53 protein-coding genes (1 of these 53 running past the window's edge) are annotated in these 56,459 nt (G+C 64.9%); 25 read left to right on the top strand and 28 right to left on the bottom strand.

The features are described 5' to 3' along the window. The first annotated feature begins 181 nt into the window (after nt 1-181). The 7 genes from purD to rng all read left to right on the top strand — a co-directional run bounded on the left by purD (nt 182) and on the right by rng (nt 6,429). A complete protein-coding gene (gene purD, locus QCE69_RS04270; RefSeq protein ID WP_309929580.1) occupies nt 182-1,477 on the top strand; it encodes a phosphoribosylamine--glycine ligase in 1,296 nt (431 codons plus the stop codon). 138 nt (nt 1,478-1,615) lie between these two features. Then, entirely contained in the window at nt 1,616-2,575 is a 960-nt protein-coding gene (gene hemF, locus QCE69_RS04265; RefSeq protein WP_309929579.1) for an oxygen-dependent coproporphyrinogen oxidase, read from the top strand. Beyond that, on the top strand, nt 2,566-3,294 hold the full coding sequence (locus tag QCE69_RS04260; RefSeq protein WP_309929578.1) for a nicotinate-nucleotide adenylyltransferase: 729 nt from the start codon (nt 2,566-2,568) through the stop codon (nt 3,292-3,294). The genes hemF and QCE69_RS04260 overlap by 10 nt, the downstream gene beginning before the upstream one ends. A 13-nt stretch (nt 3,295-3,307) precedes the next feature. Then, on the top strand, nt 3,308-3,757 hold the full coding sequence (gene rsfS / locus QCE69_RS04255) for a ribosome silencing factor (RefSeq protein WP_309807839.1): 450 nt from the start codon (nt 3,308-3,310) through the stop codon (nt 3,755-3,757). Nucleotides 3,758-3,797: 40 nt separating this feature from the next. Further along, entirely contained in the window at nt 3,798-4,268 is a 471-nt protein-coding gene (gene rlmH, locus QCE69_RS04250; protein WP_309914864.1) for a 23S rRNA (pseudouridine(1915)-N(3))-methyltransferase RlmH, read from the top strand. 66 nt (nt 4,269-4,334) lie between these two features. Beyond that, nucleotides 4,335-4,952, top strand: coding sequence for a Maf family protein (locus QCE69_RS04245; protein ID WP_409017786.1), 618 nt, complete (start codon nt 4,335-4,337; stop codon nt 4,950-4,952). 7 nt (nt 4,953-4,959) lie between these two features. Next, nucleotides 4,960-6,429, top strand: a complete 1,470-nt coding sequence (gene rng, locus QCE69_RS04240) for a ribonuclease G (RefSeq protein ID WP_309807836.1) — start codon at nt 4,960-4,962, stop codon at nt 6,427-6,429. 397 nt (nt 6,430-6,826) lie between these two features. On the opposite strand, the gene QCE69_RS04235 is transcribed toward rng, so the two are convergent. From QCE69_RS04235 to QCE69_RS04205, 7 genes are all read right to left on the bottom strand, one after another. Further along, entirely contained in the window at nt 6,827-7,162 is a 336-nt protein-coding gene (locus QCE69_RS04235) for a hypothetical protein (RefSeq protein WP_409021195.1), read from the bottom strand. 200 nt (nt 7,163-7,362) lie between these two features. Next, nucleotides 7,363-7,743 carry a hypothetical protein gene (locus QCE69_RS04230; RefSeq protein ID WP_309929577.1) on the bottom strand — a complete coding sequence of 127 codons (381 nt, stop codon included), beginning with the start codon at nt 7,741-7,743 and terminating at the stop codon, nt 7,363-7,365. Nucleotides 7,744-8,135: 392 nt separating this feature from the next. Continuing rightward, nucleotides 8,136-8,615: an Imm50 family immunity protein gene (locus QCE69_RS04225; RefSeq protein ID WP_309914855.1), complete on the bottom strand. Its 480-nt coding sequence runs from the start codon at nt 8,613-8,615 to the stop codon at nt 8,136-8,138. A 9-nt stretch (nt 8,616-8,624) separates the two neighbouring features. After that, entirely contained in the window at nt 8,625-9,359 is a 735-nt protein-coding gene (locus tag QCE69_RS04220; protein ID WP_309929576.1) for a hypothetical protein, read from the bottom strand. Nucleotides 9,360-9,386: 27 nt separating this feature from the next. Further along, a complete protein-coding gene (locus tag QCE69_RS04215; protein WP_309929574.1) occupies nt 9,387-9,611 on the bottom strand; it encodes a hypothetical protein in 225 nt (74 codons plus the stop codon). 112 nt (nt 9,612-9,723) lie between these two features. Then, a complete protein-coding gene (msbA, locus tag QCE69_RS04210) occupies nt 9,724-11,442 on the bottom strand; it encodes a lipid A export permease/ATP-binding protein MsbA (RefSeq protein ID WP_409021194.1) in 1,719 nt (572 codons plus the stop codon). A gap of 180 nt (nt 11,443-11,622) precedes the next feature. After that, a complete protein-coding gene (locus QCE69_RS04205; protein ID WP_309914844.1) occupies nt 11,623-12,900 on the bottom strand; it encodes an O-antigen ligase family protein in 1,278 nt (425 codons plus the stop codon). 168 nt (nt 12,901-13,068) lie between these two features. Between QCE69_RS04205 and QCE69_RS04200 the strand changes: the two genes are divergently transcribed. Continuing rightward, a complete protein-coding gene (locus tag QCE69_RS04200) occupies nt 13,069-14,064 on the top strand; it encodes a glycosyltransferase (protein WP_309914842.1) in 996 nt (331 codons plus the stop codon). Nucleotides 14,065-14,119: 55 nt separating this feature from the next. Further along, nucleotides 14,120-14,881, top strand: coding sequence for a glycosyltransferase family 2 protein (locus QCE69_RS04195; RefSeq protein WP_309914839.1), 762 nt, complete (start codon nt 14,120-14,122; stop codon nt 14,879-14,881). Nucleotides 14,882-14,896: 15 nt separating this feature from the next. Here QCE69_RS04195 and QCE69_RS04190 read toward each other — a convergent pair whose 3' ends face one another. After that, entirely contained in the window at nt 14,897-15,964 is a 1,068-nt protein-coding gene (locus tag QCE69_RS04190; protein ID WP_309929570.1) for a glycosyltransferase family 4 protein, read from the bottom strand. Beyond that, nucleotides 15,964-19,494 (bottom strand): DNA polymerase III subunit alpha, encoded by a 3,531-nt coding sequence (dnaE, locus tag QCE69_RS04185; protein ID WP_309929568.1) that lies wholly within the window; start codon nt 19,492-19,494, stop codon nt 15,964-15,966. The genes QCE69_RS04190 and dnaE overlap by 1 nt, the downstream gene beginning before the upstream one ends. A gap of 236 nt (nt 19,495-19,730) precedes the next feature. Here dnaE and QCE69_RS04180 point away from each other — a divergent pair, with 236 nt between their 5' ends. Both QCE69_RS04180 and gluQRS read left to right on the top strand, forming a co-directional pair. Continuing rightward, complete coding sequence (locus QCE69_RS04180) at nt 19,731-20,600, top strand: sulfurtransferase (protein ID WP_309929567.1); 870 nt, start codon at nt 19,731-19,733, stop codon at nt 20,598-20,600. An 8-nt stretch (nt 20,601-20,608) separates the two neighbouring features. Further along, nucleotides 20,609-21,487, top strand: a complete 879-nt coding sequence (gene gluQRS / locus QCE69_RS04175; protein WP_309929565.1) for a tRNA glutamyl-Q(34) synthetase GluQRS — start codon at nt 20,609-20,611, stop codon at nt 21,485-21,487. A 56-nt stretch (nt 21,488-21,543) separates the two neighbouring features. Here gluQRS and QCE69_RS04170 read toward each other — a convergent pair whose 3' ends face one another. The 4 genes from QCE69_RS04170 to purT form a co-directional block, all read right to left on the bottom strand. Further along, a complete protein-coding gene (locus QCE69_RS04170) occupies nt 21,544-23,043 on the bottom strand; it encodes a DEAD/DEAH box helicase (RefSeq protein WP_309929562.1) in 1,500 nt (499 codons plus the stop codon). Between the two features lie 603 nt (nt 23,044-23,646). Next, on the bottom strand, nt 23,647-24,012 hold the full coding sequence (locus QCE69_RS04165; RefSeq protein ID WP_309914822.1) for an MliC family protein: 366 nt from the start codon (nt 24,010-24,012) through the stop codon (nt 23,647-23,649). A gap of 67 nt (nt 24,013-24,079) precedes the next feature. Beyond that, nucleotides 24,080-24,238, bottom strand: a complete 159-nt coding sequence (locus QCE69_RS04160; protein WP_309919615.1) for a DUF6726 family protein — start codon at nt 24,236-24,238, stop codon at nt 24,080-24,082. Between the two features lie 46 nt (nt 24,239-24,284). Further along, nucleotides 24,285-25,547, bottom strand: coding sequence for a formate-dependent phosphoribosylglycinamide formyltransferase (gene purT, locus QCE69_RS04155; RefSeq protein WP_309914820.1), 1,263 nt, complete (start codon nt 25,545-25,547; stop codon nt 24,285-24,287). A 334-nt stretch (nt 25,548-25,881) separates the two neighbouring features. Between purT and QCE69_RS04150 the strand changes: the two genes are divergently transcribed. Together QCE69_RS04150 and QCE69_RS04145 are read left to right on the top strand one after the other, a co-directional pair. Continuing rightward, a complete protein-coding gene (locus QCE69_RS04150; RefSeq protein WP_309914817.1) occupies nt 25,882-26,484 on the top strand; it encodes an META domain-containing protein in 603 nt (200 codons plus the stop codon). A gap of 199 nt (nt 26,485-26,683) precedes the next feature. Beyond that, complete coding sequence (locus QCE69_RS04145) at nt 26,684-30,208, top strand: DNA translocase FtsK (RefSeq protein WP_409021163.1); 3,525 nt, start codon at nt 26,684-26,686, stop codon at nt 30,206-30,208. 28 nt (nt 30,209-30,236) lie between these two features. Here the strand turns inward: QCE69_RS04145 and QCE69_RS04140 are convergent, their stop codons facing one another. The 3 genes from QCE69_RS04140 to QCE69_RS04130 form a co-directional block, all read right to left on the bottom strand. Next, nucleotides 30,237-31,310 (bottom strand): transporter, encoded by a 1,074-nt coding sequence (locus tag QCE69_RS04140; protein ID WP_309929558.1) that lies wholly within the window; start codon nt 31,308-31,310, stop codon nt 30,237-30,239. 87 nt (nt 31,311-31,397) lie between these two features. After that, entirely contained in the window at nt 31,398-31,961 is a 564-nt protein-coding gene (locus tag QCE69_RS04135; protein ID WP_309929556.1) for an antimicrobial peptide resistance and lipid A acylation PagP, read from the bottom strand. Between the two features lie 35 nt (nt 31,962-31,996). Next, nucleotides 31,997-33,313 carry a lactonase family protein gene (locus QCE69_RS04130; RefSeq protein ID WP_309929555.1) on the bottom strand — a complete coding sequence of 439 codons (1,317 nt, stop codon included), beginning with the start codon at nt 33,311-33,313 and terminating at the stop codon, nt 31,997-31,999. A 239-nt stretch (nt 33,314-33,552) separates the two neighbouring features. Here QCE69_RS04130 and QCE69_RS04125 point away from each other — a divergent pair, with 239 nt between their 5' ends. After that, entirely contained in the window at nt 33,553-33,705 is a 153-nt protein-coding gene (locus tag QCE69_RS04125; protein WP_309914805.1) for a DUF3096 domain-containing protein, read from the top strand. Between the two features lie 130 nt (nt 33,706-33,835). Here QCE69_RS04125 and QCE69_RS04120 read toward each other — a convergent pair whose 3' ends face one another. Then, nucleotides 33,836-34,084 carry a hypothetical protein gene (locus QCE69_RS04120; protein ID WP_309929554.1) on the bottom strand — a complete coding sequence of 83 codons (249 nt, stop codon included), beginning with the start codon at nt 34,082-34,084 and terminating at the stop codon, nt 33,836-33,838. A gap of 481 nt (nt 34,085-34,565) precedes the next feature. Between QCE69_RS04120 and QCE69_RS04115 the strand changes: the two genes are divergently transcribed. Further along, nucleotides 34,566-36,440 (top strand): glycoside hydrolase family 15 protein, encoded by a 1,875-nt coding sequence (locus QCE69_RS04115; protein ID WP_309929551.1) that lies wholly within the window; start codon nt 34,566-34,568, stop codon nt 36,438-36,440. A gap of 384 nt (nt 36,441-36,824) precedes the next feature. Then, on the top strand, nt 36,825-38,096 hold the full coding sequence (locus QCE69_RS04110; protein WP_309807809.1) for a polyhydroxyalkanoate depolymerase: 1,272 nt from the start codon (nt 36,825-36,827) through the stop codon (nt 38,094-38,096). A gap of 83 nt (nt 38,097-38,179) precedes the next feature. On the opposite strand, the gene QCE69_RS04105 is transcribed toward QCE69_RS04110, so the two are convergent. After that, nucleotides 38,180-38,812 (bottom strand): TetR family transcriptional regulator, encoded by a 633-nt coding sequence (locus QCE69_RS04105; protein ID WP_309914797.1) that lies wholly within the window; start codon nt 38,810-38,812, stop codon nt 38,180-38,182. A 391-nt stretch (nt 38,813-39,203) separates the two neighbouring features. Between QCE69_RS04105 and rsxB the strand changes: the two genes are divergently transcribed. From rsxB to QCE69_RS04090, 3 genes are all read left to right on the top strand, one after another. Further along, nucleotides 39,204-40,055, top strand: a complete 852-nt coding sequence (gene rsxB / locus QCE69_RS04100; RefSeq protein ID WP_309929549.1) for an electron transport complex subunit RsxB — start codon at nt 39,204-39,206, stop codon at nt 40,053-40,055. Nucleotides 40,056-40,071: 16 nt separating this feature from the next. Further along, nucleotides 40,072-40,716 (top strand): endonuclease III, encoded by a 645-nt coding sequence (gene nth / locus QCE69_RS04095; protein WP_309807804.1) that lies wholly within the window; start codon nt 40,072-40,074, stop codon nt 40,714-40,716. A gap of 84 nt (nt 40,717-40,800) precedes the next feature. Then, a complete protein-coding gene (locus QCE69_RS04090; protein WP_309914792.1) occupies nt 40,801-41,232 on the top strand; it encodes a DUF1841 family protein in 432 nt (143 codons plus the stop codon). Between the two features lie 82 nt (nt 41,233-41,314). Here QCE69_RS04090 and QCE69_RS04085 read toward each other — a convergent pair whose 3' ends face one another. After that, complete coding sequence (locus QCE69_RS04085; RefSeq protein WP_404984119.1) at nt 41,315-41,689, bottom strand: c-type cytochrome; 375 nt, start codon at nt 41,687-41,689, stop codon at nt 41,315-41,317. Between the two features lie 42 nt (nt 41,690-41,731). Then, a complete protein-coding gene (locus QCE69_RS04080; RefSeq protein WP_061121774.1) occupies nt 41,732-42,097 on the bottom strand; it encodes a c-type cytochrome in 366 nt (121 codons plus the stop codon). Between the two features lie 397 nt (nt 42,098-42,494). On the opposite strand from QCE69_RS04080, the gene QCE69_RS04075 reads away from it, so the two are divergent. From QCE69_RS04075 to tal, 4 genes are all read left to right on the top strand, one after another. After that, nucleotides 42,495-43,337 (top strand): MoxR family ATPase, encoded by an 843-nt coding sequence (locus QCE69_RS04075; protein WP_309807801.1) that lies wholly within the window; start codon nt 42,495-42,497, stop codon nt 43,335-43,337. Nucleotides 43,338-43,355: 18 nt separating this feature from the next. Then, nucleotides 43,356-44,531: a VWA domain-containing protein gene (locus QCE69_RS04070; RefSeq protein WP_309914789.1), complete on the top strand. Its 1,176-nt coding sequence runs from the start codon at nt 43,356-43,358 to the stop codon at nt 44,529-44,531. A 29-nt stretch (nt 44,532-44,560) separates the two neighbouring features. Further along, nucleotides 44,561-45,757 (top strand): benzoate/H(+) symporter BenE family transporter, encoded by a 1,197-nt coding sequence (locus QCE69_RS04065; protein ID WP_309929546.1) that lies wholly within the window; start codon nt 44,561-44,563, stop codon nt 45,755-45,757. A 304-nt stretch (nt 45,758-46,061) separates the two neighbouring features. Then, entirely contained in the window at nt 46,062-47,015 is a 954-nt protein-coding gene (tal, locus tag QCE69_RS04060; protein WP_309914782.1) for a transaldolase, read from the top strand. A gap of 83 nt (nt 47,016-47,098) precedes the next feature. Here the strand turns inward: tal and QCE69_RS04055 are convergent, their stop codons facing one another. The 6 genes from QCE69_RS04055 to QCE69_RS04030 form a co-directional block, all read right to left on the bottom strand. Beyond that, nucleotides 47,099-48,208, bottom strand: coding sequence for an FUSC family protein (locus tag QCE69_RS04055; protein ID WP_309914779.1), 1,110 nt, complete (start codon nt 48,206-48,208; stop codon nt 47,099-47,101). A 154-nt stretch (nt 48,209-48,362) separates the two neighbouring features. Continuing rightward, on the bottom strand, nt 48,363-49,913 hold the full coding sequence (gene mctP, locus QCE69_RS04050) for a monocarboxylate uptake permease MctP (RefSeq protein ID WP_309919607.1): 1,551 nt from the start codon (nt 49,911-49,913) through the stop codon (nt 48,363-48,365). Then, complete coding sequence (locus QCE69_RS04045) at nt 49,913-50,161, bottom strand: DUF3311 domain-containing protein (protein ID WP_309807794.1); 249 nt, start codon at nt 50,159-50,161, stop codon at nt 49,913-49,915. The genes mctP and QCE69_RS04045 overlap by 1 nt, the downstream gene beginning before the upstream one ends. Nucleotides 50,162-50,407: 246 nt before the next feature. Beyond that, nucleotides 50,408-51,331 carry a spermidine synthase gene (locus tag QCE69_RS04040; RefSeq protein WP_309929545.1) on the bottom strand — a complete coding sequence of 308 codons (924 nt, stop codon included), beginning with the start codon at nt 51,329-51,331 and terminating at the stop codon, nt 50,408-50,410. Continuing rightward, nucleotides 51,300-51,806, bottom strand: a complete 507-nt coding sequence (locus QCE69_RS04035) for a DNA-deoxyinosine glycosylase (RefSeq protein WP_309929542.1) — start codon at nt 51,804-51,806, stop codon at nt 51,300-51,302. Before QCE69_RS04035 ends, QCE69_RS04040 begins: the two co-directional genes overlap by 32 nt. Then, nucleotides 51,803-52,444 (bottom strand): chorismate lyase, encoded by a 642-nt coding sequence (locus QCE69_RS04030; RefSeq protein ID WP_309914769.1) that lies wholly within the window; start codon nt 52,442-52,444, stop codon nt 51,803-51,805. The genes QCE69_RS04035 and QCE69_RS04030 overlap by 4 nt, the downstream gene beginning before the upstream one ends. Nucleotides 52,445-52,601: 157 nt before the next feature. On the opposite strand from QCE69_RS04030, the gene QCE69_RS04025 reads away from it, so the two are divergent. Then, nucleotides 52,602-52,859 carry a hypothetical protein gene (locus QCE69_RS04025; RefSeq protein WP_309914767.1) on the top strand — a complete coding sequence of 86 codons (258 nt, stop codon included), beginning with the start codon at nt 52,602-52,604 and terminating at the stop codon, nt 52,857-52,859. Between the two features lie 56 nt (nt 52,860-52,915). On the opposite strand, the gene htpG is transcribed toward QCE69_RS04025, so the two are convergent. Beyond that, nucleotides 52,916-54,820 (bottom strand): molecular chaperone HtpG, encoded by a 1,905-nt coding sequence (htpG, locus tag QCE69_RS04020; RefSeq protein WP_309914764.1) that lies wholly within the window; start codon nt 54,818-54,820, stop codon nt 52,916-52,918. A 180-nt stretch (nt 54,821-55,000) separates the two neighbouring features. Between htpG and QCE69_RS04015 the strand changes: the two genes are divergently transcribed. Further along, nucleotides 55,001-55,555 (top strand): Rhs element Vgr protein, encoded by a 555-nt coding sequence (locus tag QCE69_RS04015; protein WP_309914761.1) that lies wholly within the window; start codon nt 55,001-55,003, stop codon nt 55,553-55,555. A gap of 15 nt (nt 55,556-55,570) precedes the next feature. Here QCE69_RS04015 and QCE69_RS04010 read toward each other — a convergent pair whose 3' ends face one another. Further along, nucleotides 55,571-56,459 carry the 3' portion of a PLP-dependent aminotransferase family protein gene (locus QCE69_RS04010; RefSeq protein ID WP_309929540.1) on the bottom strand. It continues 575 nt past the right edge of the window, so only the last 889 of its 1,464 coding nucleotides appear in the window; its start codon lies off the right edge, out of view — the gene reads right to left on this strand; it ends in the stop codon at nt 55,571-55,573.

The following is a 56,459-nucleotide window of genomic DNA, read 5'->3' as shown; positions in this document are numbered from 1 at the left end:
GCGGCCTCGCCCCGAGAAAGGCGCGTGACGCTGCCGTGGTCCGCGCGAACCGCCTTCTGCACGGGATGAACACCCCGCGCGCGACCCTCCGTGCAGTCCGGGACCGATGCGCCCGCCGCCTTGTTCTCAAGCTGCTTCACCGCTCGTTTTTACGCTTTTAGTCAGGATTTCGGGGATTCACATGAAGTTACTCGTCGTCGGTTCCGGCGGTCGCGAACATGCACTCGCTTGGAAGCTTGCGCAATCGCCGCGCGTGCAGATCGTCTATGTGGCGCCGGGCAACGGCGGCACCGCGCAGGACGAGCGTCTGCGCAACATCGACATCACGGACCCGGCGGAACTCGCCGATTTCGTCGAGCGCGAACATGTCGCGTTCACGCTCGTCGGCCCGGAGCAGCCGCTGGCCGCGGGCATCGTCAACCTGTTCCGCTCGCGCGGGCTGAAGATCTTCGGGCCGAGCAAGGAAGCGGCGCAGCTCGAAAGCTCGAAGGATTTCGCCAAGGCGTTCATGAAGCGCCACAGCATCCCCACCGCCGAGTACGAAACCTTCTCCGACGCCGCCGCGGCCCACGCCTACATTGATACGAAAGGCGCGCCGATCGTCATCAAGGCCGACGGCCTCGCCGCCGGCAAGGGCGTCGTGGTGGCGATGACGCTGGAAGAAGCGCACGGCGCCGTCGATTCCATGCTCGCCGACAACAAGCTGGGCGATGCCGGCGCGCGCGTCGTGATCGAGGAATTCCTGGCGGGCGAGGAAGCCAGCTTCATCGTGATGGTGGACGGCAAGCACGTGCTGCCGCTCGCCTCCAGCCAGGACCACAAGCGCCTGCTCGACGACGACCGCGGCCCCAACACGGGCGGCATGGGCGCCTATTCGCCCGCGCCGATCGTCACGCCGCAGCTGCATGCGCGCGTGATGCGCGAGATCATCCAGCCGACGGTGCGCGGCATGGAAAGCGAAGGCATCCGCTTCACGGGCTTCCTGTACGCGGGCCTGATGATCGACGCCAACGGCAACCCGAAGACGCTCGAATTCAACTGCCGCATGGGCGACCCCGAGACCCAGCCGATCATGGCGCGCCTCAAGGGCGACTTCTCGAAGGTCGTGGAAATGGCGATCGACGGCAAGCTCGACGCCGTGGAACTCGACTGGGACCGGCGCACGGCGCTGGGCGTGGTGCTGGCGGCGCACAACTATCCGGAGACGCCGCGCAAGGGCGATCGGATCAACGGCATTCCGGCGGAAAGCGAGCAATCCGTGACTTTCCATGCGGGCACGACGCTCGCCGACGGCAAGCTGACCACCTCCGGCGGACGCGTGCTGTGCGTGGTCGGACTGGCGGATTCCGTGCGCGGCGCGCAATCCGTGGTCTACGATACAGTCAACCAGATCTCCTTCGACGGCATGCAGTACCGTCGGGACATCGGCTATCGCGCGCTGAACCGCAAGCACGACAAGCCGGAAAAGCACGGCTGATACGGGCCTGCGCGGCCTGTGCCGCACGAGTACGCACGCTGCCGGACCTCGCGTCCGGCAGCGTGCTTTTGAGAGTTGCGCGACGGAGGCTGAGCCCCGTCCTTTCATGGCCGCCGAAGCGGCGTAGTCCAGCAATCGATGAGTGAAACGAACCGCACCGCACAGACCCACGGCGAATCCGGCACAGCCTGCGACATCGCGGCCGTGCGCGCCTACCTGACGGGCTTGCAGACGCGCATCGCCGACGCGCTCGGCGCGTTCGACGGCACGCCCTTCGGCACCGATGCCTGGACCCGCGAACCCGGCGCGCATCTGCGCGGCGGCGGCGTGACCCGCATCCTGGAAGGCGGCGGATTCTTCGAGCGCGGCGGCATCGGTTTCTCGGACGTGCAAGGCGACGCGCTGCCGCCCTCCGCGAGCGCCGCGCGCCCGCAACTGGCCGGCCGCGGTTTCGAGGCACTGGGCGTCTCGCTGGTCATGCATCCGCGCAATCCGCACTGCCCGACCGTGCACATGAACGTGCGCATACTGACGGCGCTGAAGGCGGGCGTTGCGCCCATCTTCTGGTTCGGCGGCGGCATGGATCTGACGCCCGTGTACGGCTATGAGGACGACGCGCGGCATTTTCACCAGACCTGTCGCAACGCGCTCGATCCGTTCGGCACGCAGTTGTATCCGCGCTTCAAGACCTGGTGCGACGAGTACTTTTACCTGAAGCATCGCAACGAACAGCGCGGCATCGGCGGGATATTCTTCGACGACTTCTCCGAGCCCGGTTTCGACGCGTCCTTCGCGATGATGCGCAGCGTCGGCGACGCGTTCCTGAACGCCTACCTGCCGATCATCGAGCGCCGCCGCGACACGCCCTACAGCGACCGCGAGCGCGAGTTCCAGGCGTACCGGCGCGGCCGCTATGTCGAATTCAATCTCGTGTTCGATCGCGGCACGCACTTCGGTCTGCAGAGCGGCGGCCGCACCGAGTCGATCCTGCTGTCGATGCCGCCTGCCGCGCACTGGCGTTACGACTGGAACGCGGAACCGGGCACGCCGGAGGCCAAGCTAGTGGAAGACTTCCTGGTGCGGCGAGAATGGCTGTAACCCCGGCCATGAACCATGGCACGCCGTGCGCGAAGCGTATCGGACTGCTCGGCGGCACCTTCGATCCCATCCACAACGGGCATCTGGCGCTGGCACGGCGCTTCGCCGAGGTGCTGCGGCTGACCGAACTTGTGCTGTTGCCGGCGGGTCAGCCGTGGCAGAAGGAAGGCGTGTCGGCGCCTGAGCACAGACTCGCCATGACGCGCGCGGCGGCCCGTTCGCTTTCGATACCCGGCGCGACCGTGACCGTCGCGACCGACGAGATCGATCGCCAAGGCGACACCTATACCGTCGATACCCTGGCGCGCTGGCGCGAACGCGAAGGTCCCGATGCGTCGATCTCGCTGCTGATGGGCGCGGATCAGCTGGTCAAGCTGAACTCATGGCATCGGTGGCGCGAGCTGTTCGAGCATGCGCACGTGTGCGTGGAAACGCGCGCCGGCTTCGACGTGGCCACCCTGCCCGCCGAAGTCGCCGCGGAGCTCGAACTGCGCCGTGCCTCGCCCGAGACATTGCAGGCGAGCACGCACGGTCACATGCTCATCGACGAAAGTCTGCTGCTCGACGTGTCCGCCACGGCCATCCGCGAAGCAGCCCGCACGATGCGCGACACACAGGCGCCGGACCCGTCAGCGGAACAGCATGACCGCGCCCGCGCCGAAGTCCCTGAGTCAGTATGGGACTATATTGTTCAACATCACCTGTACCGGACACGGTAAAGACACCCCAATCATGGAAATTCAGAAGCTGCAACGCGCGATCATCGACGGTCTGGAAGACGTCAAGGCGCAGGACATCAAGGTCTTCAACACCACCCACCTGACTTCGCTGTTCGACCGCGTGGTCGTGGCAAGCGGCACGTCGAACCGGCAGACCAAGGCGCTTGCCAACAGCGTGCGCGAGAAGGTCAAGGAAGCGGGCGGCGACATCGTCAGCACGGAAGGCGAAGAGGTCGGCGAATGGGTGCTGGTGGACTGCGGCGACGCGGTCGTGCACATCCTGCAACCGGCGCTGCGCCAGTACTACAACCTCGAGGAAGTCTGGGGCGACAAGCCGGTGCGCGTGAAGCTCCAGAAACCGAACATGTTCGGCGGCGCGAACGTCACGGCCGACGACGAAGACGAGGACGAAGAAGACGCGAAGCCGGCCGTCAAGCGCGTCGCCCGCAAGCGCGCTTCCTGAGCCGCGTGAGTCACGTGAGTCACGTGAGCGGCGCGGTTTCATGAAGCTCGTCATCCTGGCCGTCGGACACAAGATGCCCGACTGGATCACGAAGGGCTTCGACGAGTATGCGAAGCGCATGCCGCCCGAATTGCGCATCGAGCTGAAGGAAATCAAGCCGGAGCAGCGCTCGTCGGGACGCAACGCCGAGAGCGTGATGGCGGCGGAGAAGCAGCGAATCGAAGCTGCGTTGCCGAAGAATGCGCGGATCGTCGCGCTGGACGAACGCGGCCGCGACTGGACCACGATGCAACTGGCGAACGCCCTGCCCGGCTGGCAGCAGGAAGGCCGCGATGTCGCATTCGTGATCGGCGGCGCGGACGGGCTCGATCCCGCCGTGAAGTCGCGCGCCGAACTGCTGCTGCGCGTGTCGAGTCTGACCCTGCCACACGGCATGGTGCGCGTGCTGCTCGCCGAACAGCTTTACCGCGCGTGGAGCATCACACAGAATCATCCTTATCATCGCGCGTGAGGCGGACCGGCGGTTGAATCTCGAAGGCCGCGCAAGCTCGCGTGCGCTTTCCTGATCCCATCGACGATGCCCACCACTTATCCCTTCCTGTATCTCGCCTCCCAAAGCCCGCGCCGCAAGGAGCTGCTCGCACAGCTCGGCGTGCGCTGCGAATTGCTGATGCCCCGCCCCGATGAAGACGCCGAAGCGCTCGAAGCCGAGCTGCCCGGCGAAGACGCCGCCGCCTATGTCGTGCGCGTGTGTACGCTGAAGGCGCAGGCGGCCCGTGCACGCCTGCTCGCGGGCGGTCATCATGAAGCGCCGATCCTGGTCGCCGATACGACGGTGACCATCGACGGTCTGATTCTCGGCAAGCCGCTGCACGAGGAAGACGCCGTGGCGATGCTCGAACGGCTTGCCGGCCGCGAGCATGAAGTGCTGACGGCGCTTGCGGTCGTCGATGCGCACGGCACGCTGCTCCCGCCTGCGCTGTCGCGCTCGACGGTGCGGTTCGCCGCCGCCGACCGTGCTGCGCTGCAGCGCTACGCCGCCACCGGCGAGCCGCTCGGCAAGGCCGGCGCCTACGGCATCCAGGGCCGCGCGGCGGAGTTCATCGAGCGAATCGACGGGTCCTATTCGGGTATCATGGGTCTGCCCCTTTTCGAAACCGCAGCACTCTTGCGCGTGGCGCGCGTCGAATTCTAAACAGGCCATGAACGAAGAAATCCTGATCAACGTCACACCGCAGGAATGCCGCGTCGCACTGGTTCAGCAAGGTGCGGTTCAGGAACTTCACGTCGAGCGCACGCTGTCGCGCGGGCGCGTCGGCAACGTCTATCTGGGACGCGTCGTGCGCGTGCTGCCGGGCATGCAGTCGGCGTTCATCGACATCGGTCTCGAACGCGCCGCGTTTCTTCATGTCGCCGATATCTGGCATCCGCGCATCGCGGGCGAATCGCATGCGTCCACGCCGCATGTACCGATCGAGAAGATCGTCTTCGAAGGCCAGTCGCTGATGGTGCAGGTCGTGAAGGACCCGATCGGCACCAAGGGCGCGCGACTCTCCACGCAGGTGAGCATCGCGGGGCGCACGCTGGTTTATCTGCCGCAGGAACCGCATATCGGCATCTCGCAGAAAATCGAGAGCGAAGCGGAACGCGAAGCCGTGCGCGCGCGCCTCACGGCCGTGTTGCCCGCAGACGAGAAAGGCGGCTATATCGTGCGCACCATCGCCGAAGATGCGACGAGCGAGGAACTGGCCGCCGACGTTGCCTATCTGCGCAAGACCTGGGCGACCATCGTCGCGCAGGCGCAGCGCGTGCCGCCGACCACGCTGTTGTATCAGGATCTGAACCTGTCCCAGCGCGTGCTGCGCGATTTCGTCAACGACGAAACCACGCGCATCCAGGTCGATTCACGCGAAACCTATCAGATGCTCGCGGACTTCGCGGCCGAGTTCACGCCGGCGGTGGCGTCGCGTCTGCATCACTACACCGGCGAGCGGCCGCTCTTCGATCTGTACAACATCGAGGCGGAGATCCAGCGCGCGTTGTCGCGGCGCGTGGACCTGAAGTCGGGCGGCTATCTGATGATCGACCAGACCGAGGCGATGACGACCATCGACGTCAACACGGGCGGTTATGTCGGCGCGCGCAATTTCGACGACACCATTTTCAAGACCAATCTCGAAGCCGCGCATACGATCGCGCGGCAGCTGCGGTTGAGAAATCTCGGCGGGATCATCATCATCGACTTCATCGACATGGAGAATGTCGAGCATCGGGATCAGGTGCTGGGCGAGCTGAAGAAGGCGTTGTCGCGCGATCGCACGCGGGTGACGGTCAATGGGTTCTCGCAGCTCGGGCTGGTGGAGATGACGCGCAAGCGTACGCGCGAATCGCTTGCGCACGTTCTGTGCGAGCCGTGTCCGGTGTGTCAGGGCAAGGGACAGGTCAAGACGCCGCGCACGGTGTGTTACGACGTGCTGCGCGAGATCATGCGCGAGTCGCGGCAGTTCAATCCGCGTGAGTTTCGGGTGGTTGCGTCGCAGCAGGTCATCGACCTGTTTCTCGAGGAAGAATCGCAGCATCTGGCGATGCTGATGGATTTTATTGGCAAGCCGGTGTCGTTGCAGGTGGAGAGTAATTTGTCGCAGGAACAGTATGACATTGTGTTGATGTAGGACTCTGCAATCTTGTCCCGCCGTAAGGGCTCGCAAACTCGTTATCAGGGTTGACAAATTACCTAGGAGCGTGCCGATATCAGGAGCGATCGAACAAGTCACTCCCACGATAACTTAACTGCATCAGAGGGTTAAAAAAAATGAACTCTGATGGGGCCTATTCCGAAGGCGCCCAGCTTGCTAACAAAAGCATTCGGTTCCGATTGCACAACGGCTAAGCCAAGCGCGGTGCATGACTAGTAGACCACTGGTCCGAAGAGCCCTTGATAACCGATATGCGTCAAGAAAAAGCGATTGAAGCATTTTAGAGCGATCGTACCCTGTTCGATTTGTCGACCAAAAAGGGCAAAATTGGGTATGGTATAGGACTCTACGTATGCATCTGCCTGAGGGCGAATCAGGCGACGCGACATGCCATATACAGTTTCAAAGGGAAGACCGCCAGTACGCAGCAGGCTGTAATAGGAAGGATAGATAACGCCGTCGAAGCTGAATCTCCAGCAGCTATGGCAATTTTTCGGGTAATTTCACAAGCATGTGAACTCGCAAGAAAAAGCATATGAACTGCGATGTCGAGACTTTCATACTCAGTTACCTCATCCTCATCGAGGAGAGCGGTAAGATCCAAGAGTCGCAGATCTTTAGTTGGCTGCAACGTAGCAACATAAATGTCATCCTCCGCAGTGACGCGACATTCATGAATGCAGATATCCAAGTCCTGTGAACCATACATAACACCGAACCCAGTCGAATCGAGCCGCCCTCTCCCCACGAATCGCAAAGGAGGGCAGTCGTACTCGTCCGGCTCAGCCGGACGCTGAGGATTCACTCGCACACGATAGAACAATGAACCCTTAGCTAACATTCGCACGGGATATTCGCTCACTATTCGCTTTATGACCTCGCAACGGCTCGACGGATCTTGCAAGGCCTTCAGAGGCTCAACCTCTCCAAGCATCCAGTAACGAGGCCCATAGTGAAAGAATCCAATCTTCCCGCCTCTTCAATGATTTTTACATCGTTGTCAAGCCATGGCGATGGCGCAATGCTACTGTTGCCGTAGTGGTGCTCATTGAACTGCACACAAGGAGCCCCTCCATAGTCGAACCGGATCGTCGTACCACTAACGAAGAAGCTGTGCGCGATCGCCAAGACCTGCTCTTTTCTCAGTTTTCTTCCGCCAGAGCTTTTGCAATTTGGGCACACGCCCTCTTGTTCAACCCCGATTTTCCAAGAGTCGATCCGCAGCCCTTCGTCGACGAAGCATTTTGAGCAAAGAAGAAAGCTCGTGGTGGCATCGGTTTCACCCATCATCTCGTCCCCATTAGATTTTCTAAGCTGAAATCGACAATTAGCGCAACTCGATTCCATGGATAAAAGCATTCGTCAAGTTTGTAGTTTTTCAAAATTCTCTTGACTCAACAGCGCACGAATAAGATCGATCTTTAAGACGAAGCTATGCAAACTCCATGAGATTCCACCGCGCGCGTCCCACCCTCATTACGCGATCCGACGGTTCTTCGCTGGGCGAAAAACCCCCCTTTCCGTGGACTTGTCCGCGCTCCATTCTTTCTCGCCGCTTCGAGATGCATACCGAAGTATCTCATTCAGCGTGCGAAATCTACCCCTCCGCTGATGATGGTGGGCCTGGATTATGCGAGTCGCGACTCTTCAATACGTCCGGCCCTTGTCGACACGAAGCAACATCATTCAGCCTTCCCCGCAGACGAGCGGACATAAGGCAGCATGTCGATAATGGAGACCTGCACGCATGTCAATCTCACATCAAGGCCGACGTTCGGCAGCAGATCGAGCTTGATCAATCCGTCCACGCGCGACAACGTCATCTCCATGATCGTCGCTTCTTCGAGCATGGCGTCGACATCAATCTCCGATTGCCGCACATCGAGACAATCGATCACAACCATTCGATCCACGCGCCCGGTGGTAGGCGGCGGCCCATAGCAGTTGTGAAGCACTTCGAGCCGCACGTCCACCATGGTCCGCATGATCCCGTCAGGAAGGTCTCGACCATCGAGCCCCTTGCGCGTCTTGCGCCACCTTCTCATACATAAAGAACGTACTGCTGCGTCATGGAAAGACGGATACCCTCCCAGATGCGTCACCAACGCGTCCGCATTCGTTGCCAGTTCCCAACCCCAAGTCTTGTTTCCTGATTGACTCATCGGCGTACCTCACTCGCATTTGATCGATGACATCGGAAGATGTGCGTCGTCTCGAACCCCGCCGGAGAAATTATGGCCATGCGGTCCGCCATGGCTACCATGATATTGCGCGCACAGATTGCCATTGGAATCGAAATAGTCCACGTCGAGACCATTCAGATTCACGCGGAATCCGCCCGGCTCATTCCCCGTGATTCGCATTCCGCGTGCGGTCACCTCAAATACATCATCGCTCGGAGCTCTTGGCACAAAGCCGAATGGCTCCGCCTCGCTGAACGCCGTTGCGATCGTCCCATCAGGAAGTACATCACCCGGATTCGCCGCCATAATCGCGAAGAGATCATTCCTTGAATATCGGCGCGGTGGAGGCGGCTCATACGCTGCAACTTTCACGGGCACGCTTTGCCGCTTCGGAAACAACTGGGAAGGCGTGAATGTGACGGAGCGCGGACGAGGCTCGTTGGCTGAGTCGCGGTGCGCACTCAGCGCACTGCTGGGCGCATCGGGAATTGTCACAAGCTCACCCGACTCGACTGCCAACTCTATCTCAAGCACGGCACGAAACTGATCCTGTTTGCGCAAGTCAAGCAACTCACACAGTTGGGCAACAACCTCTGGATCGCTCGACCATCTGAATTTGTCGGCAAGAAACAATCGCGCGCTGACGCTGGCGAGTTCCTCATCGCTACGAGTGATCAAGCGCGCATCGCGACGACGACACACGGTCAAGGCCAGATCCCACAATCTGACTTCAGTCCTCACCGCTACCCCTCAATGCGCCGCCACGATCAACCGCCAGCGAATCGCCTCCCAGCTCGGATGCTGATGATGATTCTGCGGCGGCAGCGGATGCCCTTCGGTGGACACGGCATTGTGACCGCACGTTTCACATCGGTAGATGCCGGAAAACGGCGTCGCGTGTCCGGGTTCGTAGAGCGCGCCGAATGCCGCGTGGTCGCTCTGATCCAGATACTGAGGGAACCGGTAATAAGCCATAGGATTGATCCGACCCGTGTAAAAGCCGTCATCATCCCGTTTGCCGCGTCGCGTGTGAACGCGATATTTCTTATGTTTCTACGCAGCAAATTTCCACGCTCATCCCACCCGATCAAGCCGCCTGCTGCTGATACTGGATCCGGTGCAGATGTGCATACAAGCCATCCTTGCGCAGCAATTCGGCATGACTGCCCTGCTCGGCAATGCGCCCCGCCTCCATCACCAGAATGCGGTCCGCGCGCTCGATGGTCGACAGCCGATGCGCGATCACCAGCGTCGTGCGCCCCTTCATCAGCGTCTCGAGCGCCGACTGCACATGTCGCTCCGATTCCGAGTCCAGCGCCGACGTCGCCTCGTCGAGAATCAGGATCGGCGCGTCCTTGTAGATGGCGCGCGCAATCGCCAGACGCTGACGCTGCCCACCCGACAAGCGCATGCCATTGCCGCCGATCAAGGTATCGATCCCCTCCGGCAACGCATTCACCACATCCGCAAGATTGGCCGCCGTCAGCGCCGACATCACCCGGTCGCGATCCGGCGTCTGCCCGTACGCGACGTTCGCCGCAATCGTGTCGTTGAACAGCACGACATCCTGGCTGACCATCGCAAGCTGGCCGCGCAGGTCGTGCAGCTTGTAATCGGAGAGCGGCACGCCGTCGACGAGCACCTGTCCGCCGCGCGGATCGAAGAAGCGCGGCAACAGGTTCACGAGCGTCGTCTTGCCGCTGCCCGACGGACCCGCCAGCGCCACCATCTCGCCCGGCGCGACCTTGAACGACACGCGGTCGAGCGTCGGCCGGTCGGACGAGCCATACGCGAAGGTCACGTCGCGAAACTCCACTTCGCCGCGCGCGCGCTCGAGCGGCTTGCCGCCGCCCGCAGGTTCGGCCGGCTCGTCGATCAGCCCGAAAATCAGCTCCGCCGCGGTCATGCCGCGCTGCAACGGCTGATTGATGTCGATCAGATGCTTGAGCGGCGAGATCACGAGCAGCATCGACGTGACGAAGGCCACGAAACCGCCCACCGTCGTCTGGTCGCTCGCTGACTGCACCACTGCAATGGTGATGACGATGGCGAGCGCGATCGACGCGAGAAACTGCGTCAGCGGCTGCGCGAGTCCGCCGGAGACCTGCATGCGCATCGCATAGCCGCGCAGACGGTGGCTCATCTCGGTGAAGCGGCCGATCTCATACGGCTCGCCGTTATGCACCTTCACGACCTTGTAGCCGCCGACCGTCTCCTCGACGATATACGAGAGCTCGTTGGTGAGCGTCTGATGCTCGCGATTCAGGCGGCGCAGACGCCGGTTGATCTTGCTGACGAGCCAGCCGATGGCCGGCAGGATCACCGAGACGATCAGTGTCAGGCGCCAGTTCAGGATGAACAGATAGCCGAGCAGAAACACGACCGTCAGCGAGTCGCGCACCAGCGTCACGACGACGCTCGACAGCACGCTCAGGATCTGGTTCACCTCGAAGACGACGGCGTTGATGATCGTGCTCGCCGTTTCGCGCTGAAAGAAGCCCGCGCTGGTGTGGATCATGCGGTTGAACATTTCGAGCCGCAGCTGCAGCAGGATCTTGTTCGTCACATAGGAGAGGAAGTAGCCCGACGCATATTGCGCCGAGCCGCGCACGAGCGCGAGGCCGATCACGGCCGCCGGCACGAGCCATTTCGCGTGGTCGCTGCCCTTCGAACCGAAGCCGTGATCGAGCAGCGGCTTGAGCAGCATCGGAATGCCGGCCTCACTCGCCGCGACGATGCCCATCGTGAGCAGGCCCAGCAGCACCATGCCCATCAGCGGGCGGATATACGGCCATAGCCGTTTCATGACTGCCGTCGGCGACGAACTTTCCGTGCCGCCGATCGGCTTGCGCAAACTTGCTTGCTTGTTCAAGAGCGTATCTCCACTTCGCCCGGCGGCTGACTCGTCCTGCCGCGCGGCGCGTGTTGGTGTGTGGTGTAGGTGTCTGTGAGCGAAGGCCGCCGGGCCCGATGCCGCTCAACCCGCTCAACCGATCGGACCGCGTCCCGGTTTCCCGCGCGGCTCGCGCGTATCGTGCGTGATGACCGCGAGCAGCACGGCCCAGATGAGCGCGATGAGTGCGGTGCTCATCACCACCGTGAACACGTCGATGCTCAAACCGAAGATGATAACCGACCCGGACACGGCCATTCCGCAGTAAGCGGCCGTCGATACATCGCGGTGCGGCGATCTCCGGTAGCGCACGAAGTACAGCAGCGGCCCGGCATACAGCAAACCCAGGCATACGACGCCCAGCGCGCCCAGTTCCGCGATGGTCGAGAAGAACTCGCTGTGGGCCCGCTGGTTGACGATATAGGCCGGCACTTCGCCCTGCTTCGCCAGATCGCGCAAGGACGACTCCAGATGCCCCTTGCCGACGCCCGTCAGCGGATGCGCTTCGAACAGGTGAATCGACGCGCGCCACAGCAACAGACGCGCCCCGATCGAGCTGTAGGCGGTCGAGCCTTCCGCCAGTTGCGTGACATCCGACTGCGTGGCCAGGACGCGCTCGCGACCCAGCGGCGACGCGAAGAGCGCGGCCATCGCCAGCGCCACGACCAGCAGCGCAACGAGCCAGTGCTTCGCGTGCTTCACCCAGCCGAAATTCAGCGAGCACAGCGCGAGAAACAGCGGAATCGCCAGCCAGCCGCCGCGCGTGCCCGACAGATAGGATGCGTAGACGCCGCCCGCCAGCCCCAGCAGCTTCACCGCGATACCCAGACGCCGGACGAGCGCATTCGGATAGTCGTCCCAGCGGATCGTCATCGCCGAAAGGAAGCCGAGCAGCAGCGCGGTGTTGCCGTAGGGAATCGGATTGGTGAAGGTGTTGCCGAGCCGGTTGATGTCGTTGACCGTCATGTGGATGCTGCTGTCCACGGCCCACGCGCCCGCGCCGATCGCACCGAGCGCGCAGCCCCAGCCGAACGCCTTCAGATGCCGGATGGGCAGGTTCACGAGCAGGAGAAAGATGGGCAGGCTCAGCGTGAAGCGCGACATGCCGTCGAATTCGCGCGGCAGGAAGTAGCCGTCTGTCGCCTGTTGCAGCGGCAGGTAGACCATGAAGCCCAGCATGGCCACGGTGTACCAGGGATAGGCCCTGACGAGCAGGCTGCCCTTGAGCCGGAAGGCGCGGCTGAAGCCCGCGAAGAGCGCGATGGCAAGCAGCACGAAAAAGCAATAACCGGTTCCACCCCGTACGACGAGCGTGCTCGCGGGCGCCAGCAATACCATGCTGGCAATGACGTAACGAAGATTTTTTTCCAAATCGTGAACCTGACAGGGGTGGACCGGCCGGCGGCGGTCGCGCATCCCAAAAACCCGCGTTATTATAGCCGCTGGCGCCTGGCACGCTCTTCGCTCAGAAGCTGCTCGAGGAACTTTGAAGCCATAGCCGGCAAGGCGCTCCAGCCATCCACGCGTTGTGAAACTGAAATGCCAGCGACACCTCAAGACACTCCGGGCGCGCCGCTCGCAAGTTTCCTGCTCATCACCTTCAATCAGCAAAATACCGTCGCCGATGCGATCCGCGGCGCCCTCGCGCAGACCTGGTCGCCGCTCGAAATCCTCATCTCCGACGACGCCTCCAGCGACGCCACCTTCGCTGCCGCCGAGCAATGCGTGCGCGATTATCGCGGCCCGCACGTCGTGCGGCTGTATCGCAACGAGAAAAATCTCGGCATCAGCGCGCATCTGAGCGCACTGGCCGCGCGCGCCTCGGGCGAGATGCTGTTCATCGCGGCCGGCGACGACATCTCGCGGCCCGAACGGGTCGAACGCGTGATGCGCGTATGGCTCGACAGCGGCCGGCGCTACGACCTGATCGCCACCGACCTGCAGGACCTCGACGCCGCAGGCCAGACCCACGACGTGCTGCGCGTCACCGACCTCGACGGCTATCGCAGCTTCGAGGCGTGGTCGGGCAAGCGGCCGCATCTGGTCGGCGCGGCGCACGCCTGGGCGCGGCGGCTGTTCGACGCGTTCGGTCCGATCGCGCCCGGCATCTACGGCGAGGATCAGATCATGGCGTTCCGCGCCATCATGAGCCAGGGCGCGCACACGCTGCACGAGCCGCTCGTGCTGTACCGGCGCGGCGGGCTCTCCAGCAAGCGGCGCTTCCGGACGCCGGCGGATTTCGTCGCGCGCATCCGGCTGGCAAACCTGAACGGCTCGGGCGAGACCCGCCAGCTGCTGAGTGACGCCGACAAGGTGGGCGTCGGCGCCCAGATGCGCGCGTTGCTCGCGACCAAATCCGCGCGCGAGTCCTACGTGAGCGCGATGTTCGGCACGGGTTCGGTGCGCAGCAAGCTGGCGCTGCTCGCGCGCGCCACGGAGGTCAGCTTCGGCTTTCGCGTCAGGATGTTCGTCTACGCGACCTGTCCGTGGCTGTTCTCGCCATTCTTCTTCCTGAAGTGGCACTTGCGCGGATAATCGCGCGGGTCCTCTCAACCGCTTCTCCCGGCGCGCGCCGCCCCTTTATAGCCCCATGAACCCTCCGACGCTCGGCATCGCCATCATCACGCACAATGCCGCCGCCCGGCTCGCTCAGTGCCTGCAGGCCGTCTCCTTCGCCGACGAGATCGTCGTCGTGGACGGCGGCAGCAGCGACGCCACCGTGGGCATCGCCGAGGCGCATCGGGCGCGCGTGATCGTCGCGCGCGACTGGCCCGGCTTCGGCCCACAGAAAAACCGCGCGCTTGATGCCCTCGCAACAGACTGGGTGCTGTCCATCGACGCCGACGAGATCGTGACGCCCGAACTCGCCGCCGCGGTTCGCGCGGCCATCACGGATCCGCAGGCGGATGTCTACGCGGTGGACCGGCTGTCGAGTTTCTGCGGCGTGTGGGTGAAGCACAGTGGCTGGTATCCTGACTGGATCCCGCGGCTGTTCCGGCGCGGCACCGCGCGCTTTTCGCCGGACCTGGTCCACGAACGGCTTGTGCTCTCGACGAGCAAGCCCGTGGTGCGCCTCTCCGGCCGGTTGATGCACTACTCCTACGAAGATTTCGAAGCGGTGCTGCGCAAGCTCGACGCGTATTCGACCGCCGGCGCCGAGCAGCGCCACGCGGCCGGCAAACGCGGCAGCTTCGGCGTTGCGCTGGCGCGCGGGGCGTGGGCGTTCGTGCGGACCTATGTACTGCGGCGCGGTTTTCTCGACGGCCGCACGGGCTTCATGATCGCGCTCTTCAATGCGCAGACGGTGTATTACCGGTTCCTGAAGCTCGCGCACATGAACGAGTTCCGCTGAAGCCCGGCGTCAGGTTCAGCGCCGTTTCCCGGCGATGCCGCGCGCCGGCTCGACCAGCGCGCCGACATGCGAGGCCACTTCGGCGTCGTAGCGCACGGCGTCGACGCCCACGCGTTCGCCGGGGCGGCGTGACGCGAGAGCGGTTTGAACCGTGCGGCGCAGATCGTCCGCGTCGCCGGACTGGAACACGTGCCTGGCGTGGTCCGCGATGGCGTCGCAGCAGCCGATGCACGCCGGGAAGATCACCGGCGTCCCGCACATGACCGATTCGATGCCGACCAGCCCGAACGGCTCATAGCTCGACGCGAGGATGGTGAAATCCGCGGCGCGGTAGGCATCCTCGATGTTCTTCACGTACCCGATATAGCGCACGTTCGCGGCGGGCGAGTCCGGCGCGCGGCCCGCGACGGCCACCACGACGTTCATGCCGGCCAGCGCCTGTTCGATCAGCGGCAGGCCCTTGCGCTCGTGACTGCTCGACGGAAACAGCAGCACCGTCTCGCCTTCCTTGAAGCCGAACTGTTCGCGCAGACGCGCGCGCGTGGCGGCATCCACCGGAGCAAAACGCGCGCGATCCACCGGCGGATACAGCACGCGGATCTTCGCGGAATCGATGTGATAGAGCGTGCGCAGTTCGTCGGCCATCATGTCCGAATGGGCCACGATCACCTCGGCCTGCGCGTATTGCCGGCGTTCCAGCGCGATCTGCCGCGTGTCCGACGCTTTCTCGCGCCGTCCGGTGGCGCGCAGGAAGCCGATATGCGTGCCGCCGCAAATCGCGATCTCCGATCCCTCGACGCGATTGCAGCCGATCAGCACGTCCACCTTTGCTTTCTTGCGGGCACGCTTCAACGCCCACGAGAAATACGCGTCGCGCAACTTGCCCGGCAGGAACGACACCTTGATGCGATGCGCCTCGACCAGCTTGCTCTCCGGCAGCGCAGTGTCGATCTTGCGTGCGAAGAAGGCAGGCTTGTCGCGGCCGTCGAAGCCAGCGGCGGCGAGGCCGCGCACGAGGTCCATCGCGTAGCGTTCGAGACCGCCTGAATGCTTCAGCGCATTCGCCGAAATGCCGAGCCGCATCAGTAGACGATCTCGATCGCGCTGCCCGCGAACTCGCCGCGCAGCGCCAGGATCAGCTCGTCGGTAGGCTTGACGCGCCAGGCGTCGCCCAGACGCACTTCGCCTTCCGCATGTTCGCTGCGATACACGACGCTCACGTTCAGACCGTTCGGTATCGGTGCAGGCTGCCGCGAGCGCCCGCCGTCGCGGCCATTCTCACGGCCGTTCTCGCGCACAGGCGGCGCCTCGCTCTGCGCGCCCGCCGCATGCGCTTCGAGCACTCGGCGCAGGCGCAACGAATCCGCGTTGCCGTTCATCTCGACCTTCACGGACTGCGCATAGCGGCTGCGCGCGCGCTCCAGATCCATCGCGGTATCGACGGTGAAGCGGATGCCGCCCGTAAAGGCGTCGTTGCGCGCCATGCCCTGCACGACGAGCAACTCGTCTTCCTTGAACAGCGCCTTGTTCGCCTCGAACTGTTCGTTGAAGACGGTGACTTCACACTGGCCGCTGCCGTCGTCGAGGTTGACGATCAGCATCTTGCCGCGCTGGGTCATCTGCGTGCGCATCGACGAGATCACGCCTGCGATCAGCTTGTCGCGGCCTTCCTTCAACTCGCCGACCTTCTGGCGCACGAAGCGCCGCACTTCGCCCTTGTAGGCGTCGAACAGGTGACCCGACAGATAGAAGCCGAGCGCGGTCTTTTCTTCCTGCAGGCGCTTCTTGTCCGACCACTCCGCTTCCTCGACATACTCGTGCTTCGCGAGCGGCGCGTCGCCCATGTCGAAGAGTCCGGCTTGCATGGCATTGGCGGCCGCCTGATCCGCGGCTTCCATTGCCATCGGCACGGAGGCGAGCAGTTGCGCGCGGTTCGCGTGCATGGTGTCGAACGCGCCCGAACGGATCAGCGCTTCCACCGTGCGGCGGTTCACCACGCGGCGGTCGATGCGCTCGCAGAAGTCGAACAGGTCGGTGAACGGCCCGTCCGCGCGCGCACGCAGGATTTCCTCGATGGCGTTCTGCCCGCTGCCCTTGATCGCGCCGAGACCATAGCGGATGGTCTTCGAGCGCGCGCCATTGGCTTCCGCGACCGGCTCGAAGCGGTACGCCGACTGGTTGATGTCCGGCGGCAGCACCTTGAGGCCGTTGGTCGCGCAGTCCTCGAAGAGGATCTTGACCTTGTCGGTGTCGTCCATGGCGAGCGACATGTTGGCCGCCATGAATTCCGCCGGATGATGCGCCTTGAGCCACGCCGTGTAATAGGCGAGCAGCGCATAGGCCGCCGCGTGCGACTTGTTGAAGCCGTAGCCCGCGAACTTCTCCATCAAGTCGAAGATCTCGTCGGACTTGGCGCGCGCGAGACCGTTCTTGGCCGCGCCTTCCGCGAAGATCTCGCGATGCTGCGCCATCTCCTCGGCCTTCTTCTTGCCCATCGCGCGACGCAGCAAGTCCGCGCCGCCGAGCGAGTAGCCGCCGATGATCTGCGCCATCTGCATCACCTGCTCCTGGTAGACCATGATGCCGTAGGTCTCTTTCAGGACAGGCTCGACGCGCGGGTCCGGATACTCGACGATCTCGCGCCCGTGTTTGCGCGCGCAGAAGCTGGGGATCAGGTCCATCGGGCCCGGACGGTACAGCGCCACCAGCGCGATGATGTCCTCGAAGCGGTCCGGCTGCGCGTCCTTCAGCATGCCCTGCATGCCGCGGCTTTCCAGCTGGAACACGGCGACCGTGTTGGCCTTCTTCAGGATGGAGAACGAAGCGGGATCGTCGAGCGGCACCTGCGCGAGATTCCAGTCCTGCTTCGAAGGATCCAGACGGCGGATGTAGCGCTCGGCCCAGTCCAGGATGGTGAGCGTGGTCAGGCCCAGAAAGTCGAACTTGACGAGGCCGACTGCTTCCACGTCGTCCTTGTCATACTGGCTGACGACGCCGCCGTCCTCGCCCTGCGTATAGAGCGGGCAGAAGTCGGTAAGCTTGCCCGGCGCGATCAGCACGCCGCCCGCGTGCATGCCGACGTTGCGCGTCAGCCCTTCCACGCGCTGCGCGAGTTCGAGCAGCTGGTGCACTTCGTCTTCGGCGTCGAAGCGTTCCTGGAGCGTGGGCTCTTCCTTCATCGCGTCTGCGATGGTCACGTGCTTGCCCGGCTTGAACGGGATCAGCTTCGCGACGCCGTCGGTGAACATGTAGCCGAGATCGAGCACCCGGCCGATGTCGCGCACCGCGGCCTTCGCGGCCATGGTGCCGAAGGTGGCGATCTGCGAGACGGCATCCGCGCCGTACTTGCCCTTCACGTACTGGATGACGCGGTCGCGGCCTTCCTGGCAGAAGTCGATGTCGAAGTCGGGCATCGACACGCGTTCCGGATTCAGGAAGCGCTCGAACAGCAGGTTGTAGCGCAGCGGGTCCAGGTCCGTGATGCCGAGTGCATACGCGACCAGCGAGCCGGCGCCCGAACCGCGGCCCGGACCGACCGGCACGCCATTGTTCTTGGCCCACATGATGAAGTCGGCGACGATCAGGAAGTAGCCCGGAAAGCCCATCTTGATGATCGTGCCGCATTCGAAGTCGAGGCGCGCGTAATAGGTCTCGCGCTGCGCGTCGCGTTCGGCGGTATCCGGATACAGCTGTTCCAGACGGACTTCGAGCCCCTCCTTCGACAACTGCACGAGGTAGTCGTCCAGCGACATGCCGTCCGGCGTCGGGAACAGCGGCAGCTTCGGCTTGCCGAGTTCGAGCGTGAGATTGCAGCGCCGCGCGATCTCGACCGTATTCGCGAGCGCGGAAGGAATGTCCGCGAACAGCGCGCACATCTCGTCCTGCGTGCGGAAAAACTGGTCCTGCGTGAAGCGCTTTTGCCGGCGCGGATTGGCCAGGATGTCGCCTTCCGAAATGCACACGCGCGCTTCGTGCGCGGTGAAGTCGTCGGGCGTCATGAACTGCATCGGATGCGTGGCGACCACCGGCAGGCGCAGCTTGGCCGCGAGCCTGACCGCTTCCTGGATATACGCCTGCTCGCCCGGCTGGCCGGCGCGCTGCAATTCGATATAGAACGCATCCGGGAACAGTTTCGCCCAGCGTTCCGCGTGACGTTGCGCGCTGGCCGCATTGCCGGCCGCGAACGCCATGCCGATATCGCCCGTCTGCGCGCCGGACAGCGCCAGCAGACCTTCGGCGAGCCCCTCTTCGAGCCACTCGGTCAGCACCTCGGCGCGGCCGCGATACTGGTTCGTCAGCCATGCGCGGCTCAACAGCTCGCACAGGTTGAGATAGCCCTGCTTGTCGCGCACGAGCAGGAGCAGGCGCGCTGGCTTGTCGCGGTCGGCGGGATTGGTGATCCAGACGTCGCAACCGGCGATGGGCTTGACACCCTTGCCACGCGCTTCCTTGTAGAAACGCACGAGCCCGAAGGCGTTGCCGAGGTCGGTCAGCGCGAGCGCGCCCTGACCGTCTTTTGCGGCAGCTTTGACGACGTCGTCCAGCCGCACGATGCCGTCGGCAATCGAGAATTCGGAGTGGACGCGGAGATGAACGAAGCGGGGATCTGACATGGCGGTATTGTACATGCGGGTCGTTCGCGCGAACCGGCGGGCGGGCGCGCTGGCCGAACGGACAAGGCCCTGGCCACGCGACCAGCTTGCGCAATCGCAAGCCTTGGCGGAACGGCCGGACGGGCCTTTCGGCGCGCGACGAACACGCGCGCCGTTTGCGAGATAATACGGCCTTTGCGCGGCTGCTTCCGGCCGCACTTTTTACCCGTTACAGCCGTTTCGCGCGTCGTCCGATCATGAGCATCCTGAACCTCTCCGCCTATAAATTCGTCACTATCGAAGACGGCCCGGCCTGGCGGCCGCTCGTCACCGAACGCTGCAACGCGCTCGGGCTCAAGGGCACGATCCTGCTGGCGCCGGAGGGCATCAATCTTTTCATTGCCGGGCCGGTTGCCGAAGTACGCGCCTTCATCGATTACCTGCGCGGCGACGCGCTCTTCGGCGGCCGTTTCGCCGACCTGCAGTTCAAGGAAAGTCTCTCGGAAAAGCAGCCGTTCCGCCGCATGCTGGTCAAGCTCAAGCGTGAAATCATCACGATGAAGAAGCCCGCCATCAAGCCGGAACTCGGCCGCGCGCCTTCCGTCGATGCCACCACGCTGAAAGTCTGGCTCGACCGCGGTCACGACGACACGGGCCGCCCGGTCGTGATGCTCGACACGCGCAATGCGTTCGAGGTCGATGTCGGCACCTTCGAACACGCGCTCGATTACCGCATCACGAAATTCAGCGAGTTTCCGGAAGTCATCGAACAGAACCGCGCGGATCTCGAAGGCAAGACGGTCGTGTCCTTCTGCACGGGCGGCATTCGCTGCGAGAAGGCCGCGATCCACATGAAGGAAGTGGGCATCGATCACGTGTATCAGCTCGAAGGCGGCATTCTCAAATACTTCGAGGAAGTCGGCGGCGCGCACTACACGGGCGAGTGCTTCGTGTTCGACTACCGCACCGCGCTCAATCCCGATCTCGAGCCGACCGCCACCGCGCAGTGCTTCGGCTGCCGCGCGGTGGTGCCGGCGGAGGCGCAGAAGTCGCCGTACTACACGCCGGGCAAGACCTGTCCCGCGTGTCATCCGGACGCAAAGACCGGTAACAGTCAGGCAGCCTGAGCGGCCCGATGACCTACCGCGGCCGCTTCGCGCCCTCGCCGACCGGTCCGCTGCATGCCGGCTCGCTCGTGAGCGCGCTTGCGAGCTTCCTGGATGCGCGCGCGCACGGCGGCAGCTGGATCGTGCGGATCGAGGACGTCGATGCCCCGCGCACCGTCGCCGGCGCCGCCGACGAGATTCTCGCGACGCTCGCGCATTTCGGCATGCATGCCGATGCACCGCCGGTCTGGCAAAGCACACGCGACGCCGCGTATCAGGCTGCCTTCGAGCGCTTGCAGGCAACCGGGCTCGTCTATCCGTGCGGCTGCACGCGGCGCGAAATCGCGGATTCGCTCGTGCAGGCTCATGAACGCCACGCGACGCTCGCCTATCCCGGCACGTGCCGCGACGGTCTGCATGGCAAGCCCGCGCGCGCATGGCGCCTGCGCGTGCCGGACGGCGATGCGGCGCGCATCCGTTTCGTTGATCGCTGGCAGGGTCCGCAGACCCAGGATCTCGCGACCGAAGTCGGCGATTTCGCGTTGCGGCGCGCGGACGGACTGTGGGCGTATCAGCTGGCGGTCGTCGTCGACGATGCCGAGGCCCGCATCACGCATGTCGTGCGCGGCGCCGATCTGCTCGACTCCACCGCGCGGCAGATCTATCTGCAACGGTGTCTCGGCGTGCCGACTCCGGACTATCTGCATGTGCCGGTGGTCAACAGCGCGAGCGGCGAAAAGCTCAGCAAGCAGACGGGCGCGGCGCCGCTCGATCACCATGCGCCGCTCGGTGCGCTGAGCGAGGCCGCGCGGCATCTGGGCATCGAGGTGTCGGCGGATACGCTCGACGCCTTCTACAGCGCGGCGACCAGCGCATGGGCGAAACGCTACGGGCCCGACGCGCAATAGAAAAAGGCAGCCGCGCGGGCTGCCTTGTTCATTCACTCAGCAATGCAATCAGGACATCACGACGTCTTGCGCGGCATTCCCAGCCCGCCGAGCAAGGCCGCGAGCGGCTGCTTCGGTGCGCTCTTGCGCTCGGGCTCGACCGTTTCGTCCTGACGTTTGATCGCCGACGGCGACGGCTCGTAAGGCTTCAGGAAGAACTCGTCGACCGGCTGCTGGCGGCCGCGCGGACGATCATGCCCGGCCGGCCCGCGACGGCGCGCACCGTCTTCGCGCGGCGCGTGCCGATGCTCGCTGCGCTCGCCCCGTTCCGCACGGCCGAAGCGCTCTTCACGACGCGGCGAAGACGAACCCGACCCGTCACGACGTGCGGGCATCTTCACTTCCAGCGGCTCGACTTCGAGCGGACGCTTGATCAGCTTCTCGATGTCCGCCAGTTGCTTGCGCTCGTTGGCGCTGCACAGCGAAAGCGCGTCGCCCGATGCGCCCGCGCGCCCCGTGCGGCCGATGCGGTGCACATAGTCTTCCGCATTGAACGGCAGGTCGAAATTGATGACGGCGGGCAGCTCGGCGATGTCGAGCCCGCGCGCGGCCACGTCGGTCGCGACCAGCGCCTCGACTTCGCCGCGCTTGAACGCGTCGAGCGCCTGCATGCGCTCGCTCTGCGAGCGGTCGCCGTGAATCGCCGTGGCGACAATGCCGTCGCGTTCCAGCACGCGAGCCAGACGGCTCGCGCCGATCTTGCTGTTGCAGAACACGATGACCTGCTTGAGTTCCCGTTCGCGGATCAGTTGCGCGACCGCGCTCGACTTGTCGCTCTCGTGGACCTCGTAGACGATCTGCCGCACGTTCGCGTTCGTCGAGTTGCTGCGCGCGACCTCGATGGTCTGCGGGTTGCGCAGATAGGTCGACGCCAGCTTCTTGATCTCACCCGAGAAGGTGGCCGAGAACAGCAAGGTCTGGCGCTCCTTCGGCAGCAGGTTCAGGATGCGCTGCAGGTCCGGCAGGAAGCCCATGTCGAGCATGCGGTCGGCTTCGTCGAGCACGAGCATCTGCACCTGGCCGAGATTCACCGTCTTCTGCTGGACGTGATCGAGCAGACGCCCCGGCGTTGCGATCAGGATCTCGACGCCGCGGCGCAGCGCGTCCGACTGCGGATTCATGTCGACGCCGCCGAACACCACCGTGCTGCGCAACGGCGTGTGCTTCGAGTAGGTCTGCACGTTGGCGGCGACCTGGTCGGCGAGTTCGCGCGTCGGCGTGAGCATCAGCGCGCGCACGGGATGGCGCGCCGGCGACGCGCTGGTATTGGCGTTCGGCAACAGCCGTTGAATGATGGGCAGCGAAAAGCTGGCGGTCTTGCCGGTGCCGGTCTGGGCGGCGCCCATGACGTCGCGGCCGGCGAGCACGACCGGGATGGCCTGGGCCTGGATGGGCGTCGGCGTGGTGTAGCCGGACTCGCGCACCGCTTTCAGGATGTCGGCGGACAAACCGAACTGGTCGAACGAAGGCGCGGCGGCCTCGGCGGTGGACGGGTTCGTGGCGACGGAATCGGACATGGTGACTATATTGGCTATCGCTAAAAATCCGCTCGATGCGGAAGGCGCAAGGAACCGGTCGATCTGGCGCGACCGTTGGCTTCGGTGGCATTCGGTCCAGTCGGTTTCCTGCGCGGATGTGTTTCGGTGCGTTCGCGGCGCGTCGGACGCGCGCGGGCGCGTGATGCCGGGCACTGCGTTCGTGAGCGAGCCCGGGTCGCCCTGTTCAATTGCGAATCTGCGGCTTGCAGACTTGCGTCGATGGAACACGCTTTCCGTGACGTTTCCATGGCAGCGTCGCCGCCGGACGGAGAAGCGTTGCCGGCCTGCCGGACGCCGTGCAGCGGGTGAATGTGCCGTTCCGCTGCAGGCCGGCCAGCCATTTCATTTCAGCGGTGGACTATGGCCACGCTCGGTTGGCTGCCGGCGCCTGCCTTCGAGGGCGTGGCCGCAAGCGGCGCCGCCACACCGGGACTAACCGACCGCGCGCTTACCGAGGCCGTAAAGCCGCACATTGTAGCACCGCCTGCACAAGCGCTCCGGCCGCATCGGCGGGGCCGCCCGCAGCGGTGCGCAGCCTGCCTTGCGCCCGGGCAGGTTCCGATGCGATGGTTCCCGCCCTGACTACTTGCGCTCGACGCAATCGGCCAGCAGCGGCGGCGAGTCTTTCGCGGCCAGCTCGTCGTAGAGGTTGGCCTGGGGACCCTTGGTCCACCACGTGTACTGGTCAGCGACGTACTTCGCGCCCGATCCCGCGACGACACCGACGAACAGCAGCTTGCGCCCGTCGACGGTCAGCGCCGCGAAGCTCTGATGGTTCCGCGCGTTGGTGTACTGCACGGAAACGGTCTTGCCGTCCTTGCAGTCATAGCGCGCGTTTTGCGTCGTTGCCGTCTGAATCTGCGGCACGGTCAGCGGCATGGCCTGCGCGGCCTGGGCGCCCAGCGCTCCGAGCACCATGGCAATGGCGAATGCGGGAAGTGTCTTCATGGTTCGTTTCGGGTTCGTTTTCGAGTCGGCGCGGTGGCTTCCGTGTGCATCCGGCAGATGCCCGCCGTCAGGGATCGATGACGTCGGCGCAGGCGTCGGTGGGCGCCGCCGCGACATGCCCCACCACCGGCACGATCTTCAGTCCCGCCGAGGCGATCCGGCACGGCGCGGCCGCCAGTCCGCATCCCGAGAGACCCAGGGTGGCCGCGATCAGCGCGGCCAGCATGCTTGCTTTCACTTGTCTGCTCCCGCCGGCCCGATCAGCCGCGCATTCATTCAACCTTCACCGGCCGCACCTTCGACGCCGCCTCGCGCGCGCGTGCGCGCGCTTCGGTGGTGTCAGCGCCCGTCGCCAGCGCGACGCCCATGCGGCGCTTCACGAAGCTCTCCGGCTTGCCGAACAGGCGCAGGTCCGCACCCGGCACCGCGAGCGCCTCGGCGACGCCCTCGAACGCGATGCCCGCCTCGTCCAGCCCGCCATAGATCACAGCCGACGCGCCGGGCGTGCGCAGAGCCGTATCGACGGGCAAGCCGAGGATGGCCCGCGCGTGCAGTTCGAACTCCGAAAAGCGTTGCGTGGCCAGCGTCACGAGCCCCGTGTCGTGCGGCCGCGGGCTGACTTCCGAGAACCACACGTCGTCGCCGCGCACGAACAGCTCGACGCCGAACAGCCCGCGCCCGCCGAGCGCCGTCGTCACCTGCGCCGCCACCTCGCGCGCGCGTTCCAGCGCGACCGGGCTCATGGCCTGCGGCTGCCAGGACTCGACATAGTCGCCCGCCACCTGCACGTGACCGACCGGCTCGCAGAAATACGTCTGCGTGGCGCCGCTGGCAGGGTCCGCCGCGCGCACCGTCAGCAGCGTGATCTCGTATTCGAAATCGACAAACCCTTCGACGATCACGCGCCCGTGATTCACGCGCCCGCCCGCCAGCGCGTACTGCCATGCGGGCTGGACGTCGGCCTCGCTCCTGAGCACCGACTGCCCCTTGCCCGACGACGACATCACCGGCTTCACCACGCACGGAAAACCGATCCGGCCGATCGCGGCCTTCAGTTCGTCGAGCGAGTTGGCGAACGCGTAGGGCGAAGTGGGCAGGCCGAGCGTTTCGGCGGCGAGCCGGCGAATCCCCTCGCGATTCATCGTGAGCTGCGTGGCGCGCGCGGTCGGGATCACCGTGACCTGGCCCGCCGCCTCGATGGCCGCGAGCGCGTCCGTGGCAATGGCCTCGATCTCCGGCACGATCAGATGCGGCTGTTCCTGCTCGATCAGCGCTTGCAGCGCGGCGGCATCGGTCATGTCGATCACATGGGCGCGATGCGCGACCTGATGACCCGGCGCGTTCGCATAACGGTCCACGGCGATCACCTCCACGCCCAGCCGCTGCAACGCGATGATCACTTCCTTGCCGAGCTCGCCCGCGCCCAGCAGCATGACGCGCGTGGCATGCGCCGAAAGCGGCGTGCCGATGCGCGCTGCGCCCGTGTTGGCTGCTTGCGGGCCGCTCGCGGCTGTGCGGGGTGAAACGATGGACATGACGTGCTCCGGAATGAAACGTGAAGTGTTGAATGCTGAACGTGCTGCGGCGGCGGGATCCGCGGAATGGGCCGGATCTGATTGGGCGCGATGTTAACACGCAGCGTCCGCGCCGCGAGACTCGTCCGTTTGGCCAGCGGACAGAACCGAAAGTTCGTCGGCGATCTCGGCATTTCGCCTGTTGACCTGCATCGGCACGATTGAATTCCCTGACCGTCGCAATCATGCGGCGACAATTCACTTGCTGCTTGTTGCCGCTTGTTGCGCTTTGTCGCTGGACAAATCGTAGGACGAGTGCGATACGCTTACGGTTTCGCCTGCTCCAGGATCATCGATGCCCACGTCCCTCTTTCGCGCGTCCACTGCGCGCCCATCGTCCCGTTTTCTCTCGCGGATCACGCGCACGGCCGCCGGAGCGGGCGCCGCGTTGGTCGTCGCGAGCCTGGTTGCCGGCTGCGCGATCCCGAAACATTCGGACGCGAGCGCACCGCCCACGGACCCGTACAATCCCGCCGCTACGCAGTTGCTCGATGACACCCAATGGCAACTGACCCGCTGGACCGATGCGAACGGCCAGACCCGCGCGGTCCCGGGCGAGGCCCAGGGAACCGCTCAAACGGATGCCGCCAGTGCCAGTTCCGGCCAGCCCCTCACGCTCGACTTCTCGACCGCCAGCGGCCGCAGGCGCGCGAGCGGCTTCGCGGGCTGCAACCGCTTTGCCGGCACGTACGATCTGAAGGACGGCAAGCTCAGCTTCGGTCCGCTGGCGGGCACACGCATGGCCTGCCCGGGCGGCACGGGCGCCGCGCTCGAGCAGCCCTATCTGGACGGCCTCGCGCATGTTGCGAAAAGCGGCGTGCAGATGAATCCGCCGCAGTCGCTGCAACTCACGCTGGAGGACGGACAGGTGCTCGTCTTCGCGCCGCGCGCCAAATGAACCCGGCATGCGCACAGCGAACATGGCGAACCCATGTACGCATGTGTTGCGTGCTCGCGGCAGGCGCACTTGCAGGCACATGGGCAGACGCGCCACCCGTTAAACTGCTCGCTCCAACCGCCCGGCCTCCTCGTGCAACACACCCGGCCGGGCAGCACCCCCTGTCTCATTCAACATCGGTTCAATCTCAGGCATGCACATGGTAGTTCTCGGCTGGTTCGGTGCATCGGTCATCTGGTTCGGCTTCCTGCTCTGGCGCCTCGTCAGGCTGGCGTTGCCAGGCGGCGCCGCGCGCCGCGGCCCCGGCACGATCCGCCTCTGGCTCGGCTTCATCGCCGTACTGCTTTCAAGCAGCATCCTCGAAGGAACGCTGGCTCGTTCGCTCGAGACGCAGTTGAACATCAATCGATGCGGGCGCGCGCTCGCATCGGCCCTGAGCGACCTGGCGCATCCGTCCGGCGCGGGCGCGCTGGCCGCGCTGGTCCTCGCCATCTTCCTGCCGTGGCTGGTCGAGTTCAGCTGGCGTAGCGTGCTCGCCTGGGCCGACGAGGCCTTCGGCTTCGGCCTGCCGCAAAGCTGGCTCACGCCCCGCGAGCGTCCGGCCGAGGCGCGGCTCCGGGAAAGCCGCGGTCAATCGACGCAATCGGCCCGCGACAAGTCGGCCGGCTGGTTCGAGCGCCGTGCACAGGCCCGCGCCGCGCGCGCCCCGCGCGAGGTCCAGGAGCGCAGCGTCCGTGCCGAGCGCTCCGACGCGCCCACCTCGCGCGTCGCGCCCGACGAACCGACGCTCGGCCTGCCTACGGCCAGACGCGGCAGCCGCTACCAGCGGCCGACGCCATGGCGCCCGCCCGCCGTGGGCAAAAGCGCCACGCGGCACCCGAACGGCGCAGCGGAAGCCCGCACGCCGCGCGCAGGCCTCGACACCGCCGACGCCGCGCTCCGTCCGCAACCGAGCGAACCTGTCGCGCCCGCGGGCTGGCTGAAGCCCGGTGCGCCGTCGTCCGTCGCCGCCCGCGACGGCCGTTCGCCTTATCCGGCGCGGCAGGCTTCGGCGTTCGCGGCATCGGGTTCGGGCCTGCGGGCATCCATCGCCGCCGACGCGCCCGCCAGCCCGAAGCCCGCTCCCATCAACCCGGGCGTGAATCCGGGCATGAACCGCCCGCGCGGAGCCCCCACGTCGATGCCTGCACCGCGCACTTCGGCCGCGGCGAGCTCGGTGAGTTCGGTGAGCGCATTCGCCACAGCGCACGCGCCCGCCGCTGCAGGCTCGCGCATCGCTGCACGCGGCCCGGTCACGGGTTCGCAGCCTGCATCCCCCGGCGTCAGACGCGCTCCGTTGAATCCAGGCGCGGCACCCGTCGCGCGCGAATTCACACCTGCCCCGCTGGCCGCGCCCGCCTTTTCCCGCCCGCCGACGCCACCCGCACCGGCCGGTCCTCCGCCCGCGCCCGAATCGATTCAGGCGACGCTGCGTTCCATCGAGGAGAAAACGGCCTTGTGGACCTCGCTGGCCGGCGCGAGCCTCGCGCGCGGACACGTGGCCATGGCGAGATCGAGCCAGCCGGCGAGTGAAGAAACCTTGCCCGCGCAGACCGAGCCGGCGCCGCACGAGTCGAGCAAGCCTGATGTCGAGCAGACAGCGATCGCCGAGCCGCACATCCATCGCGAAAGCCACGAATTGGCCGACACGCCGCTGATCGACGCGCACCTGATCGCCCCAGCGCTCGTCGAGCCTGCGCCCTGGTTCGAGATGCGCGTGCCTGAGCCGTTGGCGTCGGCGCTGCCCGTCATGCCGCCCGCGCCGCCCGACCCCGAAATCGACGCACCTGCCATGGAGCCCGCGCCGGAAGCCGCCCTCCCGCCTGAACCGCCGCTGCCTGAAATCAGCGAGCCGTCTCCTGCCGTGACGCCGCTCGACGAAGCCCTGCGCGACGCCGACCAGACGCCGCCGTGGCTGGACCTGCCCGAAACCGTGGCCGACAGCGTCGAGCCGCCCGCGCCGCCGCGCCTGCACATGCTCGAAGCACCCGCTGAGGAAGCGCTGGAAGACGAGCAAGACGCGGATCGACGCCAGGTGGCCGGCGACGAATGGGCGTCGCGCTCGAACGTCGTGCGCTTTCCGATCACGACAACAGCCACACCGGCCCCGACGCCGGCTGTACCGCCCTCCCCCGCCGAACCCCGCGCGCCCGTGCGCGGCTTCACCTCGACCGAGTTCGAATTCCACGCACCTCATGCGTCGCCCGTCGAATTGCCCGGTCTCGACCTGCTCGAGCCCGCCGCCGACGAAAGCGAGCCCGTGTCCGAGGAGCGTCTGCTCGACACCGGCCAGTTGATCGAGCAACGCCTGCAGGAGTTCAAGGTGCCGGTGACGGTGGTCGGCGCATCGGCCGGACCGGTGATCACGCGCTTCGAGGTCGAGCCGGCGCTCGGCGTGCGCGGCAGCCAGATCGTCGGCCTGATGAAGGATCTGTCGCGCGGCCTCGGCCTCACGTCGATCCGCGTCGTCGAGACGATTCCGGGCAAGACCTGCATGGGCCTCGAATTGCCCAATCCGAAGCGCCAGATGATCCGCCTCTCGGAGATCCTGCGCGACGACGTCTATCGCACGTCGAAGTCGAACCTGACCATCGCGATGGGCAAGGACATCGTCGGCAATCCGGTGGTCACGGATCTCGCGAAGGCGCCGCACATGCTGGTCGCGGGCACGACCGGCTCGGGCAAGTCGGTCGCGGTCAACGCGATGATCCTCTCGCTGCTCTACAAGGCGAAGCCCGAGGACGTGCGCCTCATCATGATCGACCCGAAGATGCTCGAGCTCTCGGTCTACGAAGGCATTCCGCATCTGCTCGCGCCTGTCGTGACCGACATGAAGCTCGCGTCGAACGCGCTCAACTGGTGTGTCGGCGAGATGGAGAAGCGCTATCGCCTGATGTCGGCGGTCGGCGTGCGCAATTTGCAGGGCTTCAACCAGAAGATCCGCAACACCGAAGCTGCCGGCAAGAAGCTCTCGAACCCGTTCTCGCTCACGCCCGACGCGCCCGAGCCGCTCTCGACGCTGCCGCTCATCGTCGTCATCATCGACGAACTGGCCGACCTGATGATGGTCGCCGGCAAGCAGATCGAGCAGCTGATCGCGCGGCTCGCGCAGAAGGCGCGCGCGGCCGGCATCCACCTGATTCTCGCCACCCAGCGTCCGTCCGTCGACGTCATCACCGGCCTCATCAAGGCAAACATCCCGACGCGCGTGGCGTTCCAGGTGTCATCGAAGATCGATTCGCGCACGATTCTCGACCAGATGGGCGCGGAATCGCTGCTGGGCGCCGGCGACATGCTGTTCCTGCCGCCCGGCACCGGCTATCCGCAGCGCGTGCACGGCGCGTTCGTCGCCGACGACGAGGTGCACCGCGTGGTCGAGCATCTGAAGCAGTTCGGCGAGCCGGAATACGAGGAAGGCATCCTGTCGGGTCCGACAGCGGAAGGCGGCACCCAGGACCTGTTCGGCGACACGCCGGACGCCGAAGCCGATCCGCTCTACGACGAAGCCGTGGCCTTCGTCGTGCGGACGCGGCGCGCGTCGATCTCGTCGGTGCAGCGGCAGTTGCGCATCGGCTATAACCGCGCGGCGCGGCTGGTCGAGCAGATGGAAAGCGCCGGCCTGGTCTCGCCGATGGGCAGCAACGGCAACCGCGAAGTGCTCGCGCCGCCCGGACCGGGCGAATAAGGCCGGCGTCCGGGCGCAGGCCCGGACCTCACCAGAGCCGCAGGCGGCGCAGCAGGAAGATCGTGACGGCGGCGCACGCCGTCATCACGCCCACGACCACCCAGAACGACGCCGGGTCCTTCGTGCCCGGCAGCCCCGCCACGTTCATGCCGAAAATGCCGGTCACGAGCGTCGCCGGCAACAGCAAGGCCGACATGATCGCCAGCCACAGCAGCTTGCGGTTGATGTCCTCGGAGAGCGCCGCCGCGATCTCGTCCTGCAGCAGCTTGGCGCGCTCATAAAGTCCTTCGAGCCCGCCGCCCAGACCATTGAGCACCTGGATTGCCTGCACCAGCGCTTCCATCGAACGCGGCTCGGCCCATTCGAGCCGGCGCAGCACGAGCTGGGTCAGCGCATTGCGCTCCGGATCGATGAAGCGCTTCACCTCCACGATGCGGCGCCGTACATCGCCCAGCAGCGCGCGGCAGCGTGAATGCCCGCCTTCGAGCACGGTTTCCTCGACATCGTCGAGACAGTCGCCGAGTTCGTCGATGCGATCCGCGAAGGTGTCGTTCAGCGCGCGAATCAGGCCCGCGAAGAGATCCACCGGATCGCGGAAGGTCGTGCCTTCGAGCAGCGCGTGACGCAGGCGGTCGGTGGATTGCAGCGGCCGCGCGCGCACCGTGATCATCCGGTGCCGGTCGACATAGAAACGCAGCGCGCCGGTCGCGCGGTTCGCTTCGCGCGCGTCGGGCGCGGCTGCATTGGCCGTCTTCGCGACGAGTTCGAGATCCGCCACGACCCCATACATGAAGTTCGTGCCGATATGCACGCGCGGACGCTTGTCCTCGCCGTTCAGGAATTCCCTCGCCACATCCGGCATCGACGCGACGCCTTCGAGCCAGCCTTCGACCGTGTCGTCGTTGGCGGACAGATGCAGCCACGTCATGTTCTCGCCGACGATCGACGCACGCGCCTCGTCCCAGGTCAGCCGCAGCGCCTGGCCGCCGGTAAAGCGAAATGCCGTGATGAAACCCGGCGGCGCCGAGGCGTCGCGTTTATCGCCGGGGTGGTGAGAGTCCGTCGCGCGTTCGCGCGCTTCGATCGGTCTGGTCGTATTCAAAGTGCTTTCCCTGCTGTTGCCTTGCGTCTGCATCAACCGAGGCTTTCGCTGCATAAGAGCCGAAGAACGGCGGTGCGTCGCATCGTACTAGAACTCGTAGCGTCCCCAGAAGAACGCGACGTCGCCGTCGTTGAGGCCCGGGATGCGCGGGATGATCGTCGCAATGACGGACGCGCGCCGGTAACGCACCGAACCCACCGGCAAGGCGAGCGGCAGTGGCGCGTAGTGCGCCACGTCGCTGCGCGCCGTCACGCCGACGAAGAATCCCCCGCCCGCCTGCAGACCGCCCAGCACCGGCTTCGTGTACCACTGGCGCGCGTAACCGCCGATCGGCTCGACGTTGTGATGCGAATCCGAGAACGCGAAGGCGAACAGGATGTCCTCGTTGCCGTCGGCGCCGGTCCAGTGCTTGCCCAGGCCGCCGCCGTACGACCACGGATTCAGTTCCTTGCGGTTGTCGAAGCCGTCGATGTGCCAGCCATAGCCCGTCACGTAGAGATCCCAGGTGCCGTCGCGCGCGACGCGCGTCACCCGCTCGCACGCCGACGCCATCCAGTCGCGCTGGTAGTCGCACTTGCCATCGGCCGCATGCGCCCCGAGCGGCGCGCTCAGCGCAAGCGCCGTGAACAGCATGAGGAGGCTGCGCTTCATCGTCGTAGCAACGGCGGCCCGTTGACCACCCGCGTTCAGGAAGGCGAAACGAACTTGAAGTCGACCGGTGAGCCGATCGACAGCTGCTTCGGATCCGATGCAAGCTCGCCCGTCTGCGGATCGCGCCGGTAAAAGTAGACGCTGTCGCTTTCCTGATTGCCGACGACGAGCCAGCGCCCGGTCGGATCGATCGCGAATTCGCGCGGCGTCTTGCCGAGCGTCGGATAACGGTGCAGCAGCTTCAGCTGGCCGTTCGACGGATCGACCGAGAATGCGACCAGTTCGTTCGCGTCGCCGCGGTTGGTCGCGTACAGGAAGCGTCCGTCCGGCGAGAGATGCAGCGCCCCGCCGCCAATCTTGCCCCGGAAGCCCGACGCGAACATCGGCACGCTTTGCGTCTGCGTGAGCTTGCCGTCGCGGTAATCGAACACCAGCACGGACGCGCTCAGCTCCGTCGTCAGATAGCCGTGCCGGCCGCTGGCGTCGAACACCAGATGGCGCGGGCCGGAGCCTGGCGTGATCGGCGTGTAGCGCGCCTCGGTCGGGCCGAACAGGCCGCGGCTGCTCGCGGCCGGGTCCGGCGTGTAGCGGTAGGAAAACACCTTGTCGACGCCCAGATCCTGCGCGAACAGATACTTGCCGTCAGGCGAGAACACCGTCGAGTGGACGTGCGAGTTGTCCTGACGACCCTTCACCGGACCGGCGCCCTCGTGATGCACGGTCAGGACGGACGTGCCGACGCGGCCGTCGGCGGCCAGCGGGAACACCGCGAAGCTGCCGCCCGGATTCGACGCGACCGAGTAGTTGGCGGTCAGCAGATACTTGCCGTCGGGCGAGATCGCGAGATAGCAGGGATCGTTGCCTTCCGACGAGACCCGGTTGAGAAAGCTCAACTGTCCGCTCGCGCGATCGAAGCGAAACGCGCTGATGCCGCCGCGCTGCGAGGCGGGGCCGTTGTCGCCGGGCAATTCGTTCACGGCGTACACGTAATTCCGGTCGCGGCTCACGACGAGATACGACGGATTTACCGTCTGCGCCGACGCAATGCGCGACAGCTCGCCGTTGGCCGTGTCGAAACGGTAGACGTAGATGCCTTCGCTCTTGCCGCCGGCCGTATAGGTGCCGATGAGCAGATCGAAGACCTGCGAGCCGGCCGCATTGCCCGCGGCGCCGTCCGCCGCACTGCTCGTCGAGGCCGGCGCGGCGGACGTTTGCGCGAAGCTCTGCGCTGCCGCCAGCGACAGCATCAGCGCGATCCCGCGCACCCAGGCCACCGGCTTCCGGCGCGTCAGGCGCGCGTCTTGCAAGGTGCGGGGGAACGTGGTGACGCCGCCGAATGGGCTCGAATGCATGAAACCTCCTCATCGTCTTTTTGCTGCGTGTTGTTCAGGGGCGATGCGCGACCGTCGCCTGCGCGGGCCTCGCGTGGCCGACGACGTGCGGGAGCAAGTTCTGCTCCAAAGCTCGCCGAAGGCACCGAAGGCACGCAAGGCGCATGACGGGTTCGGGACTTCATGAAGACAGTGTCGAGTCCAAGATACACCACGCACGACGGGCCAACCGATTCGAACCAACAACAGGAGTTGCCGCCATGACCGTTCATCTCGCACTGGGACCGCTGGTTTCGCTGATCGCCGGGATCCTGATTCTCATCATGCCGCGACTGCTGAATTTCATTGTCGCGATTTATCTGATCGTCATCGGGCTGATCGGCCTGTTCGGCATGGGCTCGATGCATTTCTGAGCACCGCGGCGCGCACGCCTTTCCCCCTGCGACGGACGCGCGAACGCGAATGCACGGCTCGCGCCGCGCATTCGCGTCAGAGGTGTTCGCAGTGGGAAAAGCCCGGCGCAAACGTGCCAGGAACAGCGGCTCAGCCGTTGGCGAGCCGGTCCAGTCGCAGCCGCCCTTGCAGCGACAGCGCACCCACCGCCACACCGCTCACGCCGAAGGTGTAGCGGCTGAAGCAGCCGCGCTCGGTGAGAAAGGCGGCGGCGGTTTCCATGGCATTACGCGACAGGCCCAGAAGCCGATGATCGAGCGTGAGCAGCGCTTGCGTGTCCGGCATGTCGCTGGCGGCGGAAAGGATGGCGATGCAATCGGCTTTCGACGGATAGAGCATGGAATTCCGTTCCTCGAAAACGCTACGTTGAAGGCGGGACCCACTGCACAGGCGTGGCGACAATGAGCAGGACGACCAAGCAGGACGGATGAAACAAAACAGAAAGACCGGTGAAAGCAGGCTGACGCGCCGCGCCTCTGAATTAGCGCTACTACCTTTCACGAAGCTTCATTCTAAACATCAGCCGAATGGCGGATCAATGGCTGGAACGGCGCAAGATCCGTCTTTTCCGCCATACCGGCGTGGCATGCAGTCGCATGCCCGAGGTGGTGCGATGTGCTGCCAGATGGCGCGATTCCCTGCCCATATCGAACGATTGCGGCAGAATGCGGCCAGAAGGCATGCACGCGGCGCGATCCAGAACCCTTCGTCCGATGGCGCCGCGCTTCGCCCAGGATGTGCGCAGCGTCCCGGATCCTTTGCTCAACCCACGGCGCGTGTCGACGCATGACGCACGCCGCAAGCAGGAAGATGTTCGCTTATGCCCGCTTTGATTGAAGACTACGCCATGGTCGGCGACGGCCACACGGCCGCCCTGATTTCCCGCAACGGTTCGGTCGACTGGCTCTGCTGGCCGCGCTTCGACTCCGCCGCCTGTTTCGCCGCGCTGCTCGGCACGCCCGAGCATGGCCGCTGGCTGCTCGCCCCCGAGATGCCCGATGGGGAAACGCCCGTCATCACGCGGCGCTATCGCGGCGACACGCTCGTGCTCGAAACCGACTTCGAGACGCCCCAGGGCGCGGTGACGATCATCGACTTCATGCCCTTGCGCAATGGCCATTCGGAACTCGTGCGCATCGTCGTCGGACGACGCGGCACGGTGCGCATGAAGATGGAGCTGGTGTTGCGCTTCGACTATGGCTCGGCCGTGCCATGGGTCAGCCGTCTTCCCGACGACAGCGGCATCCGCGCGATCGCCGGTCCGGATCTCGCCGTGCTGCGCACGCCGGTGGATCTCGTCGGCGAGAACATGCGCACGACCGCCTGCTTCGATATCAGCCCGGGCGAACGCGTGCCTTTCTCGCTGTGCTATTCGCAATCGCATTTGCGCCTGCCGCCCGCACACGATCCTCACACCCAGCTCGCCCGCACCGAAAACCACTGGAGCGAATGGTCCAGCCAGAGCGAACTCACCGGCCGGTTCGCGCCGGCCATCCGCCGCTCGCTCATCACGCTCAAGGCGCTGGCCTACGAGCCGACGGGCGGCATCGTCGCCGCGCCGACGACCTCGCTGCCGGAACAGCTGGGCGGCACGCGCAACTGGGACTATCGCTACTGCTGGTTGCGCGACGCCACCATCACCCTGCTCGCGATGATGCGCGGCGGCTACTACGACGAAGCCCGCGCCTGGCGCGCCTGGCTGGGCCGCGTGATGGCCGGCTCGCCGGCGCAGATCCAGATCATGTACGGCATCGCGGGCGAGCGCCGCCTGCCCGAATGGGAGGTCCCCTGGCTGCCGGGCTACGAGGGCGCGGCGCCGGTGCGCATCGGCAATGGCGCGGTCAACCAGTTGCAGCTCGATGTCTACGGCGAAGTGATGAACGCGCTGCACCTTGCGCGCGTGGGCGGCCTGCAGAGCGACGAAACCGCCTGGTCGATCCAGTGCGCGATGCTCCAGCATCTCGACACCGTCTGGCAGGAACCCGACGAAGGCATCTGGGAAGTGCGCGGCGGCCGACAGCACTTCACCTTTTCGAAGGTGATGGCGTGGGTAGCGTACGATCGCGCGATCAAGTCGGCGGAGACCTTCGAACTGCCGGGCCCGATCGACCACTGGCGCGACATGCGCTCGCGCATCCGCACCGAGGTGCTGAAGAAGAGCTGGAACCCGAAGCTCAACTCGTTCACGCAGGCCTACGGCAGCGAAGCGCTCGATGCGAACCTGCTGCTGATCCCGTTGCTGGGTTTCCTGCCGCCAAAAGATCCGCGAGTAATCGGCACCGTACATGCGATCGAGACCACTTTGACGCACGATGGTCTCGTCAAGCGCTATCACACGACCGAAGTCGAGGATGGCTTGCCGCCGGGGGAAGGCACATTTCTGGCTTGCAGTTTCTGGCTGGTGGACAACCTGGCGTTGCAGGGCCGGATCGACGAGGCGCACGCGATGTTCGAGCGGCTCGTGGGCCTGGCGAACGATGTCGGCCTGCTGGCAGAGGAGTACGACACGGTGGCGAAGCGCATGGTGGGGAATTTCCCGCAAGCCTTCACGCACGTGGCGCTGGTGCACACCGGGATGAACCTGATGCGTCACGAAGAAGAGATGGCGAAGGCGACCGGGCAGCCCTCCGGCGCCGAAGGGCACGCGGAAGACGCGGCGCAGGCGGAGACCAATGCAGCCTCGGGACAGTCCTAAATGCTTGTTTTTGCTGGCGGGAATAATGCTCGGACGGTAATATTGGTGCAACGCACAAAAATCATCCAGTTTTAAGTAGCATCTGAAGTGTTGTGTAAAAGCCGGCAGTTTCGACCGACCAATTGAATCGAACGCACATTACCCGGAAAATCTTGCACTCAAGATCGAAGAAGCTGCGGTCGTCAAGTTTCGTTTGTGTTCAAAGAGCACCGCTTCCTGTGAAGCGGCAGTGATCGCAGAAAGACAGTGCCTCGGCCGTGCGGCGTCAGCCCGCCGCGCAGCCGGGGATCATCCAGTACCGTTGAACGTCGTCGCCGGGCCGTCTTTTTTCGGGTCGCAGGCATCAACGGGGTACCGGTTCCGACCGGAGTTACCGGGGCAACCATGCTCTATCAAATCCACGAATTCCAGCGAGCGGTGCTGTCTCCCCTCACAGCATGGGCTCAGGCCGCATCGAAGTCCTTCGTCAACCCGGCCAGCCCCCTCGCCTACGTGCCCGGCTCCACGCGCTTCGCCGCGGCCTACGAACTGCTCTACCGGCTGGGCAAGGATTACGAAAAGCCGGAGTTCGAACTGCATCAGATCGTCAAGGACGGTCACAACATTCCTATCGTCGAGCAGACGGTGATCGAGAAGCCCTTCTGCCGGCTGCTCCGCTTCAAGCGCTTCGCCGATGACAGCGCCACCGTCACCAAGCTGAAGAACGAACCCATCGTGCTGGTATGCGCGCCGCTGTCCGGCCATCACTCCACGTTGCTGCGCGACACGGTGAAAACCCTTCTGCAGGATCACAAGGTCTACATCACCGACTGGCTCGACGCCCGCATGGTGCCGATCGAAAACGGTCCGTTCCATCTGGACGACTACGTCGAGTACATCCAGGAGTTCATCCGTCACATCGGCGCGAAGGACCTGCACGTGATCTCGGTGTGCCAGCCGACCGTGCCCGTGCTCGCCGCCATTTCGCTGATGGCGAGCCGCGGCGAAGACACGCCGCGCACGATGACCATGATGGGCGGCCCGATCGACGCGCGCCGCAGCCCCACATCGGTCAACTCGCTGGCGAACGAGCATTCCTACGAATGGTTCGAGAACAACGTCATCTACACGGTGCCGGCGAACTATCCGGGCGTCGGCCGCAAGGTCTATCCGGGCTTCCTGCAGCACGCGGGCTTCGTCGCGATGAATCCGGAGCGCCATCTGACCGCGCATTGGGACTTCTATCAGAACCTGCTGCGCGGCGACGACGACGACGCCGAGCAACATCGCCGCTTCTACGATGAATACAACGCCGTGCTGGACATGGCCGCCGAGTATTACCTCGAGACCATCCGCATCGTGTTCCAGGAGTTCCGGCTCGCGGAAGGCACGTGGGAAGTGAATGGCGAGATGGTGCGTCCGCAGGACATCAAGCACACGGCGCTGTTCACGATCGAAGGCGAGCTGGACGACATCTCCGGCAGCGGCCAGACGCGCGCCGCGCATGACCTGTGCACCGGCCTGCCTGCGAAGAACAAGCGCCACTTCACGGCAGAGAAGGCCGGCCACTATGGCATCTTCTCGGGCCGCCGCTGGCGCACGATGGTGTATCCGCAACTGCGCGAGTTCATCCTCGAACACGACAAGCAGCCGAAGAGCGAGGCCGTGCCCGCCTGAGGTCCGCTTTCAGCGCAGCATCAACAAAAACGTCGCGCCTGCTTCCAGGCGCGACGTTTTGTTTTCTGCGACCCACACGGCCTTCAGCGCCGCGTCAGATAGGCCAATAACAGTTCGGTATTCATGCGCACGATCTGCTCGCGCTGATGGGCTTCGTTGAAGTCGAGCCCGAAGGTCGCTTCCAGCGTGAAGCGGTTTGACACGATGTAATAACCGAGACCCGAGAGCGTGACGTAGAACCTGAGCGGTTCGACGTCATTGCGGAACAAGCCGGCTTTCTGGCCGCGCTCGAGAATGGCGGTCAGCGTTGTGACGATGGGCGAGATCAACTCGCGGATCCGGTTCGATCCCTTGATGTAGCGCGCCTCATGCAGGTTCTCGTTGTTGATGAGACGCAGCAGTTCCGGATGATCGCGGTAGTAATCCCAGACGAAATGCGCGAGACGCGTCATGGCTTCGATGGGCGCGACGCCATCCAGTTCGAGCGTGCGCTCGGCTTCGACGAGCGCGGACAGCGCATGCTCCAGTACCGCCGTGAACAGCTGCTCCTTGCTGCCGAAGTAGTAATAGAGCATGCGTTCATTGGTTTCGGCCCGGCGCGCGATCTGGTCGACGCGGGCGCCGAACAGGCCACCGGCTGCAAACTCCTCCGCGGCGGCAAGCAGGATACGACGCCGGGTGCCTTCAGGATCTCTTTTGATTTTCGGCTGATTCATGGTGGCATGATTCGAGAGCCGCGTTGCCGGATGAGCGCCACGCAGCCCGGGACGGGAGACATGACGTGAACGGGCGCGCCAAGGTGATTGGGGAACACCGTCCTGCAGTCCAACGAAAGCGATTTGATTATGCGCATATCGAAGAACGTTGGCAATTGGGATTGAAAGCTGGCCGTCACGCCCCTGCCGACTTCGGCGATAATGACGGACAAAACCGGGCACGCGCCCGCTGACGGAACGCGTGACCTGCCCCACATGCAACAGGCCTGGACCAGGCAGTGTGCGAGCTGCTTCGAACCCGCAGCGCTTCCGGCGCCTTCGAAGCGTCCGGCCAACGCGGCAACGCCCGCGTCCACGCTGCGTCAATTTCCCGGCATCAAAGCACTTCCCCGTGACCGCAACCGTTTCCAGGACGCTCGCCGAGCGCATCGAAGACCTGCTGCCGCAGACACAATGCACCAAGTGCGGCTACCCGGCGTGCCGGCCTTATGCTGAAGCCATCGCCGCCGGCGAGGGCAACCATAATCAGTGCCCGCCGGGCGGCGCCGAAGGCATCGCGCGCATTGCGGCGCTGCTCGGCAAGCCGGTGATCCCGCTCGACACGACGCATGGCATCGAACGGCCGCGGCCGGTGGCCGTCATCGACGAAAGCGTGTGCATCGGCTGCACGTTGTGCATGCAGGCCTGTCCGGTCGATGCCATCGTCGGCGCGGCGAAACAGATGCATACGGTCATCACGGAACTGTGTACGGGCTGCGACCTGTGCGTGCCGCCCTGCCCGGTGGATTGCATCGCGATGATTTCCGTCACCGGCACGCGCACCGGATGGGATGCCTGGAGTCAGCCCGAAGCCAACGCCGCCCGCACGCGTCACGACCGCCGCACGGCGCGTCTCGAGCGCGAGCGCGCGGCCGCCGAAGCGAAGGCGAACGCGCGCCAGGCATCGCGCACCGCGCAGGCGGCGGAGACAAGCGCGGCGACCTCCGCGCCACAATCTCCGTCGCTCGCGCAGCCCGCCCCGGCAGACGATCCCGAAGCGAAGAAACGCGCGATCATCCAGGCCGCGCTGGACCGCGCGCGCAAGAAGAAGGAAGAGATGGCGAAGCTGGGCGCGGGACCGAAGAATACGGAGCACGTGAGCCCCGCGGTGCAGGCGCAGATCGACGCAGCCGACGCGCGCCGCCGCCGTCTCGGCCTGAAAGAAGACAACCCCGCGCCGCAGGATCCCGATAAACCCGCGTGAACACCGACCTCGACCCATGAACGCCAGGAAACGCCACGCGATCTTCGAAACGCTGCAGAGCCTGAACCCGCATCCGGTCACCGAACTGGAATACACGACGCCCTTCGAGCTGCTGATCGCCGTGATGCTCTCCGCGCAGGCCACCGATGTCTCCGTCAACAAGGCGATGCGCAAGATGTTTCCGCTCGCGAACACGCCGGCGGCCGTGCTGGCGCTCGGCGAGGAAGGCGTGACCGAGCATATCCGCACGATCGGGCTTTATCGCACCAAGGCGAAGAACGTGATCGCGACGTGCCGCATTCTGATCGACCAATACGGCGGCGAGGTGCCCGACAACCGCGAGGCGCTCGAAGCGCTGCCGGGCGTCGGCAGGAAGACGGCCAATGTCGTGCTGAACATCGCGTTCGGGCAACCGACCATCGCCGTCGATACCCATATCTTCCGCGTCGCCAATCGCACCGGTCTTGCGCCCGGCAAGGACGTGCGCGCAGTGGAAAGCGCGCTCGAGAAATTCACGCCGAAGGAATTCCTGCACGACGCGCATCACTGGCTGATCCTGCACGGCCGCTACGTCTGCAAGGCGCGCGTGCCCGAGTGCTGGCATTGCGTCATCGAGCCGCTGTGCGAGTACCGGCCGAAGACGCCCGCGCCGGTGGAGTAAGCCGGGTTTGAGCGGCGAAAAGCCATGCGGGCGTACAATACCGGGCTACGAAAACCCGCAATCCCGCAATCGAATCAACACCTTATGTTCAATCCCAGCCGCGACGAAGTTCGCCAGTTCTTCACCGACGCCTGGCGCAAGGAGCGCGCCGGCGAGATTCTGACGCCGCTCGAAAGCATGGCCGCCGACTGGATCAGCGAGCATCCGGAATATCAGGACGCGCTGGCCCATCCCGAAGCGCGTGAAGCCGATTATTCGCCCGATCGCGGCCAGACCAATCCGTTCCTGCATCTGTCGATGCACCTCGCCATCAGCGAACAGTTGTCCATCGACCAGCCGCCGGGCATCCGGCGCGCACACGACAAACTGGTCGCACGCCTCGGTTCGCCGCATGACGCGCAGCACGCGATCATGGAGTGTCTCGGCCAGGTCATCTGGGAAGCGCAGCGCTCGAACACGCCGCCCGATACCGACGCCTATCTCGCGCTGATCGAACGGCGCGCCTCGCGCGACTGACACGTGATCCGGCAACGCAGCCGCACCAAATGAAACACCCCGCATGCGCGGGGTGTCGATCGAACTGCCAGGGCTTCGGCCCTTACTTCTTCAGCACGAGATTGCCGTCGAGGGACTCGATGTAAGCCGCGAGATCCTTCAAATCGCTCGGCGAAAGGCTCTGCACCTGCGCCGACATGATGGCGTTGTTGCGGCCGAAGTTCGGATTGTTGCCGCCGATCTGATACTGACGCAGCGCCCAGTAGATATACGTGGCGTGCTGGCCCGCGAGACGCGGATACTCTCCGCTCACCGGCTTGTTGAGACCGGGGCCGTGGCAGGCCGCGCAGTTGTGGCTGTCGGACAGCGCCTTGCCGTTGCTGATGTCGGCCGCGTGCGCCGTGCCGAACGCCGTCATGCCGATCAGCGCCGCCGCGCATGCTGCCTTGATGCTGCGAAGTGCCTTCGAGGGCTTCATGAATTCTCCTTCCCGTTGTCGCTTTGCGGTGTCACGCGCGGATTACTTGTCGGGATTGTTCTTTGATTGGGGAGTCTGCGCGGCGTAGTACGCGGCGATATCGGCGATATCCTGATCCGACAGCGTGGTCGCGATGGCGCGCATCGTGTCGAAATGACGGTCGCCCTTCTTGTAGGCATGCAGCGCGTTGGCAATGTACTGCGCGTTCTGGCCGCCCAGCATCGGCACTTCGTAGACTTCGGGATACGCGGTGCGATAGCCGGGGATGCCGTGGCAGCCGATGCACATCGCAACCTTGCCCTCTGCGGCCTTCGCGTTACCGACGACGTCGGCCGACGCCTGGGTCGCGAAGCCGGCGAGACCGGACAGCGCTGCAATCACGGCACATTTGCCGACAAAATTGTTCATAGCTCTTCTAACCTGGCTTGAGGGGAAATCCGGCGCTCACAAGGCCGCGGCCCGCGCCGAGCGCATACAACCTTCTCGGGACTGTTTGCTGCTGCAGGGTCTGGCGCCACGCAGGCCAAAAAAATCGCGCTAATTGTACCGCGCGACCTACCCTCCGTCCACACGCGCACCCTCTCGCAGCCTTGCTGGCAAGGGGAATCGCCTGAAAAGGACTGCGCTTCGCTGCGACAATTCGTCCCTGTACAAGCAACGAGCCCGCCTGCGCGCTCGCTCCCGCCCCACCGCGACGAAGCGCCGAAGCTGCGCGTGAAGCGGCTCACACGATACCCGGCGGCCCCCGATGCCGAAAGGGCTTCTGACTTATACTGGGATTTTTTTCTCTGACCGGATCTTCGTCATGCGTTTCGAGGGCTCATCGCAGTACGTCGCAACCGACGATCTCAAGCTCGCGGTGAACGCCGCGATGACGCTGCAACGGCCGCTGCTGATCAAGGGCGAACCCGGCACCGGCAAGACCATGCTTGCCGAGGAAGTGGCCGGCGCGCTCGGCATGCCGCTCCTGCAATGGCACATCAAGTCCACGACGAAGGCCCAGCAAGGTCTGTACGAATACGACGCCGTCTCGCGCCTGCGCGACTCGCAGCTCGGCGACGAACGCGTGAAGGACATCCGCAACTACATCGTCAAGGGCGTGCTGTGGCAGGCCTTCGAGTCGGACCAGCCGAGCGTGTTGCTGATCGATGAAATCGACAAGGCCGACATCGAATTCCCGAACGATCTGCTCCGCGAACTCGACCGCATGGAGTTCTACGTCTATGAGACGCGCGAACTGATCAAGGCAAAGCAGCGCCCGCTCGTCATCATCACGTCGAACAACGAGAAGGAACTGCCCGACGCGTTCCTGCGCCGCTGCTTCTTCCACTACATCCGCTTCCCCGATGCCGAAACGATGAAGGCCATCGTCGAGGTGCACTTTCCGAACATCCGCCAGGACCTGCTCGCCGCGGCGATGCAGAGCTTCTTCGAACTGCGCCAGGTGTCCGGCTTGAAGAAGAAGCCGTCCACGTCCGAACTGCTCGACTGGCTGCGTCTCCTGCTCGCCGAAGACATCGCGCCCGAGGCGCTGCGCTCGGCCGACGACAAGCAGATCGTGCCGCCGCTGCACGGCGCCTTGCTCAAGAACGAGCAGGATGTCGCGCTGTTCGAGCGGCTCCTGTTCATGAACCGCAATCATCGTTGAGCCGATGGTGAGCGCGCCATGCTGATCGACTTCTTCTACTCGCTGCGCGACGCGAAGCTGCCCGTCTCGGTGAAGGAATACCTGACGCTGCTCGAGGCGCTGAAGGCGCAGGTGATCGCGCCGTCGCTCGACGAGTTCTACTTCCTCGCGCGCATGACGCTCGTGAAGGACGAAAAGTACTTCGACAAGTTCGATCGCGCGTTCGGCGCCTACTTCCACGGGCTCGCGCAACTGCCCGACGAAGCCTTCGACATTCCGCTCGACTGGCTCAAGAAGCGTCTCGATCGCGAGTTCACCGCCGAGGAAAAGAAGCGCATCGAGGCGCTCGGCGGTCTCGACAAGCTGATGGAGCGCCTCAAGGCGCTGCTCGACGAACAGAAGGAACGTCACGAAGGCGGCAGCAAGTGGATCGGCACCGGCGGCACGTCGCCGTTCGGACATGGCGGCTACAACCCGGAAGGCATCCGCATCGGCGGGGAATCGTCGGGGAACCGCACGGCGGTGAAGGTGTGGGACCAGCGCGCCTATCAGGACTACGACGACCAGGTCGAGATCGGCACGCGCAACATCAAGGTCGCGCTGCGGCGGCTGCGGCGCTTCGCGCGCGAAGGCGCGGCCGAAGAACTGGATCTCCCGGACACCATCCGCAGCACCGCCGCCAACGCCGGCTGGCTCGACATCAAGATGGTGCCCGAGCGCCACAACAACGTGAAGGTGCTGATGCTGCTCGATGTCGGCGGCTCGATGGACGACCACATCAAGCGCGTCGAGGAGCTGTTCTCCGCCGCCAAGGCCGAGTTCAAGCATCTCGAGTTCTATTACTTCCACAACTGCGTGTATGACTATCTGTGGAAGCACAACCGGCGCCGTCATCAGGAACGCACGCCGACGCTCGACGTCATGCACAAGTTCACGCCGGACTACAAGCTGATCTTCGTCGGCGATGCCACCATGAGCCCCTACGAGGTGTTGCAGCCGGGCGGCTCGGTCGAATACAACAACGCCGAAGCGGGCGCCGTGTGGCTGCGCAGGCTCGCCGACCAGTTCCCGCATCACGCGTGGCTCAACCCGGAGCCGGAGCGTCTGTGGGAATACCGCCAGTCGATCGGTGCGATCCGCCAGATCCTCGGCAACCGCATGTATGGCCTCACGATGTCCGGCCTCGAAAGCGCGATGCGCGCGCTGTCGAAATAAATCCATAAAAGCCAAGAAGCAGAACCACCATGAAAGTCCCGTCTGCGGCGCCCGTCGCGCTGCGCCCGTTGTTCGACTCGTCCCTGTCCACTGTCGTCGCCGGCTTCGTTGCGATGATGACGGGCTACACCAGTTCGCTCGTGCTGATGTTCCAGGCCGGCCAGGCCGCGCATCTCAGCGATGCGCAGATCTCGTCGTGGATCTGGGCGCTGTCCATTGGCATGGCGGTGTGCACCATCGGACTGTCGCTGCGTTACCGCGCGCCGATCGTCATCGCCTGGTCCACGCCGGGCGCCGCGCTGCTCGTCTCCTCGCTGCCGAACGTCCCGTACGCGGAAGCGATCGGCGCGTTCGTCGTGTGCGCGGCGCTGCTGACCGCCGTCGGCCTGACCGGCTGGTTCGACACGCTGATGAAGCGCATTCCCGGCGGCATCGCGGCGGCACTGCTGGCGGGCATCCTGTTCGAAATCGGCATCGAGATCTTTCACGCCGCGCAGGCGCAGACGCCGCTCGTGCTCGTCATGTTCTTCACCTATCTCGCCGGCAAGCGCCTCGCGCCGCGGTATGCGATTCCCGCGACGCTCGCCGCGGGCATCGCCATGGCAGGCGCGCTCGGGCTGCTCGATTTCTCGCGCTTTCACGTCGCGCTCGCGCATCCCGTCTTCACGATGCCCGCGTTTTCCGTGTCGGCTGCGATCAGCATCGGCATCCCGCTGTTCGTCGTCGCGATGGCCTCGCAGAACGTGCCCGGCATCGCGGTCCTGCGCGCCGACGGCTACACCACGCCGTCCGCCCCGCTCATCTCGGCCACCGGCTTCGCTTCGCTGCTGCTCGCGCCGTTCGGCTCGCACGGCGTGAATCTCGCCGCGATTACTGCCGCCATCTGCACCGGCCGCGAAGCCCACGAGGACCACAACCGGCGCTATACGGCGGCGGTGTGCTGCGGCGTGTTCTATCTCGTCGCCGGCGTGTTCGGTGCGACCATCGCCGCGCTGTTCGCGTCGTTTCCGAAGGCGCTGGTCGTTTCGGTGGCCGCGCTGGCGCTGTTCGGCTCGATCATGAGCGGTCTCACGAACGCGATGCAGGATCCGCGGCAGCGAGAACCGGCGCTCGTCACGTTCATGACGACGGCGTCAGGACTCACACTGCTGTCGATCGGACCGGCGTTCTGGGGGCTGATGGCGGGCCTGGCGACGCATCTGGTACTCAATGCCCGGCGCGCGTGATTCGTCCGCCGCTTTCGTCCGCCGCTTTCGTCCGCTAATTGGCACATGCCGCGCACCGGCACGGGACATGCGCAAGGAACAAGACGGAACGCTAAAGCCCGCGCCCGGTCGAACCGGACGCGCACGCGATCAGCGCGTTTCCCGCGCGCGGGACTAGAATGACGGAATGGTTTTCAGGGGCGCGCCGCGCGATCGTGATTCCGATGGCAATCGCCATCGAAATCGCCGCGCGGCGTCGCAATCATGGGCAATCCGCGGGTTTGTTACCGCATTTTGACAAGGCGCCACGCGTCTCAGACTCGACATGACATCCGCTCTCGACCAGCTCAAGCAGTACACGACCGTCGTCGCCGACACGGGCGATTTCCAGCAATTCATCGCATTCAAGCCGCAGGATGCGACCACCAATCCGTCGCTGATCCTGAAGGCCGTCCAGAAGGACGACTACAAGCCGCTGCTCGAAAAGACCGTCAAGGAGCACGCGAAGAAGCCGATGCCGCAGATCATCGACAATCTGCTCGTCGCCTTCGGCACCGAAATCCTCAAGATCGTCCCGGGCCGCGTCTCGACCGAAGTCGATGCGCGCCTGTCGTTCGATACCCAGGCCTCCATCGCCAAGGGCCGCGAGATCATCAAGCTGTATGAGAATGCCGGCATCGACCGCAAGCGCGTGCTCATCAAGCTGGCCTCGACGTGGGAAGGCATCCGCGCCGCCGAAGTCCTGCAGAAGGAAGGCATCCACTGCAACATGACGCTGCTGTTCTCGCTCGCGCAGGCCGTCGCCGCCGCCGACGCGGGCGCGCAACTGATCTCGCCGTTCGTCGGCCGCATCTACGACTGGTACAAGAAGTCGGCCGGCGCCGAATGGGACGAAGTCAAGAACGGCGGCGCGAACGATCCGGGCGTGCAGTCGGTGCGCCGCATCTACGCGTACTACAAGAAGTTCGGCTACAAGACCGAGGTGATGGGCGCGAGCTTCCGCACCTTGAGCCAGATCACGGAACTCGCCGGCTGCGATCTGCTGACCATCAGCCCCGACCTGCTCAAGAAACTCGCCGACAGCAACGACACCGTCGAGCGCAAGCTGTCTCCGGAAGCGAGCAAGAACGAGAACGTCGAGAAAATCGCGGTCGATGAGCCGACCTTCCGTTTCGCCGTCAACGACGACGCCATGGCCACCGAGAAGCTCGCGGAAGGCATCCGCGCCTTCGCCGCCGACGCCATCAAGCTCGAGAAGCTGATCGCCGCGCTGCAGTAACGCCGGTCTCGCCTGGAACAAGAAGGACCGCAGCACCGATCCGGTGCGCGGTCCTTTTTATTTGCGGATGCGCCTGGAGAGGTTCACGCGCCGAACGGCCGAGCGCCCTCGATGTTCCATTGCCGTTCCACTTCCGAGAGTCGCAGCCGCAAGCGCTCCGCCTGTTCGACGAAGCGCATCGCGAGCCAGTGCATGCCTTCCGTGGCGTGATCGCCGGGCGACTCGGCGCACACCGTGGATTCAACGGCCGTGGTCTCCAGCGCATGATGCAGCAGGCTCACGCGGCCGAAGCGCAGCGCGCGCGCCATCTGCAGCAACTGACGGCGCACGGCGACTTCACCCGGCGAGCAGCCGAGCGCAAAACGATGTCCGCCTACGGAGGTCACTTCCGGCATCGACGTGACCAGCATTTCGAGCGCCGCGAGCATCGCGCGATGCAGCCGCTGGATTTCCTCGAGCCGCGCCATCGGCAGGTTCGTTTCCTTGGAGACCGATTCCAGCAGGCCGCGCGACTGCACCAGCCGCTGGCTCATGCGAAAGAAGCGCTTCGCCATGTCTTCCGGCAGCAGCGGCACGCCTTCGAGCAGTGCGCCGTAGATCTTCGCGCCTTCGCGCAGATTGTCGGCGAGCCGGTAGCGCCATGAATAAGTCGCGTATTGCGGCAGCACGAACGAGAAGCCGAGCGCGATCACCACGCCGATCATCACGTTCGCCGTGCGCCACAGGCCCGTCGTGAACGGCAGGTCGCCGTGGCCCGAGACGATGACCATGGTGATCGCCGTGAGCAGCGCGACGTAGCCCGCCTTGCCGATCGCGTAGTAGGCGCAGCCGCCCGCGATCGCGCACATCAGCACGAAGAACAGCATCAGCGAGCCGGTCAGCGCCTGCGCCGCGATCAGCACGAGCCCGAACGCCGCGCCGAGCATCGTGCCGATCGCGCGTTCGGCGGCCTTCTTGCGGATGTTGCCGTAGTGCTGCAAGCCGCCTACGACCACCAGCACCGAGACCGTCGCCCAGACGCCGTGCGGCACGTCGATGCCGGTGGTCACGGCAATCGACATCGCCACGGCCAGTGCGACCCGCACGCCGTGAATCAGGTTGGCGTGGCGATAGCGGAAGTACGGCGATGCAATCCAGCTGAACAGACGCGACAGACGGCCGTGTCTGACTGACGTCGATGTCGGAGAAAACATGGTTCGCTCGCGTCGATGAACATGATCGTTCGTCCGGCCGGCTCGCGCGTCGCACAAACAAGACGCCCGTAGCGGCCGGCGGCTGCTACGGGCGTTTTACCAGCTTTTCGTGAGCCGCGCCGGGTCAGCGCCCGGCGCGGCACAAGCTGCTGGATCAGCTTTCCACGATGTCCAGATAGTCTTCCGGACGCGTGCGGTCGTCCGAGCGCTTGAGGCCCAGGACGCGCACGAGCAGGCTGACGGCGACCGACACGATCAGGTTGGCGATCAGCGCCCACACGGCGGCGTAGCCCGGCACGACATAGCCGAACAGATGCAGCGGATAGATCGAGCCCTTCAGCTGCAGCGACACGGCCATCCAGGTACCGACGCCGATCCCCACCGCCCAGCCGATCAGCAGGCCGCGATGGTCGAGCACGCGCGTGTAGAGGCCGAGCACCAGCGCGGGCAGCGTCTGGATGATCCAGATGCCGCCGAGCAGTTGCAGCTGGATCGCATAGGTCAGCGGCAGCGCGAGAATGAACACCACCGCGCCCACCTTCACGATCAGCGACACCAGCTTGGCGACGTTGGTCTCCTGCTCCGGCGTCATCGACGTATTGACGAATTCGCGGTGCACGTTGCGCGTGTACAGGTTGGCGGCCGCGATCGACATGATCGCCGCCGGCACCAGCGCGCCGATGCCGATTGCCGCGAACGCCACGCCCACGAACCACGACGGGAAGTAGTGCAGGAACAGCGCCGGCACGGCGAAGTTCGCGCCGTAGGCCTTGAAGTACGGCGCGTATTCCGGCATGTCCTTCACGCCCGAAGCGAGCGCCATGTAGCCGAGCAGCGCCAGCAGGCCGAGCACCAGCGAATAAGCGGGCAGCAGCGACATGTTGCGGCGGATCGTGTTGCCCGAATTGGACGACAGGATGGCCGTGACCGAGTGCGGATACAGGAACAGCGCGAGCGCGGAACCCACCGCCAGCGTCGCATAGGCGCTGTAGCCGTTGAGGCTCGCGGCGTCGGGCGCTTTCAGCAGGATCTTCTCGGGCGGCACGATGCCGAAGATGTGGCCGAAGCCGCCGAGCTGCGCCGGAATCACGATCATCGCGGCGATGATCGTGATGTAGATCAGCACGTCCTTCACCACGGCGATCATCGCCGGTGCGCGCAGACCCGAGGTGTAGGTGTACGCGGCGAGAATCGCGAAGGCGATGATCAGCGGCAGATCGCCGACGAGGCCTTGGGTCGAGAAGCCGAGCGCACCGATCACCACTTCGATGCCGACCAGTTGCAGCGCGATGTACGGCATGGTCGCGACGATGCCGGTCAGCGCGACGGCCAGCGCCAGCATGCGGCTGTTGTAGCGGGCATGCACGAAGTCGGCGGCGGTCACATAGCCGTGACGCTTCGCGATGCTCCACAGCTTCGGAAACACGACGAACGCGAACGGATAGATGAGGATGGTGTACGGCAGCGCGAAGAAGCCGGTTGCGCCCGCGCCGAACACGAGCGCCGGAACCGCGACGAAGGTGTAGGCCGTATAGAGGTCGCCGCCGAGCAGGAACCAGGTGACGATGGTGCCGAAGCGACGGCCGCCGAGACCCCATTCGTCGAGCTGGGCGAGATCGCCCTTGCGCCAGTGCGCGGCGATGAAGCCGAGAATCGTGACGCCGACGAAGAAGAGGACGAAGACGAAGGTTGCGGTGGAATTCATCATCGCGCGCCTCCGCTCTTGCGATTCGAGGGCAGCGCCTTGGTCTTCTTGTAGACGACCGCGGTAATCACCGCGCTGATCAGCACCCACAACAACTGGTACCAGTAGAAATACGGGAAGCCCCACAACACGGGCTCGATCTTGTTATAAAACGGCACCCATACCACACCGATCCACGGAAGGATCAAAAGCCACAGCCAGTGCTTGTTGCGCGGTTGTCCAGTGCCGGTCGCAGCTTCTTGAGCCATGAACGGTCCTCTCCTCTTGTTTGATTTTGGTCTACGGTCCGGACGGATGACGTGCCGGTTGTCGTATCGGTTTTCACGCCACGTGACTGGCCTGGCGGCCGTTGAAAGCGCCCCGAAATAACAGGAGGAGTATATGGACCCTTAAAACCCGGTCAAGCAAGGGGAATCCCGACTATTCCCCTGATTTGAAAGAACTTTGTAACCATGCTGGAACGCACGCCCAGCACGGTGCCGCACGTTGGGGCGTCAGATCCGAAAGGCTTCGCCCGGCTTGAGGCCCGCGCTTTCGGCAAGACCCTTCACCCACTTCCGCGTAGGCAATCCCAACTGATCCTCGATCAGCTTCGCACGCGCCTCGAGCGCACTGAGCGGCACGTCGAGCGCGGGACCCGCGAAGGCCAGCGCGACGCGATTGCCGTCGTGCACTTCCGGCAGCGCGATCACGCGGTGATCGAACGCCTCGTTCAGATGCCGCATGTTGCGCACGAAGCTCGGATGGTCGCCGAACAGGTTCACCGTGACGACGCCCGCCGCCTGCGTGAGGCACGCGCGGCAGGCGCGATAGAACGACACGCTGTCGAGCACCGGACGCTGTGCCGCGGCGTCATACACGTCGATCTGCATGGCGCCGGTCGTGCCGTGATTCGCGCGATCGTTGACGAACTCCCACGCGTCGCGCTCGGTGACGGTGAGACGCGCGTCGTCATAAGGCAGGTCGAACATCGCGCGGGCTGCGATCACGACCGCCGGATTCACTTCCACCGCCTCGACCTGCGCGCGCTTCAGGAAGCGGTAGCAGAACTTGGTCAGCGCGGCCGCGCCCAGTCCGAGCTGCACGATCCGCTCCGGCGTCTCGATGAACAGCAGCCAGGCCATCATCTGCTGCACGTATTCGAGTTCGATGTGATCGGGCTTACGGAGACGCATCGCGCCCTGCACCCATTCCGTGCCGAAGTGCAGATAGCGCACGCCGCCCTCTTCCGAGAACGTCACCGGCGCGAAGCGCGGCTTGCGCGGCGCCTCGATGCGCGGCGCATGGGCGAGATCGTCGTCATCGTGCTCGCGCGCGGCGCGCTTCTGCTTTTGCTTCTGCTTGCCGGCGTGCTTCGAGTCCTGCTTGCGTCCGAACGCGCGGGCTTCAGCGGACGCGCGTTTGATCAGTGTCGTCATGGGTGAGGAGGTCGCGCCAGAGACGCAGTTTTTGGTCGAACGAGAGCATAGCATTGGCCGCACTCGACGACGGCAGCACCCGCGTCGCATAGCCCGCGGCGCCGATCACCGGTGCGAACCGGCCCGAGGTCTTGCCGTTGAAGCAGACGCGGCGCAACGCCGGAAAGCGCGTGTGGAACACGGCGAAGTCATTCGGCGACGCGTGGCGGATCGCGCTGTCGAGACTGCCCTCGCGCTCGCACGCCGCCAGCACGTCCCACAGGCCGATGCCATGCGCCAGGAGCCGCGTGAGCCGGTCGTCGTAGGCGAGCTCGTGCAGCGGCTCGCCGATCGCCGCGCCCACCAGGCGCCAGAACTGGTTGCGCGGATGCGCGTAATACTGGGCCGCCGCCAGCGAAGCGACGCCCGGAAAGCTGCCGAGAATCAGCGTGTGAGTGGCGTGATCGCCGATCGGCTCGAATCCGGCGAGCGTCATTTCGCTTCGCCGCGCACGACGCGCTTCGCATGCGAACTCAGATGCCCATACGCCCGCGCATGTTCGCGCCGATGCGGACCGTGGAGCGTGGCGAGCCTGGTCCATAGCGTATCGAGCATGCATTCGGTGACCATCAGCGGCGCGCCGTGCCGCTCGAACACCGAACGGCGCGCGACGAGCGTGGGTGAGACATCGTGCGATTGCCGCAAGGCCAGCCGATAGAGCGGATGACGCGCCGTCAGCCGGCGGCTTGCGAGCGCCGAACGCGACACGCTGCTGTCGCTGTATAGCAGTTCCGCGAGTGGACGCGTGCGCAAGCGGCGCATCGACTGCCATATGCCCGTGCTGTACGCCAGCGGAACGATGCTGTGCGCGACGACGAAGGGCGTGCCGTCGACCTTCAACGCCACTTCGCGCAGCCACACCGGCGTACGCGGCGTGATGCCGAGCGCGCGGGCTTCGTCCCGCCAGGGAAGACTGACGGCTTCGCGCGTGACATCGACGGTCACGGCGCCCAGCGTGCGCAGATGCGCGGTCAGCGAGCCGCCGCGCGTCAGCCAGTCTTGTTGAGCATCGGAGAGAGCGGCACAGGGGACGACGCGCCAGTGCGCATCGGTGGGATCGGTCGGCATGGACATGGCGGCGATTATAAGGGCCCCCTGCCAACGCCCGCCTTACACCCGTGCCCACCACAACCGCAGCTTAGGACGATTCGTATGGTGCGCGGCATGTCAGAAGCGGAGACTGAAATGCCGGTCGCGCGCCGCGCCGGTTTCATCCTGAGAGGCAAACAGAATGTCGGTAAACAAGAAACAAACGTCCAGACCGGTTGCGCATCTGGCGTCGGAAACACTGCATGACCCGAAGGCGTCGGCAACGGCCAAGAGCCTTGCCGCATCCGCCTTGGCTCAGTCGCATACGCGCAAGCAAACCGGTGCCGGGATGGAGCATAAAGCCAGCGAAGTGCTCCATAGCAGCAAATACGCGCCGGACACCAAAAAGCTCGCCGCGTCCGTGCTCGCGCAGTCGAACAAGGAGCGCAAGCGCAAATGAAAACAGGCGCCGCCGGTTTTCCCGGCGGCGCCTGCATCACACTGCTTTCAGACTGTTCAGCGCGCGAGCAGCAGCGCGTTGGTCCGCTTGACGAAGCTCGCCGGATCTTCCAGCGTGCCGCCTTCGGCCAGCATGGCCTGGTCGAAGAGCAGATGGCACCAGTCCGCGAAGTTGGCGTTGTCGGCGTTGAGCGCCTTCACGAGCGGATGTTCCGGATTCACTTCCAGAATCGGCTGCATCTGCGGCGCCTGCTGGCCCGCGGCTTTCAGCATGCGTTGCAGATAGCCGCTCATGTCGCCTTCGTCGGCCACCAGGCAGGTGGGCGAATCAGTGAGACGGAACGTGAGCCGCACATCCTTCGCCTTGCCTTCCAGCGCTTCCTTCATCTTCTCGACGAGCGGCTTCATGTCCTCGCCGACCTTCTCCTGCTGCTGCTTCTCTTCGTCGTTGAGCGCACCGAGATCGAGGTCGCCGCGTGCGACGCTCGCGAGCGGCTTGCCGTCGAACTCATTGAGGAACGACAGCATCCATTCGTCGACGCGATCCGTCAGCAGCAGCACTTCCACGCCCTTCTTGCGGAACACTTCCAGGTGCGGGCTGTTCTTCGCGGCCTGCCAGCTGTCGGCGGTCACGTAGTAGATCTTCGTCTGCTCGGGCTTCATGCGCGCGACATACTCCGCGAGCGAAACGGTCTGCTCGCTGCTGTCGCTGTGCGTCGAGGCGAAGCGCACCAGTTTCGCAATGCGTTCCCGGTTGCTGAAGTCTTCGCCGACGCCTTCCTTCAGCACCTGGCCGAACTCGCTCCAGAAGCTCGCGTACTTCTGCTTGCCGGCGTCGTCGGTGGCTTCGGCCGACGCGCTCGCGATGTCTTCCAGCATCGACAGCACGCGCTTGGTCACGCCTTCGCGGATCGCCTTCACATCGCGGCTTTCCTGCAGGATTTCACGCGAGACGTTGAGCGGCAGGTCCGCCGAATCCACCACGCCCTTCACGAAACGCAGATACGCGGGCAGCAGTTGCTCGGCATCGTCCATGATGAAGACGCGCTTCACGTACAGCTTGAGGCCGCCGCGATGCTCACGGTTCCACAGGTCGAACGGTGCGTGTTTCGGCACGTACAGCAGTTGCGTGTACTCGCTGCGCCCCTCGACACGGTTGTGCGTCCACGCGAGCGGCTCGTCGTGGTCGTGCGAGATGTGCTGGTAGAACTGCGTGTACTGCTCGTCGCTGATGTCGCTCTTCGGACGCGTCCACAGCGCGCTCGCCTGGTTGACGGTCTCGTCTTCGTCTTTCGTGACCATCTCGCTCTTTTCCGCGTCCCACTCTTCCTTCTTCATCAGGATGGGCAGCGCGACGTGATCCGAATACTTCTGGATGATCGACTTGAGCTTGTGCGACGACAGCAGGTCGTCTTCGTCAGCACGCAGATGCAGCGTGATGGTGGTGCCGCGTTGCGCGCGCTCGATGTCCTCGACTTCGAAATCGCCCTCGCCCGCGCTGGTCCAGCGCACGCCCTGCTCCGCCGGCAGCCCGGCGCGGCGCGTCTCGACCGTGATCTTGTCCGCAACGATGAAGCCTGAATAGAAACCCACACCGAACTGGCCGATCAGCGCCGCATCCTTCTGCTGGTCGCCCGAGAGCTTCGAGAAGAATTCCTTGGTGCCCGAACGCGCGATCGTGCCGAGATGCGAAATGGCTTCGTCGCGGCTCATGCCGATGCCGTTGTCGTCGATGGTCACGGTGCGCGCGGCCTTGTCGAACGATACGCGGATGCGCAGGTCCGGATCGTTCTCGTACAGCGCGCTGTTCTCGATCGCCTCGAAACGCAGTTTGTCGGCGGCGTCGGAGGCATTGGAAATGAGTTCGCGAAGGAAGATTTCCTTGTTGCTGTACAGCGAATGAATCATCAGGTGCAGAAGCTGTTTCACTTCTGCCTGAAAGCTCATGGTTTCTTGCGCCATGTCCGGGTCCTCTGTGTTGATTTATCTGTGTTGAAGTGATGCTGACGGCCCGGGCGGGGTACTGCGCGCCGCCTGGGCCGGCAATCCGAGCGATATCGGGGCGGTTCGGCGTTTTTCAAGGGCCGTCCGGGGCCAGGTCTTATGATGCGTCTTTGACCTCGCCGCATCGCCCGTACCGTCATGCCGCTCCTGTTCCGCCGCGCACCGCCAGGCCGTCCGCTCACGCCGGGCGAAACCGGCATGGCGCGGCTCGTGTTCGGCGACGCCATCGACTATCCGGCGGTCCGCGTCCATGCCCGCGCCTATCTGCCGTTCGGCCTGCAGCCGCCGCGCACCGCGATGGCGCCCAACGGCCAGCTGTATTTTCCGAGCGCCTGTTGTCAGGATGATTTCTCGTGCTGCGACCTCGGCAATCGCATGTGGTTCATTCACGAGATGACGCACGTATGGCAATTCCAGCTCGGCTATCCGGTCCGATGGCGCGGCGCGCTGCGCGTCGGGCTGTCCTACGCGTACCGGCTGGCCGCCGGCAAGCGTCTCGCCGACTTCAACATGGAAGCGCAAGGCAACCTGCTCGCGGATTATTTCGCGCTGCGCTTCTGCGACGGCCAGCACCGGCTCTACGAGCAGCGCTACCGGCAAATGCCCGGCGCGCTCGCGCTGTTCGAGACCGTGCTGGCGGAATTCATCCGGACGCCGTCGGCGCGGCGCAATCTGCCCGGACGAAGGCGTTAGCGCCCGCTTCAGACTTCAGGCGCTGCGCCGCGACGCACGGTCCAGATAATTCGACAGCAGTTCCGGCAACGCCGGATCGCCGCAATTGGCGACATTGAAGCGCATCCAGGTGGTCGGCGACTGCTGCGGCGAGAACAGGCTGCCCGGCGTCAGCAGGAAACCGGCTTCGTGGCCGGCGGCGGCGAGACCATCGGAATCGACGCCCGCGTCAGCCCACAGGAACATGCCCGCCGACGGCGTCGAGAACAGCCGCAGTCCGGTTTTCTCGAGCATGCGCGCGGTCTTGTCGCGCACGCCGTCGAGCCGCGTGCGCAGGCGCTCGACGTGCCGCCGGTAGTGTCCTTCGGTCAGGATCTTGTAGACGACCCGCTCGTTCAGCTCCGGACTGGTCATGCCGACGAGCATCTTCTGATCGGCCAGCGCCTTCGCGACGTCCGGCGCGGCCGCGATATAGCCGACCCGCAGGTTCGCCGCGAGCGTCTTCGAAAAGCTGCCGAGGAAGATCACGCGCTTCAACTGATCGAGCGAGGCCAGGCGCGTGGCCGGGAAGTTGGTCGGGCACAGGTCGCCGTAGACATCGTCCTCGACGACGATGAAGTCGTATTCCTGCGCCAGTTGCAGGATCCGGTACGCCTGCGCGGCCGTCAGCGAGGTGCCGGTCGGGTTCTGCAGCACGGAGTTGATGATCAGCATCTTCGGCCGCCAGGTGGCGACGAGCGTTTCGAGCGCGTCGAGGTCGGGGCCGTCCGGCGTGTACGGCATGCCGACGAGCCGCGCGCCCTGCGAGGCGAAGCGCCCGAACATCTGGAACCACGCCGGATCGCCGACGATCACCGCATCGCCCGGCTTCACATAGAGCCGCGCGATCAGGTCGATGGCCTGCGTGATGCCGGAAGTCAGCACG

The organism is Caballeronia sp. LZ032 (genome assembly GCF_031451315.1).
Taxonomy (GTDB): Bacteria; Pseudomonadota; Gammaproteobacteria; order Burkholderiales; family Burkholderiaceae; genus Caballeronia.
This window is presented reverse-complemented; position numbering and strand designations above follow the sequence as displayed.

Excerpts from the sequence above, each read along its gene's own strand:
- purD (WP_309929580.1), top strand. The coding sequence starts at position 182 with ATGAAGTTACTCGTCGTCGGTTCCGGCGGTCGCGAACATGCACTCGCT.
- hemF (WP_309929579.1), top strand. The coding sequence starts at position 1,616 with ATGAGTGAAACGAACCGCACCGCACAGACCCACGGCGAATCCGGCACA.
- QCE69_RS04260 (WP_309929578.1), top strand. The coding sequence starts at position 2,566 with ATGGCTGTAACCCCGGCCATGAACCATGGCACGCCGTGCGCGAAGCGT.
- rsfS (WP_309807839.1), top strand. The coding sequence starts at position 3,308 with ATGGAAATTCAGAAGCTGCAACGCGCGATCATCGACGGTCTGGAAGAC.
- rlmH (WP_309914864.1), top strand. The coding sequence starts at position 3,798 with ATGAAGCTCGTCATCCTGGCCGTCGGACACAAGATGCCCGACTGGATC.
- QCE69_RS04245 (WP_409017786.1), top strand. The coding sequence starts at position 4,335 with ATGCCCACCACTTATCCCTTCCTGTATCTCGCCTCCCAAAGCCCGCGC.
- rng (WP_309807836.1), top strand. The coding sequence starts at position 4,960 with ATGAACGAAGAAATCCTGATCAACGTCACACCGCAGGAATGCCGCGTC.
- QCE69_RS04235 (WP_409021195.1), bottom strand. The coding sequence starts at position 7,162 with ATGTATGGTTCACAGGACTTGGATATCTGCATTCATGAATGTCGCGTC.
- QCE69_RS04230 (WP_309929577.1), bottom strand. The coding sequence starts at position 7,743 with ATGATGGGTGAAACCGATGCCACCACGAGCTTTCTTCTTTGCTCAAAA.
- QCE69_RS04225 (WP_309914855.1), bottom strand. The coding sequence starts at position 8,615 with ATGAGTCAATCAGGAAACAAGACTTGGGGTTGGGAACTGGCAACGAAT.
- QCE69_RS04215 (WP_309929574.1), bottom strand. The coding sequence starts at position 9,611 with ATGGCTTATTACCGGTTCCCTCAGTATCTGGATCAGAGCGACCACGCG.
- msbA (WP_409021194.1), bottom strand. The coding sequence starts at position 11,442 with ATGAAACGGCTATGGCCGTATATCCGCCCGCTGATGGGCATGGTGCTG.
- QCE69_RS04200 (WP_309914842.1), top strand. The coding sequence starts at position 13,069 with ATGCCAGCGACACCTCAAGACACTCCGGGCGCGCCGCTCGCAAGTTTC.
- QCE69_RS04195 (WP_309914839.1), top strand. The coding sequence starts at position 14,120 with ATGAACCCTCCGACGCTCGGCATCGCCATCATCACGCACAATGCCGCC.
- QCE69_RS04190 (WP_309929570.1), bottom strand. The coding sequence starts at position 15,964 with ATGCGGCTCGGCATTTCGGCGAATGCGCTGAAGCATTCAGGCGGTCTC.
- dnaE (WP_309929568.1), bottom strand. The coding sequence starts at position 19,494 with ATGTCAGATCCCCGCTTCGTTCATCTCCGCGTCCACTCCGAATTCTCG.
- QCE69_RS04180 (WP_309929567.1), top strand. The coding sequence starts at position 19,731 with ATGAGCATCCTGAACCTCTCCGCCTATAAATTCGTCACTATCGAAGAC.
- gluQRS (WP_309929565.1), top strand. The coding sequence starts at position 20,609 with ATGACCTACCGCGGCCGCTTCGCGCCCTCGCCGACCGGTCCGCTGCAT.
- QCE69_RS04170 (WP_309929562.1), bottom strand. The coding sequence starts at position 23,043 with ATGTCCGATTCCGTCGCCACGAACCCGTCCACCGCCGAGGCCGCCGCG.
- QCE69_RS04165 (WP_309914822.1), bottom strand. The coding sequence starts at position 24,012 with ATGAAGACACTTCCCGCATTCGCCATTGCCATGGTGCTCGGAGCGCTG.
- QCE69_RS04160 (WP_309919615.1), bottom strand. The coding sequence starts at position 24,238 with ATGCTGGCCGCGCTGATCGCGGCCACCCTGGGTCTCTCGGGATGCGGA.
- purT (WP_309914820.1), bottom strand. The coding sequence starts at position 25,547 with ATGTCCATCGTTTCACCCCGCACAGCCGCGAGCGGCCCGCAAGCAGCC.
- QCE69_RS04150 (WP_309914817.1), top strand. The coding sequence starts at position 25,882 with ATGCCCACGTCCCTCTTTCGCGCGTCCACTGCGCGCCCATCGTCCCGT.
- QCE69_RS04145 (WP_409021163.1), top strand. The coding sequence starts at position 26,684 with ATGGTAGTTCTCGGCTGGTTCGGTGCATCGGTCATCTGGTTCGGCTTC.
- QCE69_RS04135 (WP_309929556.1), bottom strand. The coding sequence starts at position 31,961 with ATGAAGCGCAGCCTCCTCATGCTGTTCACGGCGCTTGCGCTGAGCGCG.
- QCE69_RS04130 (WP_309929555.1), bottom strand. The coding sequence starts at position 33,313 with ATGCATTCGAGCCCATTCGGCGGCGTCACCACGTTCCCCCGCACCTTG.
- QCE69_RS04125 (WP_309914805.1), top strand. The coding sequence starts at position 33,553 with ATGACCGTTCATCTCGCACTGGGACCGCTGGTTTCGCTGATCGCCGGG.
- QCE69_RS04120 (WP_309929554.1), bottom strand. The coding sequence starts at position 34,084 with ATGCTCTATCCGTCGAAAGCCGATTGCATCGCCATCCTTTCCGCCGCC.
- QCE69_RS04115 (WP_309929551.1), top strand. The coding sequence starts at position 34,566 with ATGCCCGCTTTGATTGAAGACTACGCCATGGTCGGCGACGGCCACACG.
- QCE69_RS04110 (WP_309807809.1), top strand. The coding sequence starts at position 36,825 with ATGCTCTATCAAATCCACGAATTCCAGCGAGCGGTGCTGTCTCCCCTC.
- QCE69_RS04105 (WP_309914797.1), bottom strand. The coding sequence starts at position 38,812 with ATGAATCAGCCGAAAATCAAAAGAGATCCTGAAGGCACCCGGCGTCGT.
- nth (WP_309807804.1), top strand. The coding sequence starts at position 40,072 with ATGAACGCCAGGAAACGCCACGCGATCTTCGAAACGCTGCAGAGCCTG.
- QCE69_RS04090 (WP_309914792.1), top strand. The coding sequence starts at position 40,801 with ATGTTCAATCCCAGCCGCGACGAAGTTCGCCAGTTCTTCACCGACGCC.
- QCE69_RS04085 (WP_404984119.1), bottom strand. The coding sequence starts at position 41,689 with ATGAAGCCCTCGAAGGCACTTCGCAGCATCAAGGCAGCATGCGCGGCG.
- QCE69_RS04080 (WP_061121774.1), bottom strand. The coding sequence starts at position 42,097 with ATGAACAATTTTGTCGGCAAATGTGCCGTGATTGCAGCGCTGTCCGGT.
- QCE69_RS04075 (WP_309807801.1), top strand. The coding sequence starts at position 42,495 with ATGCGTTTCGAGGGCTCATCGCAGTACGTCGCAACCGACGATCTCAAG.
- QCE69_RS04070 (WP_309914789.1), top strand. The coding sequence starts at position 43,356 with ATGCTGATCGACTTCTTCTACTCGCTGCGCGACGCGAAGCTGCCCGTC.
- QCE69_RS04065 (WP_309929546.1), top strand. The coding sequence starts at position 44,561 with ATGAAAGTCCCGTCTGCGGCGCCCGTCGCGCTGCGCCCGTTGTTCGAC.
- tal (WP_309914782.1), top strand. The coding sequence starts at position 46,062 with ATGACATCCGCTCTCGACCAGCTCAAGCAGTACACGACCGTCGTCGCC.
- QCE69_RS04055 (WP_309914779.1), bottom strand. The coding sequence starts at position 48,208 with ATGTTTTCTCCGACATCGACGTCAGTCAGACACGGCCGTCTGTCGCGT.
- mctP (WP_309919607.1), bottom strand. The coding sequence starts at position 49,913 with ATGAATTCCACCGCAACCTTCGTCTTCGTCCTCTTCTTCGTCGGCGTC.
- QCE69_RS04045 (WP_309807794.1), bottom strand. The coding sequence starts at position 50,161 with ATGGCTCAAGAAGCTGCGACCGGCACTGGACAACCGCGCAACAAGCAC.
- QCE69_RS04040 (WP_309929545.1), bottom strand. The coding sequence starts at position 51,331 with ATGACGACACTGATCAAACGCGCGTCCGCTGAAGCCCGCGCGTTCGGA.
- QCE69_RS04035 (WP_309929542.1), bottom strand. The coding sequence starts at position 51,806 with ATGACGCTCGCCGGATTCGAGCCGATCGGCGATCACGCCACTCACACG.
- QCE69_RS04030 (WP_309914769.1), bottom strand. The coding sequence starts at position 52,444 with ATGTCCATGCCGACCGATCCCACCGATGCGCACTGGCGCGTCGTCCCC.
- QCE69_RS04025 (WP_309914767.1), top strand. The coding sequence starts at position 52,602 with ATGTCGGTAAACAAGAAACAAACGTCCAGACCGGTTGCGCATCTGGCG.
- htpG (WP_309914764.1), bottom strand. The coding sequence starts at position 54,820 with ATGGCGCAAGAAACCATGAGCTTTCAGGCAGAAGTGAAACAGCTTCTG.
- QCE69_RS04015 (WP_309914761.1), top strand. The coding sequence starts at position 55,001 with ATGCCGCTCCTGTTCCGCCGCGCACCGCCAGGCCGTCCGCTCACGCCG.